This window comes from Actinophytocola oryzae, assembly GCF_004364325.1.
Classification (GTDB): Bacteria; Actinomycetota; Actinomycetes; order Mycobacteriales; family Pseudonocardiaceae; genus Actinophytocola; species Actinophytocola oryzae.
This window is the reverse complement of the sequence record NZ_SOCP01000003.1, coordinates 459,389-517,059: the sequence shown is the minus strand read 5'-3', so window position 1 is coordinate 517,059 and position 57,671 is coordinate 459,389. Positions and strand designations below refer to the sequence as shown.

Sequence of the window (57,671 nt, the reverse complement as noted above, 5' to 3'; positions counted from 1 at the left end):
GTGCTGCTGGCCGGGGTGCCGTTGACGTCGTTGTCGCACGAGGAGCTGCGTGCGGCCGTCGGGTGCGCGTTCGAGCGGCCGAACCTGGTGGGGGCGACCGTCGGCGCGGCGATCGGGCCCGGTGGTGAGCAGGCCGCGCGGGCCACGTACGCCCACGAGTTCGTGTCCCGCCTGCCGGAGGGCTACGCGACGCCTCTTGTCGACGCGCCGATGTCGGGCGGTGAGCTGCAGCGGCTCGGGTTGGCGCGGTCGTGGCAGGCGACGCGACTGCTGGTGCTCGACGACGCGACCTCGAGCGTGGACATGGTGACTGAGATGCGGATCGGCACGGCACTCGCGCGGACGGGCGGCCGGACCCGGCTGGTGGTGACCCACCGCCTGTCGACGGCAGCGCAGGCCGACCTCGTGGTGTGGCTGGAGGACGGGCGGCTGCGCGCGGTCGGCACCCACGAGGAGCTGTGGACACGAGAGGACTACCGCGAGGTGTTCGGATGACGCGCCACCACTCGCCCCGCCCGCCTGCACTGAAGGACGCCTTCAGTGCAGCCAGCGTTAGGAAGGCGTCCTTCGGTGCGCCGGGCGTTGCGAAGGCGTCCTTCGGTGCGCCCAGTGTTAGGAAGGCGTCCTTCGGTGCGCCCAGCGTTACGAAGGCGTCCTTCAGTGCAGCGGGGGTCGGGGCGTGAGGCGTGAGCTGCGGTATGCCGTTCGGTCGTTCAGGGCGGCGCCTACGGTGGCGCTCGTCGCCTGGTCGGTTCCCGAGGCCCTGCCCGCCGCGACCTCAGGGTTCGTCATCGCCAACGCGGTCGACCGCGGGTTCCTCGCCGGGCGGCCCGTCGTCGGGCTTTTCTGGCTCGCGTCACTTCTCGTCGTCGCCGGGGCGGGTGCGCTCGGCACCCGGATGGTTTTCCGGCGGCTCGGGGAACTGGCCGAGCCGTTTCGGGACGGGCTCGTCGAGCGGGTGGTCGGCGGGGCAATCCGTAACGGAATCGCCGAGCGGCCGGATCACGGTGCTTTGGCACGGCTCACCCGCCAGGTGGAAGTCGCGCGTGATACCTACGCCGGGCTCGTCATCGTCATTCGCGGGTTTCTCGTCACCGTTGTCGGCGTGGTCGTCGGGGTATTCTCCCTTGCACCTGCAATTGCATTTCTCCTCCTGCCGCCCTTCGTACTGGGTCTCGGCGGATTCGTCGCGATGCTGGGATTGGCGGCGAATCGCCAACGCGCGGCCGTGTTGGCCGACGAGAAACTCAGTGCCGCCGCCGGACAGGTTTTCGCGGGCACTCGCGACGTAGTCGCGTGCGGCACCGAGAAAGACGCCGCGGCACTGGTAAAGCAACCAATCGACGAGCAGGCCGCCGCAGAACGGGCACTCGCGGGCGTCGCCGCCCTGCGCACCGCGTGCTTCGCCCTCGGCGGCTGGGTGCCGCTTCTGCTCCTGCTGTTCGCCGGACCCGCACTCGTCCGCGACGGGCTCACCGCGGGTGAGCTGCTCGGCGGCGCCACCTACGTCCTGTTCGGACTCCAGCCCGCACTGCAGAGCTTCGTCGCCGGGGTCGGCGGGAGCGGGCTGCGGTTCGTGATCACGCTCGGCCGCGTGCTCGACGCGAGCGACGTGCCGCCCGCCGAGCCGAGGCACGGCACCGCCACGGGTTACGCCGTCGAGCTGCGCAAGGTCACCTTCGCCTACGGGCCGCACGCGGAGCCCGTCATCGCCGACCTCGACCTCTCGGTCGTGCCCGGCGAGCACCTCGCGGTGGTCGGCCCGAGCGGCATCGGGAAGTCCACTCTGGTCAGTCTCGTCTGCGGGCTGCGCAGGCCCGATCGAGGCGAGGTCCTGCTCGGCGAGACCCCCGCCGCGGAGCTGGACCTCGCGACGCTGGCCGCCACCAGGGTGCTGATCCCCCAGGAGGCCTACGTCTTCACCGGCACCCTGCGCGACAACCTCACCTACCTGAACCCCGGCGCCACCACCGCCGAGATCGAACTCGCCGCAGCGAAGGTCGGTGCGCGGTTCGGGGACTACGACGCCCAGGTCAGCCCCCTGGAGATGTCCTCTGGGGAGCGACAGCTCGTCGCACTGGTGCGGGCCTACCTGTCACCGGCACCGCTGATCGTGCTCGACGAGGCCACCTGCCACCTCGACCCCGCCGCGGAGCGCCGGGCCGAACTGGCTTTCGCCGAACGGCCCGGCACCCTGGTCGTCATCGCCCACCGGATCAGCTCCGCGTTGCGTGCGGAGCGGGTGCTCGTCCTGGACGGCGCGGGCGCCGCGGTCGGCGACCACGCGACGCTCCTGCGTACCTCTCCGCTGTACCGCGAGCTGCTCGGGCACTGGGAGGCCGGACGGACCCCGGCCTCACAGCCAGCCTGACTCCGTCGCGATCCGGATCGCGTCGATCCGCGTCCTCGCCCCAGTCTTGTTCATGGCGTTCGACAGGTAGTTCCGCACGGTGCCGGGCGACAGCGAGAGCTGCTTGGCGATCTCCGGGCCGCTCGCCCCCTCGGCGGCGAGCCGCAGCACGGTCAACTCCCTGGGAGTGAAGGGATTGCTCCCGGCGGCCAGTGCGGCCACCACCAGGTTCGCGTCGATCACGGTGCCGCCGTCCGCGACATTGCGGATCGCGTGCAGCAGCCGGGTGGCCGGCGCGTTCTTGTCTATCAGTCCGGATACGTCGGCGGCGAGCAGGCGCTTCAGCAGGCCGGCGGGCCGGGTAACGGTCAACGCGACTATCTGGCACTCCGGTAATTTTTTTCGTATCTCGTGTACTGTTGACAGACCTTTGTTCTCCGGTATGTCCGCGGCGATGACCGCGACGTCCGGTCGCAGTCGCAAAGCCACCGAAACTGCCTGCTGGTCGCATTTCAGGTCCGCGATCACCTCGATGTCCTCCTCGTCCTCGAGCATGCTCACGAGCGCGGTGCGCAGCAGGTCCATGTCCTCCGCGAGTAAAACCCTGATAGATCGTCCATCCTCCTGCTCAGCCGAGCCACTGGAGCTTTGGCGCGCCATGCATCTCCTCCTGGGGACGGTAATCAGCCTGGTGCGGCGACCCCATCCGATCGCCGTTCCCACTGGTGAGTGTGTCCCGGCGAACCGAAATCCCGTTACGAGTCGTCCTACGCCTGGAGTAACGAGAAAAACCTTCAGGTGGATACGCGCCCGTAATGCTACGGAAAACATATGTCGAAAATTACGAGACAACCCGTTCGGGGGCTTTTCATGATATGAGCCGTCTGGTGGCGGCCGGCTTGCGGCGACCGCACCAGACGGCTCATCCGGAAAGTGGGTTCAGACCTGGGTCAGAGCTGCCGACAGGGCGCTGGCGACGAGCGGGGTGTAGCCGCTCGCCTGTCCGGCGACGTTCGGGTGGTAGGACTCGAGGACCGGGTTGGACAGGCCGTTGAGCCACTCGACATCGTCGCAGACCGCGTGGCCGGTGAAGGCCGTGCGGACGTCGACGAAGCCGAACCCGTGTGCCGCCGCCCTGCCGCCGATGGTGGTGGCCAGCAGGTCGGCCGTCGCGTTGAGCGAGGTCTGCTCGGCCGGGCTGATCCGGGCGAGCGCGTTGCACTCCTCGCCGTTGAACAGCCGCGGGTAGCCGACCACGACGACCTTCGCGCCGGGTGCCCGCGAGCGGATCTGGTTGTAGAGGTTGTCGAGCGCGCCGGGCAGGGTCGTGCGGATGTAGTTGTTCGCGTTGTTGATCTCGTTCGTGCAGGTCCACGGCCACGGCAGGGCACAGCGCGTGATCACGTCCGCGAAGCCGGCGTCGTTGCCGCCGACCGACACGGTCACGAACGCGGTGCTCGCGTTGAGGCTGCCGAGCTGGTTCAGCACGTCCGGCACCTTCGCGCCGGAACACGCCGCGAACGTCAGCGGTGCGCCGAGCTGGGCGGCGACCTTGACCGGGTAGGCGTTCGGGCCGCGGTAGCAGGAGCCGCTGTCCGAGTAGTAGGTGCGGGTGCCGACGCCGGAGGAGTAGGAGTCGCCGAGTGCCGTGTACGGGCCGGCGGCCGCCTGTGCCTGGGTGACGCCGGCCAGGGTCAGCAGGGTGACGGCCGCGGTGACGGCCACCAATCGCAGGGAGTTCTTACGGACACGCATGGGCTGCCTCCACACGCTCGCAGGGACGCCCCGGGGTGACCAGGGCAAGATCAGAGTGGGGCCCGGTGGGAGGCGCGGCAATCGCCCGATGCGGTAAAAATTTTCCCACTGATCGAGCACTTTGGCGACTTTCTGTCAGGACGGCTCGACGTAGGGTCGGGGGCATGTGCCGAAACATCACCGCGCTACGTGGGCTCGAGCCCGCCGCCACGGCCGAGGAGATCCAGGCGGCCGCACTCCAGTACGTCCGCAAGGTCGCGGGCATACAGAGCGTCACCGACAAGACCCGCGCCGCCATCGAACAGGCGGTCGCCGAGATCGCGGCGAGCACCACCCGCCTACTGGCCGAGCTGCCACCGCGCAAGCAGCCCCCGCCCACCGTCCCGCCGCTCCGCCGCCCCGAGGTCCGCGCCCGCATCGCAGCGAGGGCAGCCGCCAAGGACTGACCAGACCGAAGGCCCCCGCCGCCCATGCGAAGAGACGGTGCAACCAGGCAACGCGTGAGCGGGCCGGGTGCAGGCCCGGTCATCCGCGAGCGGAGCGAGCCAAACCAACACCGTGAGCGGGCCGCCGGCGTCTGGACTGACGAGCACGGAAGCCTCTGCGCGAGCGAAGCGAGCCCAGGGGCTTGCGCGCGCAGGAGGGAAGACGCCGGGTGAAGGCCCGCTCACCGCGAGCGGAGCGAGCCAAACCAACACTGTGAGTGGGCCGCCGGTGTCTGGACTGACGAGCACGGAAGCCTCTGTGCGAGGTACGAGCCCAGGGGCTTGCGCGCGCAGGAGGGAAGACGCCGGGTGAAGGCCCGCTCACCGCGAGCGGAGCGAGCCAAACCAACACTGTGAGTGGGCCGCCGGTGTCTGGACTGACGAGCACGGAAGCCTCTGTGCGAGGTACGAGCCCAGGGGCTTGCGCGCGCAGGAGGGAAGACGCCGGGTGAAGGCCCGCTCACCGCGAGCGGAGCGAGCCAATGTCACAGCGAGCCAATGTCACTGTGAGTTCACGCACCAACGGGTGACGTGGTGCGGTACCTGACGTGAACGCGCGGTAAAGTTGCCGGTTGGCCCGCTGCCCCTGCGTCGGATGCAGCGACTGACCTCGGAGGAATTCTTGCGTCTGCGTCCGGCCGGTGTGCGATGACCGCCGTCTGTGAAACCGCCCTGCTCGACGAACTGACCACCTCGGTCGCCCGCTTCAGCGGCGCCGCGGCGGCACTCCCGCGCACCCTCAACGACATCATCGCGGACACCGCTTCCCGCCACCCCGCGGCTCTGGCGATCGACGACGGCACGGTCACCCTCAGTTACCTCGAGCTGATCGGCGCGGTCGAGGAGCTGAGCCAGAAGCTCGCCGCGGAGGGTGTCGGCGCGGGTGACCGGGTCGGCATCCGCGTCCCGTCCGGCACGGCCGACCTCTACGTGTCGATCCTCGCCGTCCTCGCGGCGGGTGCCGCCTACGTGCCGGTCGACTTCGAGGACCCTGACGAGCGCGCCGACCTGGTGTTCGGCGAGGCAGGCGTGTGCGCGGTGCTCGGCGAGGGCCGGTCGCTCGTCATGGGGGACACGCCGATCGGCGGCGGGCGGGCCGGGCTCGAGGACGACGCCTGGATCATCTTCACCTCCGGCTCGACCGGCAGGCCGAAGGGTGTGGCGGTCAGCCACCGCTCGGCCGCCGCGTTCGTGGACGCCGAGGCCCGGCTCTTCCTCGCCGACGACCCGATCGGGCCCGACGACCGCGTCCTCGCCGGCCTCTCGGTCGCGTTCGACGCCTCCTGCGAGGAGATGTGGCTCGCCTGGCGCAACGGCGCCTGCCTGGTGCCCGCACCCCGCTGGCTCGTCCGCACCGGCGTCGACCTCGGCCCGTGGCTGGTCGAGCAGGAGATCACCGTCGTCTCGACGGTCCCGACCCTCGTCGCCCTGTGGCCCGCCGAGGCCCTCGACGACGTCCGCCTGCTGATCCTCGGCGGCGAGGCGTGCCCGCCGGAGCTGGCCGAGCGGCTCACCCAGGACGGCCGCGAGGTGTGGAACACCTACGGTCCCACCGAGGCGACCGTCGTCGCCTGCGGTGCCCGCATGAGCGGCGTCGGCCCGGTGCGCATCGGGCTGCCCCTCGCGGGCTGGGAGCTGGCCGTCGTCGACGCCGCGGGTGAGGTCGTGCCCATGGGCGAGACCGGCGAGCTGGTGATCGGCGGCGTCGGCCTGGCCCGCTACCTCGACCCGGCCAAGGACGCGGAGAAGTATGCGCCGCTGCCCTCGCTCGGCTGGCCGCGTGCCTACCGCAGCGGCGACCTCGTGCGCGCGGAGCCGGCGGGCCTCCTGTTCCTCGGCCGCGCCGACGAGCAGGTCAAGCTCGGCGGCAGGCGCATCGAGCTCGGTGAGATCGACGCGGCCCTCCAGGCCCTGCCGGACGTGACCGGCGCGGCGGCGGCCGTCCGCACGACCGCCGCGGGCACACAGCTGCTCGTCGGCTACCTGGTCGTCGCACAGGACTTCGACGCGGACGGCGCGGTCGCCCGCCTGCGGGAGGCGCTGCCCTCGGCACTGGTGCCGAGGCTCGCGGTCGTCGAGACGCTGCCGACCCGCACGTCCGGCAAGGTCGACCGCAACGCGCTGCCCTGGCCGTTGGACCTCGGTCCGGTGGAGACCGAGGAGCTGTACGGCACCCAGGCGTGGCTCGCCGAGCGCTGGGCCGAGGTCCTCGGGGTGCCGCCGGCGGGTCCGAAGGCCGACTTCTTCGACTGCGGTGGCGGCAGTCTCGCGGCGGCGAAGCTCGTCTCGTTGGTCCGCGCCGACTTCCCGACCCTCTCGGTCACCGACGTCTACCACTCGCCGACGGTCGCGGCGCTCGCCGCGCGGCTCGACGAGCTGGGCGGCACTCACACCGAGACCAGGGAGATCGCACCGGTGCCCCGCCGCGCGGCCCTGGTGCAGACGCTCGCGACGATCCCGCTGCTGACGCTCGTCGGCCTGCGCTGGACCGTCGTGCTCGCCGCGGTCGGCAACGTCGTCGGCTACCCGTGGACCGTGTCGTGGTGGCTGGTCGGCCTCGGCTGGCTGCTGCTGTTCAGCCCGCCCGGCCGCGTCGCCGTCGCGGCAGGCGGTGCGCGGTTGCTCCTGCGTGGCGTCAGACCGGGCACCTACCCGCGCGGCGGCAAGGTCCATCTGCGGCTGTGGGCGGCCGAGCAGCTGGCGGAGCGGTCCGGTGCGACCGACCTCGCCGGCTCGTGGCTCACCCACTACGCCCGCGCGCTCGGCGCCAGGATCGCCGAGGATGTCGACCTGCACTCGCTGCCGCCGGTCACCGGCCTGCTCAAGGTCGGCAGGGGCGCGGCGGTCGAGCCCGAGGTCGACCTGTCGGGTCACTGGGTCGACGGCGACGTCGTGCACATCGGCAAGATCCGCATCGGGGCGGGCGCGGTCGTGGGCGCCCGCAGCACGCTCTTCCCCGGCACCCGCATCGGCAAGCGTGCCGAGATCGCGGCGGGCTCCGGCGTGACCGGCTCGGTCCCGACCGGGCAGCGCTGGTCCGGCGTGCCCGCGGTGAAGGACGGCAAGGCCGCCCGCCGCTGGCCCAAGGCCCGGCCGGCCCGCCCGCGCCTGTGGCTCACCGTCTACGACACCACCTCGGTGCTGCTGTCGCACCTGCCCGCCGTCGCCGCGCTCCCGGCACTGTGGCTGGCGATCGCGCTCGTCGGCACCACCCCGACCCCGGGTGCCGCGCTCGCGGTCGTGCCCGCGGCGACCGTGGCATGGCTGGGCACGTACGCGCTGGTCACGCTCGTGTCCGTGCGGCTGCTCGGCATCGGCCTTCGCGAGGGGCACCACCCCGTGCGCGGTCGGGTCGCGTGGCAGGCGTGGGCGACGCTGCGGCTCATGGACTCCGCCCGCGGCCTGCTGTTCCCCCTGTACGCGGGCCTCGCGACGCCCGTCTGGCTGCGGCTGCTCGGCATGCGGATCGGCCGGGGCGCCGAGGTGTCGACCGTGGTCGCGCTGCCGACCATGACGACCGTCGGCGACGGCGCGTTCCTCGCCGACGACACCATGGTCGCCGCCTACGAGCTGGGTGGCGGCTGGCTGCACGTCGCGGCCGTCCGGGTCGGCAAGCGCGCGTTCGTCGGCAACTCCGGCATGGCCGCGCCCGGCCGGTCGGTGCCCAAGCGCGGCCTGGTCGGCGTGCTGTCGGCGGCGCCCAAGCGTGCCAAGGCAGGCAGCTCCTACCTGGGCATGCCCCCGATCAAGCTGCCGCGTGTCGCCGAGGGCGGCGACACGGGACGCACCTACGAGCCCACCCGCGGGCTGCTCGTCGCCCGCGCGCTGGTCGAGCTGTGCCGGGTCGTGCCGGTGATGTGCTCGGTCGCCCTGGCCGTCGTGGTCATGGCGGGCATCGCCTACCTGGGCTTCCCGCTCGGCCTGCTGCTCGCCGGTGTGCTGCTCGGCGCGGCCGGGGTCGTGGCCTGCCTGGTCGCCGCCGCCGCGAAGTGGGCGCTGGTCGGACGCTTCCGTGCCCGCAACCACCCGCTGTGGAGCTCCGCGGTGTGGCGTGGCGAGCTGGCGGACACGTTCGTCGAGGTCCTGGCGGTGCCGTGGCTCGTCGGCGCGTCCGGTGGCACGCCGGTCATGTCGTGGTGGCTGCGCGCACTCGGCGCACGGGTCGGGCGCGGTGTGTGGTGCGAGTCGTACTGGCTGCCGGAGGCAGACCTGGTCCACCTGGGTGACGGTGCGACCGTGAACCGAGGTTGTGTTGTGCAAACCCACCTCTTCCATGATCGGATCTTGCGTATGGACCAGGTGACGCTGGCGGCGGGCGCGACGCTCGGACCGCACGGGATCGTCCTGCCGGGCACGATGGTCGGCGCCCACGCGTGTGTCGGACCCGCCTCGCTCGTCATGGCGGGCGAACAGGTGCCCTCGGGCACACGGTGGCTCGGCAACCCCGTCTCGGCATGGCGCTGAACTCCCGGATCTCGCACTACGACCTTGAGTTACGGACGAAGCCGTCTACGGGTCGGCTGGCCGCGAGGGCGCGGCTGACGGTCGTCGCCACCTCGGTGGACGCGGTCGTCGAGCTGGACCTGCGCGGCCTGCGGGTCGAGCGGGTGCTCGTGGACGGCAGGCCCGCCCGCTGGTCGCACCGGGGCGCCAAGCTGCGGATCCGGGGGCCGTTCCTCGTGGACACGCCGTTCTCGGTCGAGATCCGCTACGGCGGGCGCCCCGAGCCGGTGCACACCCGGTACTGGGGCGACGTCGGCTGGGACGAGCTGACCGACGGCGTGATCGTCGCGAGCCAGCCCGTCGGCGCGCCGTCCTGGTTCCCGTGCGACGACCGGGTCGGTGCGAAGGCCACCTACCGGATCGCCGTGACCGTGCCGCTGGCGTACACGGTGGTGGCCAACGGGGTGCTGTCGTCGCGGCTCACGAGCGGGTCGACGACGACGTGGACCTACGAGGCAGGCGAGCCGATGTCGCCGTACCTCGCGACCGTCCAGATAGGACACTACGAGCGGGTTCTGCTTTCCTCCGGCCAGATCCTGGCCGCGACCCGCCGCAGGCTGACCGACGCCCAGTACGACTTCGGGCGCCAGAACCGGATCATGCGCCTGTTCACCGACCTGTTCGGACCGTACCCGTTCGCCGAGTACGCGGTGGTCGTGACCGACGACGACCTCGAGGTACCGGTCGAGGCGCAGGGCCTGTCGATCTTCGGCGCCAACCACGTGGACGGCACACGCGCGCACGAGCGGCTCGTCGCGCACGAGCTGGCGCACCAGTGGTTCGGCAACAGCGTCGGGCTCGCGGACTGGCGGCACATCTGGCTGAACGAGGGCTTCGCCGCCTACGCGGAGTGGCTGTGGTCGGAGCGCTCCGGCGGCCCGTCCTCGACGGCGCTGGCCACCCGGTCGCGCGAGGTGCTCGCCGGGCTGCCGCAGAACTTACGCATCGGCGACCCGTCAGCCCGCGAGATGTTCGACGACCGCCTCTACCGGCGAGGCGCCCTCACCCTGCACACCCTGCGCACACAGCTCGGCGACTCGCCGTTCTTCGCCCTCCTGCGCCAGTGGACGGACACGTACCGTCACGCCACCGCCACCACCGACGACTTCGTCGCGCTCGCCGAACGCCACGCCGACCGGTCACTGCGCGGCTTCTTCGACGCCTGGCTGTTCGAGACGGCACTCCCATGATGGCGGGGGTCCCGGGGCGGGCGTTCACGCGGACATAGACTGCTGGCCTTCCCACCAGAAGGAGCAGTGCGTGGCGGAGCCGAACGGATCCCCGAACGGCGCGACCGACCTGGCCGCGGGCCAGCGGCCCGTCGGCCTCGTGGTCGGCACGGTGGCCGCGAGCCCCCTCGAGTTCTCCGTCGGCGTGGCCCCCGACCAGTACCTCCAGCTCGACGACGTGGTCGTGACCCGGCGCAAGCTGCCGGACGGGACCGAGATCCAGATCGCGGGCGTGGTCACCAACATCGAGGCCGGCCACGAGGGTGCCCGGTTCGCCTCCGACGTGTTCCTCATCTCCGACGGCGCGCTGCCCGCCGAGGTGTCCGAGGTCGCCGAGATCACCGTCACCAGGGTCGAGCCCGAGGTGTACGTGCCGCCGAGGCCGGGCGCCGAGGTGTCGCGGGCGATGGGCGAGGAACGCGACTCCGCCCTGTACTTCGACACGATGGCCGACGCGAAGGTGCCGATCGGGCTCGGGCGTGACGGGCAACCCGTGTACCTCAACTTCGAGTTCGTGGACGGCACGCGCGGCGGGCACGTCTCGATCTCCGGCGTGTCGGGCATCGCGACCAAGACCTCGTTCGCCACGTTCCTGCTGCACTCGATCTTCACCTCGGGTGTCCTGGCCGGTGAGGCCCACAACACCAAGGCGTTGATCTTCTCCGTCAAGGGCGAGGACCTGCTGTTCCTCGACTACGACAACTCCCGCCTGCGTGAGGAGTTCCGCGACAAGTACGCCAGGCTCGGCCTGCCCGCGCACTCGTTCCGCAACGTGCAGGTCTTCGCGCCGCCCCGCCCTGGCGACCCGAACGGCACGCCGGACGTGCGTGCGCGGGACAAGGCGGTCAGCCCGTTCTACTGGACGCTCGCGGAGTTCTGCGAGCAGGAGCTGATGCCGTTCGTGTTCGCCGACGGCGAGGACGAACGTGCCCAGTACACGATGCTGATCAGCCAGGTCGCGGCCCGGCTGCGGCGTGACTACCAGAAGGTCGGCACGGACGGCGCGATCTCGGTCAACGGCGTGGACGCCCGCAACGGCGGTCCGATCCGCACGTTCGAGCAGCTGGTCGCGTTGATCGAGGACGAGCTGCTCGACGAGGAGATCCGCCGCGACTGGGTGGCCGGGTCCACGTCCACCGGCAGCGTGAACGCGTTCCTGCGGCGCCTGCGGTCGGCGGTGAAGCCCCTGGAGCGGCTGATCCGGGCGGACCTGAAGGACCGGGGCGACCGGTCGCTGACGACGTCGAAGGCGCAGGTCACGGTCATCGACCTGCACAACCTGCCCGACCGCGCGCAGCGGTTCGTGGTCGGTGTGTCACTGCGCCAGGAGTTCCGCCGCAAGGAGGAGCAGGGCACCGCCAGGCCGCTCATGTTCATCGTGCTCGACGAGCTGAACAAGTACGCCCCGCGTGACGGCGACAGCCCGATCAAGCAGATCCTGCTGGATGTGGCGGAACGCGGGCGCTCGCTCGGCGTGATCCTGATCGGCGCGCAGCAGACCGCGTCGGAGGTGGAGCGCCGGATCGTCGCCAACTGCTCCATCCGCGTCGCGGGCAGGCTCGACCCGGCCGAGGCGTCGCGACCGGAGTACGGCTACCTGCCGCCCGCGCAGCGTCAGCGCGCGACCATCGCCAAGCCAGGCACCATGTTCGTGTCGCAGCCGGACATCCCGGTGCCGCTGGCCATCGAGTTCCCGTTCCCGGCGTGGGCCACCCGGTCCTCGGAGAAGGGCGCCTGGAACGGGGTTGACGACGGGCCTGCCCAGCCGGCCGATCCGTTCGCCGGACTGGACGACGACCCACCTCCCTTCTGAGCGGAGCTTGCGGAGCGAACCGTGTCGCAGTGAGGGGTAAGGCGTGAAGATCCTGCACACAGCCGACTGGCACGTCGGCAAGGTGCTGAAGAACCAGCCACGCATCGACGAACAGCGGCTCGTGCTCCGCGACCTGGTGCGGCTCGCGAACGACGAGGACGTCGACCTGGTCATCGTGGCGGGCGACCTGTTCGAGACGACCGCACCGGGCCCGCAGGCGCAGGGCCTGGTCATGCAGACGCTCATGGCGCTGCGTGCCGAGGGGCGCCACGTCGTCGTGCTGGCTGGCAACCACGACAACTCCCGCCTGGTGCAGGACGTCTACCGGCCGGTGCTCGGCGAGCTGGGGCTGCACGTGATCGGCACCCCCCAGCGGCCCGACCGGGGCGGCACCCTCACCCTCGACACGAGGTCGGGGGAGCGGGCGGTCGTCGCCGCGCTGCCGTTCCTGTCCCACCGGGTCGCCGTGCGTGCCGCGGAGGTGCTGCTCCACGCGCCGTCGCAGCACAACCAGGACTACGCCAACCGCATGCGGTCGATCATCGGCATGCTGTGCGACGGCTTCACCGGCGACACGGTCAACCTCGTCACCACCCACGCGACCCTGCTCGGCGGCCGGTGGGGTGGTGGGGAACGCGAGGTGCAGTCGCTCCTGGGTTACGAGGTGCCGCCGGACACCTTCCCCGTCAGCACGCACTACGCCGCACTCGGCCACCTCCACCGCTACCAGCAGATCGACGGCCCCTGCCCCATCGCCTACTCGGGCTCGCCCATCGCACTCGACTTCGGTGAGGAGGACAACGAGTCGATGGCGGTGATCGTCCACGCGACCCCCGACAGCCGCGCCACGATCCGCCCGGTGCCCCTCACCGGTGGCCGGCGGCTGACCACGCTGCGGGGCACGCTCGACGAGGTCATCGCCGCGGGCGAGGAGGCCGGGGACGCGTTCCTGCGGGTGATCCTCAAGCAGAAGGCCAGCGCCGGGCTCGCCGACATGGTCCGCGAGAAGCTGCCGAACACCCTCGACGTGAAGATCCACGAGGACTTCCTGGCCAAGGCGCACGCCGGTGAGGTGAAGTCGCGGATCGGGCGCACCCCCGCCGACCTGTTCGCGGACTTCCTGTCGGAGAGGGAGATCGACGACCCGCGCCTGGCCGCGATGTTCTCCGAGCTGCTCGAAGACTCGACAGGGAGCCGCTGATGCGTCCGCTTCGCCTGATGTTCGAGGGGTTCGGCAGCTACCGCGAGCGAACCGACGTCGAGCTGCACGACGTCGACTTCTTCGTGCTCACCGGGCCGACGGGTGCCGGCAAGTCCACGGTGATCGACGCGCTGTGTTTCGCCCTGTACGGCACGGTTCCGCGGTGGGGCAAGAAGGACGCCATCCGCAACGCGCTCGCGCCCTCGGTCAACGAGGGCAGGGTGTGCCTGGTGTTCGAGGCCGCGGGTGGACGGTACGCGGCCGTGCGGCTGCTGCGCCGGACCGCCCAGGGCGCCGTGCAGACCAAGGAGGCGCGTCTGGACCGGCTCGACGCCTCGGTGCCGCCGGACGCCGACCTCACCAAGATCCTCGAGGCCGTCGCCGAGTCCCGTGCCGAGGGCGACAAGGTCACCGGCGCGGTGTCCGAGCTGCTGGGCATCGGGTACGACCAGTTCACCCAGTGCGTGGTGCTGCCGCAGGGCCGGTTCGCCGAGTTCCTGCAGGCCAAGCCCGGTGACCGGCAGGACCTGCTGATCCAGCTGCTGGCGTACGCGGTGTACGAGGACGTCGGCCAGCGGGCACGTGAGCGGGCCAAGGTCGCCGCGAACAAGCTGACGATGACCGAGAAGCAGCTCAACGACCTCGGCACGGTCACCGACGAGGTGGTCGCCGCCGCCGCGAAGCGGGTCGACGCGCTGGACGCGTTGGTGCCCGCCGTGGACGAGGCCGTCGAGAAGATGGCCGACATCCGCGACCAGTGGTCCACCGCCCGCGCCGAGGCGGACACGGTCAAGGCCCAGCTCACCGACCTGTCGTCCCTGCGCAAGCCCGCCGACGTGACGGACCTGTCCACTCGCCTGACCGTCGCGGACGAGGAGATCCAGCAGCGCGTCGAGGCACGCACGCGGGCCGAGAAGGCGGAGGCCGAGGCCGAAGCCGCCCATGCCGACCTGCCGGAACACGCCGTGCTGACCCGTTGGCGCGACGCGCACACCCGCTCCGCGACGGCCGTCGACCGGCTCGAACGCCTCCGGTCGACTGCCGGGTCCGCGTCGACCGCCGAGGAGAAGGCCGCCGCGGAGTTCACTGCCGCGGAGGAGGCGCTCGCCGCTGCGGAGACCGCCCAGACCGACGCCGACCGGGCGCACCGCGCGGTCGCCCTGGCCACCGACCTGGTCGAGGGCGAGCCGTGCCCGGTGTGCCGCCAGCAGGTCCACGACCTGCCCCACCACGCCGTGCCCGCCGACCTCGACGAGGCCCGAGCGGCGGTCAAGGCGGCGAAGACGCAGGTCACGACGTTGCGCAAGGCTCACTCCGAGGCCAGCAAGGCCGCGGCGGCAGCCCGTGCGGACGTCGTGAGCGCGGAGAAGCAGGCCGAGGAGCTGGCCGCCGAGCTGCGTGACGCGCCGCAGGCCGCCGAGGTCGACGCCGCACTGGCCCGGCGCGAGGCCGCCGACACCGCGGCCGACAAGGCCAGGACCGCCGCCAGGATGGCGAGGACCGCCATCGAGCGGGCCCAGCGGGACCGCGCCGAGCTGGCGGACGAGGAGAAGCGCGCCTGGACGGTGCTGCGGGACAACCGCGACCGGTTCGTCGCGCTCGGCGTCCCGCAGGTCGACGGCGGTGACCTCGCCGCGGGCTGGCAGTCGCTGCTCGACTGGGCGACCGCGCAGCGCGTCACGCTCGACGCCGCGCTCGGCGAGCAGCAGCAGGCCCTCGACGCCCTCGCCTCGCAGGGCACGACCGCCCGCGCCGAGCTGGCGGCGCTGCTCGCGTCCCACGACGTGACGCTGGGGCCCAAGGACAAGGCGGACGTCGTGCTGGCGTCGTCGCTGGCCGACGCCAGGCGCGACCTCGCCGACCTGACGGAGAAGCGTTCCCGGTCGGCGGCGCTGGCGGTCGAGGTGGCCGCGTGCCGGGAGGAGGAGCAGGTCGCGCGGATGCTCGGCAACCTGCTGAAGTCCAACGGGTTCGAGGCGTGGCTGTGCGCGGAGGCACTCGAGTCGCTGGTGACCGAGGCCTCGGAGATCCTGATGCAGCTCTCCGGCGGGCAGTACGAGCTGCTCCGCGACACCCGCAACGACCTCGTCGTGCTGGACCACAACGACGCGGGGACCATCCGGCCGGTGAACACGCTGTCCGGCGGGGAGACGTTCCAGGCGTCGCTGGCGTTGGCGCTCGCACTGTCACACCAGGTCGTCGGCCTGTCGGGTGGCAAACGGGACCTGAACTCGATGTTCCTCGACGAGGGCTTCGGCACGCTCGACGAGTCCACGCTGGACACCGTGGCGGCCACTCTGGAGCGTCTGGCGTCCGAAACCGAGCGGATGGTCGGCATCGTCACCCACGTGCCCGCCCTGGCGGAACGGGTCCCGGTGCAGTTCGCCGTGACCCGCGACGGCGCGTCGTCGCGACTGCGGCGGGTCGAGGTGTGATGGTGCAACGGTGACCGGACTGCTCAACCCGACGACCTACACCGTCGACCCGTGGGACCCCGGCTACGGCGTGGCACGCGGCGACGAGCTGGACGGCCGCGAGTCGTCCGCCCGCCTCGAACTGGACGTGGAGATGCCCGCCTCGTCGTGGCGGCCGGTCACGCCCGCCGACGGGCCGGTGCCCGGCTCGGTGCTGTTCCTCGACGGCGTCCAGCGCATCGACGCCAGGGTGTGGAAGCACGGGGACGGGCCGGAGCCGCTGCCAGGGGTGATCGCGTCCCTCGCGGCCGGGCTCGTCCGCTGCGACGGCGTCGCCCAGATCATCGACTGGCGGGTCGACCGGGGCGTGTTCGCCGAGGACGGTGTGGACATCGAGACCCGGCACGCCCGATACCGGTTCCACCGCACGTCCGGTGGCCTGGACAAGCTGACGCTCGGCGTGACGGGCAGGCTGGCGGCGCTGGAGGTCGAGCTGGCCAACGAGTGGCGGCAGAAGTCCAACGTCGAGGACGACCTGCTGGTGGTGGACGGGCCGCTGCGTGGCCGCACGCACCTGGACCGCACGGTCGGGTACGTGAAGACGCACCAGAAGTCGTACCTGCAGGCCGAGCAGGCGGCGGTGGTGGCGTCGCTCACGGCGGGACAGCGGAGCCCGGTGTTCAAGATGGGCACGTCGTGGGAGCGGCTGTCCTGGTACCTGAAGCTGCCGTCCGGCGAGTCGCGGGCGCCCTGGTCGGCGACGGTCCGGCTGGAGTGCTCGGCCGAGCTGCGGCCCGAGGACGCCGTCGCGCTGGCCGACGTGACCGCCCACGTGCTGCCGCCGCTGGCGTCGTCGCCGCACAAGGACCCACGCGCACCACAGAACCTCGTCCCGATCGGCGGCCTGGAACGGCAGCTGCGGCACCGCCTGGGCGATGCCGCGCTGCTGTACCGCTCGCTACGCGGCGCTCTGGCTGCGTAACCGGGCGTGCGGCGTCCTGACCGGCGGGGACGTCGTGAGTGCCAGCCAGACGAGCCCGACCAGCACCAGCACGCCGTGCGCGATCCTGACCGGCTCCGGCGCGAAGAACTGCGGCAGGAACAGGACGAACCCGGCGGCGAAGACGACCGCCGCGTACTTGTTGGCCGCGCCCGCCCGCCACAGCGGGATCGCGACGAGTACCGCGCCGACCGCGAGCATCACCAGGCCGACCCCGAAGATCGTGATGGCGACGGGGTTGTAGCGCGTGGCGTCCACGACGTCGAGCAGGTTGGTGCCGTTGGTGGCCGCCGCGTGGAGGCCGAAGTCCTCGGCGCCGTAGTAGGGCAGCGTGAGGCCGGCCCCGACCCACATGACGGCGACGGGGGTCAGCCCGATCGCGTCGCGTAAGCCGAGCAGGGCCAGAGGCACCAACACGAACCCGATCATGGCGGCGAAGTGCGCGACGACCCAGAGGTTGGAGCTCATGGCCTCGTGCGCGCCCGAGGTCGTGGTCTCGTCGGTCCAGGGCCGCAGGACGGGGTAGAGCAGGAAGAGCACCCCGGCGAGGCCGAGGGCGTTGCGGTACATGGGATCCCCTTCAGTCACGGAGCACGCCGTCGATGACGGCGGCGATCAGCTGGTCGTAGGTGTGGTCGAGGTCCTCCGGCAGACCGAACCCACCGCCTGCCTCGAGCGAGGCGAACCCGTGCGCGACGGCACGCAGACAGCGGGTGGCGTGGACGGCGGCGGAGGGGTCGAGGTCGTAGGCACGCAGGGCACCCAGCACGACCTCGAGGAGCTTGGTCCCGGCGGGTGCGAGCGCCGGGTCGTGCAGCGGGTCGAGCGGCATCGCGGCGTACCGCGCCGGGTGTTCCCTGACGTAGGCGCGGTAGGCGTGCATGAGCGCGGTGACCGCGTCGTCCCCGCCGCGGCCGAGGACGGCGTCGGTGAAGCGCTCGGCCATGTCCTCGATCACGCGGGCACCCAGCAGCGTGCGCAGCTCCCCGAGGCCGGCGACGTGCTTGTAGAGCGAGGGGGTGGCCACTCCAGTCCGTTGCGCGACGGCGGCGAGCGTGAGCGCCCCCTCCCCGTGCTCGTCCACCACGGCCAGCGCCGCGTCGACGACGGCGGCGGTGGAGAGCCCCGCCCTAGGCATGTCGGCTACCTTGCATAGCCACAAAGCTAATGTACTTAGCTTTGACCGTCAATCCGGTACCGCCAGGTAACGTGCACGACCATGGAGCACGTGGATGTGCTGATCGTGGGCGCCGGCCTCTCCGGTATCGGCGCCGCGTGTCACCTGCGAACCCAATGCCCGGACAGGACGTTCACGATCCTGGAGGCGAGAGACGCCATAGGCGGCACCTGGGACCTGTTCCGCTACCCGGGCGTCCGCTCCGACTCGGACATGTTCACCCTCGGCTACCAGTTCAACCCGTGGACGGACCCGAAGGCGATCGCCGACGGCACGTCGATCCGCGAGTACGTCCGCCGCACGTCGCGGAAGTACGACGTGGATCGCCGAATCCGCTTTCACCACACGGTGACCACGGCGTCCTGGTCCAGCTCGGACGCCAGGTGGACGGTGACCGCGAACCGCACCGACACCGCCTCGGTCGTGACCCTGACATGCTCCTTCCTGTATGTCTGCTCCGGTTACTACCGCTACGACAAGGGCTACACACCCACGATCCCCGGCGCGGAGGACTTCGAGGGCCAGGTCGTGCACCCCCAGCACTGGCCCGCCGACCTCGACTACACCGACAAGCGCATAGCAGTGATCGGCAGCGGCGCGACGGCCGTAACCCTGGTTCCGGCCATGGCCGACACCGCCGCGCACGTGACCATGGTCCAGCGCTCACCCAGCTACGTGATGACGTTGCCGGGCAAGGACATCCTCGCCGAGAAGCTCCAGGGCCGAGTCCCGGACAGGGTTCTCTACCCGGCACTGCGGTGGAAGAACGTCCTGACCCAGATGCTCGCGTACCAGCTCTCCCGACACGCACCCAGGCTCATGAGAACCCTGATACGCAAGGGAGTCCTGAGCCAGACCCCGGCGGGCTACGACGTCGACACCCACTTCGCCCCCAAGTACGCCCCCTGGGACCAGAGGATGTGCTTCGTCCCCGACGGCGACCTGTTCACCGCGCTCCGCAAGGGCCGGGCGACCATCGTGACGGGCGAGATCGACCGCTTCACCCCCGCCGGCCTGCGCATGACGACCGGCGAGCAGGTCGACGCCGACCTCGTGGTCACGGCCACGGGCCTGAACGTCCAGGCCGTGGGCGGCATGACCCTCACGGTGGACGGCACCGCGATCGCCCTCGGCGACACGCTGGCGTACAAGGGAATGATGCTCTCCGGCGTCCCCAACTTCGCCCTGACCATCGGCTACACGAATGCCTCCTGGACCCTCAAGGCCGACCTGGTGGCGACCTACGTCTGCAGACTGCTCAACCACATGGCGGCCCACGGCTACCAGGTGGTGACCCCGGTACCCGCCGACCCGGGCACCGACACGGAGCCGATCATCAACCTCATGTCGGGCTACGTCCTGCGCAGCCTGGACACCCTGCCGAAACAGGGCTCCGCCGCCCCGTGGCGCCTGCATCAGAACTACCCGAAGGACGTCCTGATGCTCCGCCGAGGCCCGGTGGACGACGAGGTCCGCTTCGACCGGGTGCCGGAAACCGCCCGCGAGGGCACGAACCACCAACCGGCCTGACGAGGTTCCCCCATCCCGTCGCCGCCCGAGGCCTCGCCGAAGGCCGCGGTCGACGGTCGAGTTCGTGCGGGAACCGCTGAACCGCGACCGCCGCCGCACCGGGGTGCGACATGCCGAACGCACCACGCAGATCAGCCGGGGGCCCGCACTGGATCTGCGTCCGTGGCCCCGCGAGCCCAGGCCGGTCGGCCGCCACCGACGGTCGTGCCGAGGGCAGACGGGTGCCGCGCGAAAGGCCGCGATGTCACTCGCGAGGTCAGGGAGGTGACTCAGGGGTGCGTCCAGGTCGTCTGGTGTCCGAGTCGTCGGGAAATGGTTGGGCAGCAAGGACATCCGCAACCCCACCAGTCGCGGTGGCGGATGCGTGCAGGTTGTCGGGACATGGTCCGGGATGCGTTGAAACGAACATGTGTTCACCATACAGTCGGAGGCCGGGAGGGCCAAACGGGCTCACCTGATCGTGTGGTGGCCAGCCACAGTGGACGGACATTCGCGGTCCGGCGCGGCGCTGTGATCGAGGAGACGTCGTCGTAACCGGATCGTTCGCGGGTATGCTGGGGCCGCTGTCGACCGCGACCGACGGGGTGTCGGGGCGGGCGGCACGGCCATGACCAGGCAGGAGAGTTCGCGGACGCCCCGCTACAGAACATCACCGCCCACCTCGCGGGAAGTTGGTCGGACCTGCGGCATCGGGTTCTTGGGGAGCGAATGCCGGGGGTTGTCAGGGGTAGCGGATAGGCTCTCTACGGTGGTGGCCGCCTGAGCACGGGCGCGCCATGAATCGGGAGACGACCAGAAGTGACTGCGGGAACCTTTTACGGCGCCGACGATCTGACCCACCTCGAGGGCCTCGAGGCGGTGCGGAAACGTCCGGGGATGTACATCGGCTCGACGGACAGCCGAGGCATCAACCACCTGTTCAACGAGGTCGTCGACAACTCGACCGACGAGGGCATCGCGGGCCACGCGACCCGCGTCGTCGTGACGCTGCACGCGGACAGCAGCGTCCAGGTCGACGACGACGGACGCGGCATCCCCACGGGGGTGCACACGAAGTCCGGCCTGTCCGGGGTCGAGCTGGTGTTGACGCGCCTCCACGCGGGCGGCAAGTTCGGCGGCTCGGGCTACAAGACCTCCGGCGGCCTGCACGGCGTCGGCGCGTCGGCGGTCAACGCGCTGTCGCACCGCTTCGACGTCACCGTCAAGCAGGACGGCAAGGTCCACCAGATGTCGTTCGCGCACGGCGTGCCGGGCGAGTTCGCCGACAGCGGACCCAAGGCGAAGTTCACCAAGCGCTCCGGCCTCAACGTGGTGCGCCGGATGAAGCGCGGCGAGCCGAGCGGCACCTCCATCCGCTACTGGTACGACGCCAGGTACTTCGAGAACAACGCGACCCTGGACGTCGAGGCCGTGCGGGCCAAGCTGCGTCATACGGCGTTCCTCGTGCCGGGTGTCACCTACGTGTTGCGCAACACGCTCGAAGGCGCCATCGACGAGGAGATCTTCCACTACCCCAACGGACTCGCCGACATGGTCGAGTTCCTGGCGCCGGCCAGCGAGAAACCGGTGTCCGGCATGATCATGATCAACGGCACGGGCACCTACCGCGAGAACGCCGCCGACGAGAACGGCGTCATGCAGTCCAAAGTGGAGCGCGTGGCCGAGGTCGAGGTCGCCATGCGCTGGGGCACCGGCTACGAACGCACGATCGAGTGCTTCACGAACACGATCCGCAACGTGCACGGCGGCACCCACCGGCGGGGCTTCGACCGCGCCGTCGTGAAGGCCGTACAGGAGGCCATCGCGAAGACTCGTGGACTGCTGAAGCCCAAGGAGGACCCCCCGACCGTCGACGACGTCGAGGAGGGGATGACCGCGGTCGTGCACGTGAAGCTTCCCGAGCCCCAGTTCACGTCCCAGACCAAGGACGAGCTGTCGACGGCCGGCATCACCAAGGTCCTCCAGTCCATCGTGGATGCAGAGATCCGCGCCTGGACCGAGAACCGCAAGACCAAGACCGAGGCCAAGACCGTTCTGCAGAAGGTCGTCGACGCCTCCCGCGTCCGCCTGACCCAGAAACAGCAGAAGGACGCCGCCCGCCGCAAGACCGCGCTGGAAGGCGCGGCAATGCCCCCGAAACTGGTCGACTGCCGCTCGACGGGCATCAACCGCAGCGAGCTCTTTCTCGTGGAGGGCGACAGCGCCCTCGGCTGCTTCACCGGCGACACGATGGTCGCGCTCGCCTCAGGGGAGAGCCGTTCCTTCGCCGACCTCGCCGCCGACGGGGCGAAGGGGATCACGCACTTCGGTTACACGACCAACAAGGCCGGTCGCGTCGTGCTGGCGCCGCTGGTGGAGCCCCGGCTGACCAAGCGGGACGCCCCGCTCGTGCGGGTCACGCTGGACAACGGCGAGTCGGTGCGCTGCACCCCGGACCACCTGTTCCGCCTCCGCGACGGTTCCTACCGCCGGGCGGACGAGCTGGCGCAGGGTGACTCCCTGATGCCGCTGTACCGCTCGGTCTCGGCCCGGACCGCGGGTGACAAGCTCGACGGGTACGAGCGAGTGTGGATGAACGACCGGGAGGAATGGGTCTACTCCCACTACCTCGCGGACGGGTACAACCTGCGGCACGGACTCGACACTGCCGACAACGGCATCGTCCGGCACCACGTCGACGTCGACAAGCGCAACAACGACCCACGCAGCGAGCAGTGGCAGGACGAGGCACTCCTCGAGTGGCGGCGACAGACGACGGTCGCACAGTTCGCGGATCCCGCCGAGCGCGAGCGGCAGCGCACCGCGGTCCTGGCCTGGCACCGGAACAACCCCGAGTTCGGCGCGGAGCACTCGGTGCGCATGAAGGTCAGCATGAGTGACCCGTCCACGGGACATCTCGCGAAGGCGCAGGCAGGGCGGCGCAGGTACGTCGAGTCCGTGCCTCGCGTGACACGTGTCGCGCGACAGCAGGACGGCAGGCGGATCGCCGCGCTCAAGCGGATTTCGACGCTGCTCTCGTTGTCCGACAGCGAACTGGGCTCAGCCCATGACTCCGAGCGGTTGCGCACCGCCCGGACCGGACTCAGGTTCGACCGGCTGCTCGCGCACTACGAGGGTGACTACACGCGGCTCCGTGAGGCGGCGAGCCTGGTCAACCACGCAGTCGTGTCCGTGGAGGCTCTCGACGAGTCCGCCGACGTGTACGACCTCACTGTCGACGGTTACCACAACTTCGCACTCGAGGCCGGCGTCTTCGTGCACAACAGCGCCCGGCTCGCCCGCGTGTCCGAGTACCAGGCGCTGCTTCCCCTGCGCGGCAAGATTCTCAACGTCCAGAAGGCGAGTCTCGCCGACACGTTGCGGAACGTGGAGATCGCGTCGATCGTGCAGGTGCTCGGGGCCGGGACGGGGCGCACGTTCGACCTGTCGACCATGCGGTACGGGCGGGTCATCCTGATGGCGGACGCGGACGTCGACGGGTCGCACATCCGGACGCTGCTGATCACGCTGTTCGCGCGGTACATGCGGCCGGTGATCGAGGACGGGAGGCTCTTCGCCGCCATGCCGCCGCTGCACAAGATCACCACCAGGGGGCGCAACCCGGAGACCCACTTCACGTTCACGCAGCGTGAGATGGAGACCAAGGTCGCCGCGCTGGAGAAGGCGGGCAAGACCGTCGTCACGCCGGTGCCCCGGTTCAAGGGCCTCGGCGAGATGGATGCCGAGGAGCTGTGGGACACCACGATGAACCCGGCCTCGCGCTCGGTGCGCCGCATCACGCTCGACGACGCGGAGGCGGCCGAGGCGGCGCTGGAGCTGCTGATGGGCGAGAAGGTCGAACCGAGGCGGAACTGGCTCGTCGAGTCGTCCGAGCGGGTAGACACGTCGGCGATCGACATCTAGGGGACAGAAGAACATGGCACGCCGCAAGGCACCCACGACCCGGGTCGACCCGTCCGCGTTCGACAGCGCGGGCGCGCAGGTCTTCGAGACCCCGCTGAAGACCGAGATCGAGGACTCCTACCTGGAGTACGCGTACTCGGTGATCCACTCCCGCGCACTGCCCGACGCCCGGGACGGCCTCAAACCGGTCCACCGCCGCATCCTGTACTCGATGAACGAGAACGGCTACCGGCCGACGCACGCGTACGTGAAGTCCTCCCGCGTGGTCGGCGACGTGATGGGCAAGTACCACCCACACGGCGACACCGCGATCTACGACGCGATGGTCCGCCTGGCGCAGGACTTCTCGATGAACGCGCCACTGGTGGACGGACACGGCAACTTCGGGTCCCCGGACGACGGACCGGCCGCGAGCCGCTACTGCGTGGTCGGTGACACTCGGATCCGCCTGGCCGACGGCTCCAGTCCGCGCATCGCCGACGTGGTCGACCTGCCGCCGGACTCGGAGGCCGACGCGGACTTCGAGGTGCTCGACAAGGACGGCAAGGCCGTTCGCGTCAACAAGGTGTTCAACTCGGGTGTGCACCCGACGCTGCGCTTGACCTCGAAGTCGGGTTACTCGCTGCGGGGCAGTGAGAACCACCTCGTGCTGTGCCTCGAGGCCCCGATGGGGGTGCCGGTATTCCAGTGGCGGCGGCTGGACGAGCTTCGACCCGGGATGACCGTGTGCGTCGCCAGGAACGCCTGGATGCAGGTGATCCCGACCGCGCGGGAGTGCGTGCTCGGCGAGGTCAGCGCCCGCGAGGCCCGGGACAGGTTCGTCCCGGAGGTCGTGTGGTCGTCCGGGTGGGGCGTCAAGCGGGCCTTCCTGATGGCGTTGTTCGAAGGAGGCGGCGGGCCTCGCCCGGCGCTCGACGGGGTCACCGTCCGCTACACGACGTACAGCGCGCGGCTGGCCGCCGAGGTGCAGGAACTGCTGGCCGAGTTCGGAGTCGTCGCCACGCACCGGAACCACACGGACGCGGCCGGGTCGGTCGAGCACCGCCTCGTGGTGTCGGGCCCGCGGAACGTGCGGGCGTATGTGGAGCGTGTCGGGTTCCCGCCCACCGGGCAGGCCGAGATGGACCAGCTCCTCGATCGTTCGGAGTCGCACGGGCTGAGCCAGGACAGGGTGCCCTTCGTCGCCGACTTCGTGCGATCCGCACTCGACCCCGAACGCCATGGCCGCGACTGGTTGACGCAGCACGACTTCGACCGGGTGGAGCGGTGGGAGACCGAGCGGCTGCGGATCATCGACCGGATCGAGGACCCGGAGATCCTCGCCACCGTCCTGCCCGTGATGGACTCCGGCTATCGCTTCGAGGAGGTCGCCTCGGTCGAGGCCGGTGAGCCTGCCGAGGTGTACTCGGTGCGGGTCGAGTCCGACGACCACTCGTTCCTCGCCGGTGGGTTCGTCAACCACAACACCGAGTCCCGGCTGTCCAACGAGGCCATGCTGCTCGTCGGGGAGCTTGGCGAGGACACCGTCGACTTCCGGCCGAACTACGACGGTTCGCTCGACGAGCCGTCCGTGCTGCCCGCCGCGTTCCCGAACCTGCTGGTGAACGGGACGTCCGGGATCGCGGTCGGGATGGCCACCAACATGATCCCGCACAACCTCGCCGAGGTGATCGGTGCGGCGCGATGGCTCATCCACCACCCGGACGCGACGCTCGACAAGCTCATGGAGTTCGTGCCGGGGCCCGATCTGCCCACCGGTGGCATGTTGCTCGGGCTCGACGAGGTGCGGCGCGCCTACGAGACCGGCCGCGGTGTGGTCCGCATGCGTGCGAAGGTGGAGATCGGGCTGCTGGAGGGCAGTCGCGGCAGGCAGGCGATCACGATCGTCGAGCTGCCGTACGCCGTGGGGCCCGAGAAGATCATCGAGAAGATCACCGACGAGGTGACGAAGTCCAAGCGGCTGACCGGGATCGCGGACGTCAAGGACCTCACCGACCGGGAGAACGGCACCCGCGTCGTGATCGAGTGCAAGGTCGGCGTCAACCCGCAGGCCCTGCTCGCCGACCTGTACCGGCTCACGCCGATGGAGCAGTCGTTCGGGATCAACAACCTGGTGCTGGTCGACGGGCAGCCGAGGACCCTCGGGCTCAAGGCTCTGCTCGAGGTCTTCCTGCGGCACCGCTACGACGTCGTCACGCGGCGCACGCGGTTCCGCCGCCGCAAGCGCGAGGAGCGGCTGCACCTCGTCGAGGGTCTGCTCATCGCGTTGCTGGACATCGACAAGGTGATCCGGCTGATCCGCGCGAGCGACGACGCGGCGGCGGCGAAGGAGGGCCTGATGAAGCGCTTCAAGCTCTCCGAGATCCAGGCCACCTACATCCTCGACACGCCGCTGCGCAGGCTCACCAGGTACGACAAGCTGGAACTGGAGCAGGAGCAGGACAGGCTGCGGTCGGAGATCGCCGAGCTGACCAAGATCCTCGAGAACGAGTCGGTGCTCAAGCGGCTCGTGTCCTCGGAGCTGGCGAAGGTCGCGAAGGACCTGGGCGGTGAGCGGCGCACGGCGCTGATCGACGGTGACCTCAAGGAGGTGCTGGCCGCATCCAAGCCGGCCGGTCCGCTGGAGGTCGCCGACGATCCGTGTCAGGTCATCCTGTCCGCGACCGGGCTCGTCGCGCGCACGGCCGCGGAGTCGGAGGAGGCGACCGAGGCACGCAAGCGCAGCGGACGTGCCAAGCACGACACGGTGTCGTCGGTGGTGCACTCGACCGCCCGCGGCCAGATCCTGCTGGTGACGAGCCGGGGACGCGCGTTCAAGACGGACGTGCTGCCGTTGCCCGTGTTGCCGGAGGCGGCCGGGACGGTGTCCCTGCGGGGCGGGATGGCGGCCAGTGAGCTGGTTCCCCTGGAGAAGGGGGAGAAGGTCGTCGGCATCGCGCCGCTCGGGGAGCGGGCGGAGGGGTCGCCGGGGCTCGCGCTGGGGACTCGGCACGGGGTCGTCAAGGTGTGTGCGCCGGAGTGGCCGGTGCGGTCCGACGAGTTCGAGGTCATCACGCTGAAGGACGGCGACGAGGTCGTCGGTGCGTCGTGGCTGGTCGACGGGGCCGAGGAGCTGGTGTTCGTCTCGTCCGACTCTTCGTTGCTGCGGTACAGCGTCTCGCTGGTGCGACCGCAGGGGGTCAAGGGCGGTGGGATGGCCGGGATCAACCTGACCGCCGGTTCGTCTGCCGTGTTCTTCGGTGCGGTCCGGACCGACGACGACGACCACGGGGAGCCGATGGTCGTCACGTGTACCGGGCAGAGTGTGAAGGTCACGCCGTTCGAGCTGTACCCGGCGAAGGGGCGGGCCACGGGCGGGGTGCGGACTCACCGGTTCCTCAAGGGGGAGCGGTCGTTGGTCCTCGCCTGGGTCGGACCCCGGCCCGCCGGGGCGTCCTCCACCGGGTCTTCTGTGGAGCTGCCGGAGGCGGACACGCGGCGGGACGGGTCCGGGACCGCTCACCCCGGGCCGGATGTGATCGGGCACCTCATCGAGCGCGGCTGAGTAACGCCGTGAAGGCGTCCTCCGTCACGCGGAGGACGCCTTCACGAGGTCAGCTCACCAGGGTGAAGCTGCCTTCTCCCTTGGGGACCGTCAGCTGGCCTCGGCAGGGTGCCTCTGTCACGACGACCCGGAACGGCCCCGCGATGGATGGCACCCGGTCGTCGCCGATCCAGATCGCCTGTAGCTCTCTGTCCGCGCATTCCGGCGGGAGGTCGGTGGCGGCCGTGGTGCCCTTGTGCACCACCACCTTCGCAGGCAGGCCTGTTTCGTACGGCGGCGCCGGGCTCGCCGCCACCTGCGGAGCCGCCACCGCCTGCGGTTCCTTCTTCGCACCCGGCAGGGACAGCGCATAGGCCGTACCACCGAACAGCGTCAGCATCGCCGCGACAGCCAGGATCCGCCGCGCCAGGCGGAAAGTGCCCCGCAGTTGCATCACGCCCGACTCAGCGAGCACCAGGTCCCGGTGGTCGTGGTACAGCTTCAGCTGGTCGTCTATCTCGGCCAGCTCCTGTTTCTTGACCGTCAGCGAAGCCCGTTCCTGGTCGAGTTTCGCGGCCGTCGCCGTGTGCATCGAGGCCGCCGCGTTCAGCTCGGTGTCCAGGACGGATCCCATGCGGCTTCGTAGCTCCTCCAGCAGCTCCTTCAGCGCCGCCGTCCGCTTCTCGTACGACTCGATCGCCACCGTGTGCCTCGCCACCAGCGGGGCCAGGCTCGCGTGTCTCGACTCCAGCTCGCCCAGTTTCTGGATCAGGTTCGTCACCGACGCGGGACGTTCCGACCCCAGGTTCGGGCCCAGGTGTGCCGACGACTCGGGGCCGTGCAGGATGTTCACCAGTTCGATCCTGGCGGCGATCCTCGGGTTCCAGGCCGCACTGAGCCTGCCCACCTTCAGCACCGGCTTCTCGTCGACCCAGAGGAAGCCCTTCTCGTCGGTCTCCTGCAGCCCCCGCAGGTCACAGTCCAGCTCGCCCAGGCTGACGTCCTCCGGTTCGTTGACCAGCGATACCGAGATCACCGCCGCCACGATCCCCGCCACCGCCACGAGTAAACCGCCGACCAGCCACAGGCTTTCCGGCCACCGCAGCTCCACGTCCGCTATCGCGGCGAACGGCAGCGAGCCGAAGATCAGGATGCCCACCGCCGCGAAGGCGGCCAGCATCCACCTCGCGGTCTTCTGGTAGCTCTGCCTCGCGGTCGTCGCCATCCTCGTCGCCGCCGAGTTCGTCGGGACCGCGCTCTCCGGTGGCGGCTCGTCGGCAGCGGCCGCCGTCTCCACGAACCTGCGCATCGTCTCGGCCACTTCGGTCAGTTTCGCCATGTCCATGTGCCCCCCACTGCTTGCTGGTCGGCCATAGGTATCACGCGGGGTGGTCGGATCAGTCGGGCGGGTTACTGGACTCTCATACATCCGATGTCTAGCCTCGTGGTGTCGATCCTTTACGCGAGGGATGTACTGAATATGCGCGTTCAGCGAAGAGCGTCCTGCCTCCTCGCGGTCGTGGTTCTCGCCACGTCCGCGCTGCTCACGGCCGTCGCACCTGCTCAGGGCGCGGGCCACCCGGACCGGCGACCGCACGATTCCGGCATGACCCTGTGGTATGACGAACCGGCCACCGACTGGGAGTCCCAGTCACTCCCCATCGGCAACGGCGCGCTCGGGATGAGCGTCTTCGGTGGCGTCCGCACCGAACAGCTGCAGTTCAACGAGAAGACACTGTGGACGGGCGGCCCCGGCTCACCCGGCTACGACTTCGGGAACTGGCACCAGCCCCGGCCGGGGGCCATCGCCCAGGTGCAAGATCGGATCAGTGCCGAGCAGCAGGTCACCCCGGAGTGGGTGGCGGGCGTGCTCGGGCAGCCCAAGACCGGCTTCGGCAGCTACCAGACGTTCGGCGACGTTCGGCTCACCCAGCCCGAGGAGCCCGCCGACGTGACCGGCTACCGGCGCAGCCTCGACATCGGCGCGTCCGTCGCAGGCGTGTCCTATGAGTCCGGTGGCGTCACCTTCTCGCGCGAGTACTTCGCCTCCGCCGCCGACGACGTCATCGTCGCGCGGGTCGGGGCCGGCCGACGGGGCAAGGTCAGCTTCACCACCTCGATCACCGCGCCGGACAACCGGTCCAAGGCCGTCACCGCGCGGAACGGGCGGATCACCTTCGCAGGCAACCTCACCGACAACGGCATGCGGTTCGAGTCGCAGCTGCTCGTGCGCAACGACGGCGGCACCCGGACGGACAACGCCGACGGCACCGTCACGGTCGCGAACGCCGACTCCGTGACCCTGGTGCTCGCCGCCGGCACCGACTACTCCCTCACCTACCCGACCTACCGGGGCGCCGACCCGCACCGGAGCGTCACCCACCGGGTCGACGCCGCGGGCCGGAAGTCCTTCCAGGCGCTCAAGGCCGCGCACACCGCCGACTACAGGCGACTCTTCGACCGCGTCTCCCTCGACGTGGGGCAGCAGATGCCCGACCTCCCCACCGACGACCTCCTCCGCGCCTACCGCGACGCGACCACGCCACCCGCGACCCGCAAGGCCCTCGAGGTCCTGTACTTCCAGTACGGCCGCTACCTCCTCATCTCCTCCTCCCGCGCGGGCTCGCTGCCCGCGAACCTCCAGGGGGTCTGGAACAACACGACCTCACCGCCCTGGAGCGCCGACTACCACGTCAACATCAACCTCCAGATGAACTACTGGCCCGCCGAGACCACCAACCTCGCCGAGACCGCCGGCCCCCTGTTCGACTACGTCGACAGCATGGTCCCGCCAGGCAGGAAGACCGCGCGGGACATGTTCGGCAACCGCGGCTGGGTCGTGCACAACGAGACCAACCCGTTCGGGTTCACCGGCGTGCACGACTGGGCGACCTCGTTCTGGTTCCCCGAGGCGGGCGCGTGGCTCGCCCAGCACTACTACGAGCACTACCTGTTCACACAGGACAGGGACTTCCTGCGCCGCGAGGCCTACCCGATGATGCGTGACCTCGCGACCTTCTGGTTCGACGAGCTGGTCGAGGACCCGCGTGACGGCAGGCTCGTCGTCAGCCCCAGCTTCTCGCCGGAGCAGGGGCCGTTCTCGGCGGGTGCCTCGATGTCGCAGGAGATCGTGTGGGACCTGTTCACCAACACCGCGGAGGCGGCGACCACGTTGGGGGACAAGGCCTTCGCGCGTGAGATCGGAGGCTACCTCGACCGGCTCGACCCGGGCCTGCGCGTCGGTAGCTGGGGACAGCTGCAGGAGTGGAAGGAGGACTGGGACGACCCGAACAACGACCACCGGCACGTGTCGCACCTGTTCGCCCTGCACCCCGGCCGGCAGATCACCCCGCAGGAGGACCCGGAACTGGTGAACGCCGCGAAGGTGTCACTCACCGCACGCGGTGACGGCGGCACCGGCTGGAGCAAGGCCTGGAAGATCAACTTCTGGGCGCGGCTCCTCGACGGCAACCACTCCCACACGATGCTGGAGGAACTGCTCAAGAGCAGCACCCTGGACAACCTGTGGGACACCCACCCGCCGTTCCAGATCGACGGCAACTTCGGCGCGACGGCCGGTGTCGCGGAGATGCTGCTGCAGAGCCAGCGCGGCGTCGTCGACGTGCTGCCCGCCGTGCCGGACGAGTGGGCGACGGGCTCGGTCAAGGGGCTGCGGGCACGCGGTGACGTCACCGTCGACACCGACTGGGTCGGCGGCGTGCCCACCCGCATCGCGCTGGCTGCCGGGAGGACGGCGCCGATGACCGTGTCCAGCAAGCTGTTCGACGGGTTGTTCCAGGTCGTCGACAAGCGGACGGGCAAGCGGGTGCCGTTCCGGCGACACGGCAACGAGATCACCATCAGGGCCGTGGCCGGGCACACCTACGTGGCCACCTCGGGGGTGTCGGTGTCCGTCGCCGCACCGCCGCAGGCCGACGCGGGTGTCCCGTTCGGCGCGACCGTGACGGTCACGGCCCGCGACCGGGACGTGCCGGGCGCGACGCTCGCCCTGACCGCACCCGAGGGCTGGACCGTCGAACCGGCCTCGCAACCGTTTGCGACCCTCCGGCGTGGACAGTCCCGGACCTACACCGTCCACGTCACGCCCGCCGCGGGCACCGCGAGCCGCCAGAGCATCCAGGCGGTGCTAGCCGGTGACGGGTGGCGGTCGACGGGAGTGGCGGCTTTGCGGATCGAGCCGATGACACCGTGTCCGGTTCCGGCCGGGACCGTCGTCGCGTGGGACCCGGACAGTGGCACCACGGTGACCGACGCGTCACCGAACGCCCGACACGCGACGGTGAACGGGACTGACCGGCGCGGTCGACCGGGCCGCGATCATCCCGGCCGCCCTGTCCGCAGAGGAGGTCCCGGACTGGCGCACCAGGGCAACGGACCCGGGACCGCACTGAAGGGCGCCTTCGTAACGGTGGGTGTACTGAAGGGCGCCTTCGTAACGGTGGGTGTACCGATGGGCGCCTTCGTAACGGTGGGTGTACTGAAGGGCGCCTTCGTAACGGTGGGCGTACTGAAGGGCGCCTTCGTAACGGTGGGTGTACCGATGGGCGCCTTCGTAACGGTGGGCGTACTGAAGGGCGCCTTCATTGCGTTGGGCGGGGGCCTAGCCGCGGCCGATGTAGGGCATGTTCGTGGCCATCACGGTCATGAACTGCACGTTCGCGGTCAGGGGTAGCTCGGCCATGTGCAGCACCATGTCGGCCACGTCGTCGGCGTTCATCGTCGGCTCCGGCATGGTGCTGCCGTTGGCCTGCAGCACCCCCGAGCCCATGGCGGCGGTCATGTCCGTCGCCGCGTTGCCGATGTCGATCTGCCCGCACGCGATGTCGAACTCGCGGCCCTCCAGCGACAGCGCCTTCGTGAGACCCGTGATCGCGTGCTTGGTCGCGGTGTAGGCCACGGCGTGCGGGCGCGGCGCGTGCGCGGAGATGGAGCCGTTGTTGATGATCCGCCCGCCACGCGGCTCCTGTGTGGACATCAGCCGGAACGCGGCCTGCGCGCACCAGAACGCGCCGTTGAGGTTGGTGTCCACGACCGCCTGCCAGTCCTCGGCGTCGACGGACGCGATCGGCCCGCCCCGCCCGAACAGGCCCGCGTTGTTGACCAGCAGGTCCAGGCGGCCGAAGCGGTCGCGGACCACGTCGAACAGCGCGGTGACCGACTCGCGCGAGCGGACGTCGGTGACCACAGCGGTGCCGCCGGTCTCGGCGGCGACCTCGTCGAGCGACGACGCGGTCCGGCCGGCGACCACCACGTGGTAGCGCGTCGCCAGACGAACCGCCATCGCCCTGCCGAGCCCGCTGCCGCCGCCGGTGACGACAGCGGTCCTCACGCGATCTTGCGGGGGCCGATGAACGCCGCGAGCGCGGCAAGCACGTAGCCCGCCGCCGGGCCGTACGCGCCGATGCCGAGGTCCCCGAGGCCCTGGCCGCCCGTCATGTCGTTCAGCGCGGCCACGTGCACGCCCGCGCACACCAGCAGGATGATCCCGCCGACGATCCGGAACGTCGACATGGCCATCCGCAGCATGAAGATCACCACGACCAGCACGGCAAGCGCGATGACGCCGTAGATGATCTCCTTGCGGGAGAAGTCGAACCCGCCGCCGCCGATCGAGTCCCAGCCGAACCGCAGCGCGAGCGCCGCGACGCCGATGATCGCCAGGATCGCCCAGATGACCTTCATGGCCACGGACTGGATCACCGCCACCAGCGACAGCAGGACGCCGAGCACGGCCAGCGGGTAGCTGAACAGCAGCACGTACGCGCCGCCGAAGCCGTTCTCACCGGTGTGACGGAGCAGGTTCCAGATCTTGGGCAGCTCGGTGGTGCCGCCCGCCGCGGAGATCCACGGCAGCACGGTGAGGCTCAGCACCTGGACGACCAGCCCGAGGAGGCTCAGGACGAGCCCGAGACCGGGGATCCGGAACCCGCGGCCGCCGTCGTCGTCGTAACGCTCCGGCTCGGGCCGGGGTCTCTCCGCGGGCTGACGCGCGGCCGGCTGGCGGTACCCGCGGTCGTCGTACCCGCGGTCGTCGTACCCGCCGCGGTCGTACCCCTGGTCGTAGCCCTGGCCACGGCCCTGGACGTAGCCGCGGTCGTCGTAGCCGCCCTGGTCGTAGCCGGGCTGGTAGCCGCCCTGGTCGTACCCCTGGTTGCCGCGGTGCAGGTCGGGATGGCCGCCACGGGGCGGGTAACCCTGCTGGTACTCGTCCGGCGGGTACTGCCTCGGTCGTGGTGGGTACTGTTCGTCTCGGTACGGTCCTCCTGGTCGGGACATGCGGGCACCGTACCTTCCGGAAGGCTAAAGTCGCAGCCCATGGGCTCGGCGAAAAGCACGGAGTCGCGGGCGGATGTGCCGCTGACGAACCTGGACCAGCCGCTGTTCGACGGCGCGGACGCGACCAAACGGGACCTCGTCGACTACCTCGACGCGGTCCACACGCGGCTCCTGCCCGCGCTGAAGGACCGGCCGCTGTCGGTGGTGCGGGTGCGTGCCGGGCAGGAACCGTTCATGCAGAAGAACGTGCCGAAGTACGCGCCGGAGTGGCTGCGGACCTACGCGCACTGGGCGGAGTCGTCACAGCGCGAGGTGCACTACGCGCTGTGTGACGACCGGCGCTCGCTCGTGTGGTTCGCGAACCAGCGGGCGGTCGAGTACCACGTGACGCTGTCGAGGGTGCCCGCGCTCGACCGGGCCACACACCTGGTGCTGGACCTCGACCCGCCGGAGGGCTCGGACTCGTTCGGCGCGGCCGTGAAGGGCGCGCTGCTGGTGCGCGAAGCACTCACCGACCTGGGCCTGACCGGCGTGGTGAAGACGAGCGGCGCGAAGGGCGTGCACGTCATCGTGCCGATCTCGAACGACATCGAGATGCCGGACATGGCGGCCGCGACCAGGGCGATCGCCGCGCGAGCCGAACGCGTCGACCCTGACGTGGCCACCACCGCCTACATCAAGGCGGACCGGGGCGGGAAGGTCTTCATCGACTCGACCAGGGCAGGCGGGGCGACCGTGGTGTCGGTCTACAGCCCTCGGGTGCGGCCGGGTGCGCCGGTTTCGTTCCCGGTCCCGTGGGACGAACTGGAGAACGTGGGTCCGCGCGACTTCACGATCCGCAACGCGGCGGAACTGCTGGGCGATGGCGACCCGTGGACGGACGCGCTGCCGGAGCCGCAGCGGCTGCCCGCCGACCTGATCGCGGAGGGGCACGAGATCCCGGTGGCGCGGGTCGCGGCCATGCACGAGGGCAAGCGCCGCAAACGAGCCGCGGAGAAGGCCGCCCGGGACGACACGTGAGCGACGAGGAACTGCTGACCGAGCGGCTGACGCTGAGCAGACCGACGCCGACCGACATCGACGCGATCCTCGCCATCCACGCCGACCCGTTGGCGTGCAAGCACAACCCGTCGGACGCGCTCGTGACGCGCGAGGACGCCACTGGCCTGTTCTACCGGTGGGACGCGCACTGGCACGCCAACGGCTTCGGCTACTGGGTCGTGCGCCGTCGGGGTTCGGCCGTGGCGCTGGGGTTCTGCGGGTTGAAGTACATCAGCGAGCGGGTGCTCAACCTCTTCTACCGCTTCGCGCCCGACTACTGGGGGCAGGGCATCGCGACCGAGTCGGCGACGGCGGTCGTGCGGAGGGCTACGTCGAGGCTGCCGGACCATTCCGTCATTGCCCGCGTCCGCCCGGACAACGTCGCCTCACAGCATGTCGCCATCCGGGCCGGCCTCGGCCGCGCCGAGCACCTCGACGGCAACGGCGAGGACGGGCTCGACTGGGTCTACGTTCTTTAGCAGGCCCTGGTCACGCGGGAATCCGCTGGGCTCGAATGCCAGAAGCTCTTCCTGCGTTCTACCTTCGTTTCGGCACCGTTGAGCGGCATTCTCCAGCGAGTCGGAGAGATGTATCCATTCGCCCTGGCCGCTCATGACCACTTTTGCGGTCAGTTTACCTATCTCATTGACCACGGTTTGTAGCTGCCTGAGGGCGCCTATTTGTGAAGCCGTCGCCTCGTTGGGGTTGATCATGGTCGAATCGCCTTCGGGGTGGTGCATTCTGAGTGGCCGGACGTGGTCCCGGACGCTACGCTCATTCCCGGGGAACCGGGTGGGTTCCCGCAGGAAGGGAATCCCGGGTATGTCTGATGCGAACCCGCAACCGCGTGACCGCATGTGGGGTATGCGCCTGCGGGCGATACGCACGGAGCGTTGCAAGTTGGCGATCGGGAAGGCCGCCGAACTCGTCGGGTGGCACCCGTCCAAGCTAAGCCGCACGGAGAGAGGGCAACGCAAAGTAACCGTTGGGGATTTCGCGACGTGTGTGACCGCATGGGGTCTACCCGTAGGTCACCGCGAGGAAATCCTGGCGGAACTCGCGGCGGGTTCAACCGGGTGGTGGGAACGGCCCATCCCCGGCGTTCACCAGGACGTAGGCACCCTTGCCGCATACGAGGAACAAGCCCGTGAGATCGTCAGCGTCGCGTTCGGTGCCGTTCCCGGCCTGTTGCAGACTCGTGAGACGGCGGCATCGATCGTGTCGTCGACGGTGCCCAAGGCCGATGTCGAGACGCGTTGGATGGCTCGACTGCAACGGCAACAGATCCTGGGAAGGGTGAAGTTCGCGGCGTTCATCGCCGAGCAGGCGATACGCACACCATGGGGTGGAGGCGACATATGGCGTGATCAACTGGAACGGCTGTTGAAAGCTGACGAGATCGGATACGGGGTAAGAGTTGTTCCCCAGTACCAGACAGAGATTCTGCTGAAGTCTTCGTGGCAATGGATGCGCTTCCCCCACACTCCACCCGTGGTCCACGTCGAGCTGGACTCCGGGGCCGTGTTCGTCCACGAGGCCGATCGGTACACCAAGATCATTGAACGCCTGGAAAAGGTTGCGTTCTCCAGGACTGAGAGCCGTATCCTTATCAGGCAACTCATCGAAGGGGCATGACCATGACGTGGCGTAAGTCGTCGTTCAGTGACCCGGACAACTGCGTGGAGATCCGTTCGGACCTCCACGCCATCCGGGACACGAAGCATCCCCAAGTGATCTTGTCGGTTGGAGACTCCACGTTCGGTCGGCTGGTGAAGTTCGTGCAAGCTGAGCGTGGGTCAGGGCTTCTTCCGTAGCGCGGCCAGCTGCTCGGCGAACGGAACCAGCTCCTCCTCGACGTGCCGGGCCGGGTTGCGCAGGAGCAGGTCGGTCAGTTCCCCGGCCGCCCGGTCGATACGCGTGGCCAGCTCCCCGTCCGCCCAGTCCGCCGACGCCGCGTACACGCCCGTCGGCACGACCACCGCGTGCAGGTACGCGAACATCGGCCGCATCGCGTGCTCCAGCGCCAGCGAGTGACGCGCCGTTCCACCCGTCGCCGCGATCAGCACCGGCTTGCCGGTCAGCGCCTCGGCGTCGACCAGGTCGAAGAACGACTTGAACAACCCGCTGTACGACGCCGTGAAAATCGGCGTCGCCGCGATCAGGGCGTCCGCCTCCGACACGGCCGTCAACGCCTCGCCCAGTCTCGGTGACGGGAAACCCGCCACCAGGTGGTTCGCGATGTCGACCGCCAGGTCACGCAGCTCCACCACGCGCACCTCGACCTCCACGCGGGCCTCCACCGCGGTCGAGAGCCGGTCGGCCAGCAGGCGGGTCGACGACGGCTGTGTCAGACCCGCCGAGACGACCACGAGCCTCATGCCGACACCTCCTCCCGCGCCGCCGCCACCAGCGACTCGTGCGTCGGCGCCTCCGCGACCCCCGGCGCCCGACGGGCCGCGAACTCCGCCCGCAGCACCGGGACGATCTCACCCAGGTGGTCCAGCTGCTCCAGCACCGTCTTCAGCGGCAGACCCGCGTGGTCCATCAGGAACAGCTGGCGCTGGTAGTCACCGAAGTGCTCCCGGAACGTCAGCGTCCTGTCGATCACCTGCTGCGGCGAACCGACCGTCAGCGGCGTCTGCGACGTGAAGTCCTCCAGCGACGGCCCGTGCCCGTACACCGGCGCGTTGTCGAAGTACGGCCGGAACTCGTCCACCGCGTCCTGCGAGTTCTTCCGCATGAACACCTGCCCGCCGAGCCCCACGTACGCCTGCTCCGGCGTGCCGTGCCCGTAGTGGCTGAACCGCTCCCGGTACAGCGCGATCAGCCGCTGGAAGTGGGACGCGGGCCAGAAGATGTGGTTGGCGAAGAAGCCGTCGCCGTAGTACGCCGCCTGCTCGGCGATCTCCGGGCTGCGGATCGAGCCGTGCCACACGAACGGCGGCACACCGTCGAGCGGCCTCGGCGTCGACGTGAAACCCTGCAGTGGCGTGCGGAACCGGCCCTCCCAGTCGACGACGTCCTTGCGCCACAGCTCGTGCAGCAGCGCGTAGTTCTCGATCGCCAGCGGGATGCCCTGGCGGATGTCCTGGCCGAACCACGGATACACGGGCCCGGTGTTGCCCCGGCCCATCATCAGGTCCACGCGGCCGTCGGCGAGGTGCTGGAGCATCGCGAAGTCCTCGGCGATCTTCACCGGGTCGTTCGTGGTGATCAGCGTCGTCGCGGTGGACAGGATCAGGCGCTCGGTGCGTGCGGCGACGTAGCCGAGCATGGTCGTGGGTGAGGACGGCACGAACGGCGGGTTGTGGTGCTCGCCGGTCGCGAACACGTCCAGCCCGACCTCCTCGGCCTTGAGCGCGATCGTGACCATGGCCTTGATCCGCTCCCGCTCACTCGGCGTCACGCCGGTGGTCGGGTCGGTGGTGACGTCCCCGACGGAGAAGATCCCGAACTGCATCGCACCTGTCCTTCCCAAGTAGTTGCAATCTCAACTACTCCTCCGGAACAGTACCGGACGTGCCGCTATTCCCACTCATCAGGTTGGCGACCGTGAAGCAGATCGTGAGCCACAGCACCCCGACCAGCCAACCCGCCAGCACGTCCGACGGCCAGTGCACACCCAGGTAGACGCGGCTGAACCCGATCAGCAGCACCAGCAGCACACCCACCGAGGCGACCACCGCCCGCGCCCTGCCCGTCCGTCCCCGGAGCGCCAGGACGACCAGCAGCCCGAGCACCACCATCGAGTTGAGGCTGTGCACCGACGGGTACGACCAGCTGTTGACGAACACTATGTGCTCCGACAGCGACGGCCGGGGCCGCTCGACGAACACCTTCAGCACCGGGCCGACGAGGAAGATGCCCGCCGCGCCGAGCACCACGAGCAGCCCGTCGCCACGCCTGCCGAGCCGGGTCAGCCAGATGGCCGAGGCGAGCGCGACGACGATCAGCGACGGCGTGCTGCCGAACCGGGTCGCACCCACCATGACGTGGGTCAACGCGCCGTTCCGGTGCGCGATCACCCAGTCCCGGAACGTGCCGTCGAGTACGCCGACCGCCTCGTGCCGCACGACGACGACGGTCAACGCCACGAGGCCGAGCGCGGCCACCAGCACCGCGACTCCCACGGCCTGCGTTGATCGAGTCATGCCGACAACGTTAGGTGGCCGATCGGCCGGCCGCGGGTCGGCCGATCGGCCAGTGGCCGCCGCCCGGTCCTGGCCATCTGCCCGACGTGCCCGACCGGTCACTCCCGGCAGGGTTCTCGCCAACAGGGAAGCGGCTAGGTGGAAGGGATCGACATGACAGGGCTGCTGTCGGGACGGGGCTTGGTCAAACGCTACGGAGACGCGTACGCGCTGGCCGGCGTGGACATCGACATCGCAGCGGGGGAGGTGCTCGCGATCGTCGGCCCGTCCGGGTCCGGCAAGACGTCGCTGCTGCACGTGCTCGCCGGCATCCTCAAGGCCGACCAGGGCGTGATCACGCTCGGCGGCCAGCGGGTCGACCAGCTGAACGAGACCAAGCGCAGTGAGCTGCGGCGCACCGAGTTCGGCTTCGTGTTCCAATCCGGGATGCTGGTGGCCGAGCTGACCGCCGAGGAGAACGTCGCGCTGCCGCTGCTGCTCGGCGGGCGCGACCGGAACATGGCCGTGTCCACCGCACGCGACTGGCTCGGCCGCGTCGGGCTCGGCGGCAAGGAGATGCGCAGGCCCGGCGAGCTGTCCGGCGGCGAGGCGCAGCGGGTCGCGATCGCGCGGTCCATCGCCCACCGGCCGAAGGTGATCTTCGCGGACGAGCCGACCGGCGCACTGGACACGCGCACCGGCCACGCGACGGTCAACACGCTGATCGGTGCCGCCCACGAGACCGGCGCCGCGCTGATCATCGTGACCCACGACCGCGACATCGCCGCGATGGTCCCGCGTGTCGTCGCCATCCGCGACGGCCGCATCGAGACCCCGGTGGCAGCGGCGTGAGGTCATACCAGCTCGCGTGGCGGGTGCTGCGTGTCGACCGGCGCACCCAGGTCTCCACCACGCTGACCGCCTTCGGTGTCGCGGTCGCCACCGGTCTCGTACTGCTGCTCGTCAGCCTGCCGTTCGCGACGCACGCGCGGGCCGAGCGCACGCTGTGGCAGAACCCCCGCCTCTCCGCGGGCTACGACGGGGCGAACGGCGGGGAGAACGTGCCAGGCGCGACGGTCAGCGTCGCGACGAGCGAGGACGAGGTCGACGGCAGGCGCATCATCCGGGTGGACGTGGCGCCGCTGGTCGACGCGTCGAAGGTCGAGCTGCCTGCCGGGATCGACCGCCTGCCCGCGCCGGGGGAGATGCTCCAGTCACCGGAGCTCGCGGCCCTCGCGGCCAACCGGCCCGCTGCCGAGGTGGCGGACCGCTTCGGCGCGAGGCCCGTCGGGTTGCTCGGCGACGACGCGCTGATGTTCCCGGAGCAGCTGGTGGCCTTGGTCGGGCACGCGGCGGACACGATGCCGGTCAACGCGATGAAGCTGCCGCGCATGGTGTCGGGGACCGCCGAGGTGGACCCGCTGCTGTCGTTGCTCGCCGGGGTCGGCGTGGTCGTGCTGCTGGTGCCGAGCCTCGTGCTGGTGGCGTCCGCGTCCCGGCTGACGGCCGCGCGGCGCGAGCGCAGGCTTGCCGCGCTCCGGCTCGCGGGTGCGACGCCCGCACAGGTCACGGCCATGGTCGCGGCCGAGACGGGTCTCGCTGCGGTGGCGGGCGCGGTCATCGGCGTGGCGGCCAGTCCCGTGCTGCACGCGCTGGCGACGTGGGTGCCGTGGGGTGGCGGCACGTGGTACGCGGACGACTTCGGCCTGCCGTGGTACACGCTGGTGGTCATCGCGGTCGCGGTGCCGGTGCTGGTGGTCGGCGCTGCGGTCCTGGGGCTGCGGCGCGTGGTGAACACGCCGCTGATGGCCGTCGGCGGGCACACCCGCAAGCCGCTGAGCCCCGCGCGGCTCGCGATCGTGCCCCTCGCGATCGCGCTGTTCTTCTGGACCCTGACGTCCACGAACCTGTCCGGCTCGATGCTGCCGGTGCTGGTGTCGCTCGCGATCCTCATGTGGTCGCCGACGATCGTGGGACCGTGGGTGACCTCCGCGCTCGGCGGGGTGTTCACGAAGGTGTGGCGCAGGCCCTCGGTGTTGCTGGCGGGCAGGCGGCTGCGGGACGACCCCAGGGCGGCCTACCGGGCGTCGGCGGGTGTCGTGCTCGCGGTGTTCGCCGGTTCGATGGCGCTGACGCTGATGCCGAGCCTCGAGTCGCAGTCGGGCTACGCGAGCGCGTACCGGGACTCGGTGCTGTACATGGGCACGGACCCGGAGCAGGCGCCGGACATCGTGTCGTCCGTCGACGACAGGCTGGCGCGCTACGGGCTGGCGGAGCGCGCGGCGTCGGTCGGGTCCCTGAGCCTGAAGCAGGGCTCGCAGTACCTGCCTGGCTATGTCGTCTCGTGCGCCGACGCGCAGGTGCTGCTGCCGGTCGACGTCTCGTGCGGCTCGAAGCCCGCGATCTACGCGCCGTCCTCGTCGCCGCTCGACACGGTGTCCTACGAGGGGGCGAACAGCACGGAGAAGACCAGTCCGCTGCCCGGCGAGCCGGTCGTGTCGTCCGGCCTCGGCATGGTGTTGGTCGACCCGGCGCTGCTGCCCGCCGACACCGAGCTGTCCGGTGTGGACATCGCGGTGCCCGCGTCGGACGGGTCGCGGGAGAAGGCCAGGACGGCGCTGCTCGCCGCTTCGGGGGGCGCGCAGGTGATCAGCAAGGAGATGATGCTGGGTAACCAGGACACGCAGCTGGCGGACCTCCGCAGGGTGACGGTGATCGGTCTGGTGACCGCGTCGGTGCTGGGAGGTCTGAGCGCGGCGATCGCGACGGCGGGCTCGGTGATGGACCGGCGGCGCACGTTCGGCGCGCTGATGGCCGCGGGCACCCCGGTGCGGACGCTGTCCAGGGCACTCAGGACGGAGGCGGCACTGCCCGCGCTGGTGGCGACCGTCGGCGCGGGTGCGCTGGGCACGGCCGTGGGGATCGGGCTGTTCGGCCTGGTGTCGAAGAGCGTCGCGGTGATCAGCCCGTGGCTCGCCGCCCCGGTGGTGCTGGGCGCGCTGGTGGCGCTGCTGGCGGCTTCGGTCTGCACCCCGGCTCTGAAACGAGTCAGAGCGGAGCCCCTCGCCGACGAGTGAGGCACCAGACGCGCAGCCGGCCCGTTCTCCGGGGAGAACGGGCCGGCTGATGCACGTGCAGGAACGTCTTGTCAGGCCTCGGACTCAGCGTCGCTGGGCGTCGGCAAGCTCGGCGCGCATCCTGACCAGGATGGCGTGGGCGTCGACCACCTCGTCACGCAGCAACAGGTCCGCCGCGAGGCGGACACCGTCGCACTGGGGACGAACCCGGCAGCTGTCACCGAGGGCCGCGGTCCTGGCCAGCGCCGTACGGAGGTCGTCAGCCAAGCCGACGGCCTTCTGAGGGCCGCTGGTGAGCCGCGACAAGACCTTCTCAACCCCCACGAGCAGCTCGTGGCCGGCGCGCGGCCGAATGTCCGGTGGTAGGTCCACCACCCTCGGTCCCGGCATCGATCTTGGTACGGCCTCGGTCGCCATACGGTCCTCCTCGTCGTTGAGGTCTGCCCTCCGAATTCCTCGGCAGGATGGGGTCAAACCTGAAGACATTCCAATGGGTGATGGCCCACTTGCGACAGTCCGATCACGTGAAACCCGATTGGCGCGCCAGTGAACCTCAGCTGAGTCCCAAGATCTGGGCGCAGTGCTCAAGGGTTGAACGCAGTGCATAACGGTTGCTCCGGCCGGGTGACACGGATGGGGGGACGTGCCGAAGAGGGCGTCAGCGGTGATCTTCCTACTCTCCCCCGGAGTGCCGGCAACCGGGTACGGCTGGGATGCCCCGGACCGGCCTCGGCGCTACCGTCGAGAGCACCGACTCGGACCTCGACGTCTGGGGGCGCGCACATGAACACCTGGCGGGAACCGGTCCTCGCGAACAGCGTCCGGCTCACCGGCGACGGCGTCGAGATCCTCGACCGGCGCGTGTTCCCCGCCGAGCGCACGTGGATGCGCTGCGGGAGCGTCGAGGAGGTCGCGAAGGCCATCGAGGACATGGTCACCCAGTCCTCCGGGCCGTACTTCGCGGCGCTGTGGGGCATGGTGCTCGCCGCCCGCGAGGCCGCGTCACTCGAGGTCGAGGACGCCCGCGCGCACCTCGAACGGGCAGGTGCGCGGCTCGTCGCCACCCGGCCCACCAACGACCAGCCGCGCGAGGCCGTGCACGCGGTGCTGTCCCACGTGGACGGACAGACCGGCGAGGCGTTGGTCGCCGCGGCGCTCGGTGGCGCGCGGGCGGGAGACGAGCGCTACCGGTCGCGCAGCGCCGCGCTCGGCAGGCACACCGCGGCGCTGCTGCCGGACGACGCGACCGTGCTCACCCACTGCTGGGCCGACCTCTACCTCGTCGAACTGGTGCGCGCCGCGCGTGACTCGGGCAAGTCCCTCGCGTTCTACTGCACCGAGACCCGGCCGTACCTGCAGGGCGCCCGGCTCACCGCGGAGACGCTCGCGGAGCTGGGCGTCGACACCACCCTCGTCACCGACGGGACGGGCGCGGCGGTCCTGTCCGGCGGCGGGGTGGACGCGCTGGTCACCGCGGCCGACCGGGTCACCATGGACGGCCACGTGGTCAACAAGGTCGGCACGCTGGGGCTCGCCGTGGCGGCCACCGCGTTCGACGTGCCCTTCCACGCGATGGTGCGGGCGCCGGACCGGCTGGCGCCCACCGCGGCGGACGTGCCGATCGAGTACCGCGACGGTGCCGAGTTACTCGGCACCGGTTCGCACCCGGCCATCCGAGGCCACTACCCGGCGTTCGACGTGACGCCACCGCGGTTCGTCACCACTGTGGTCACCGACCGCGGCCCATTCGACCCGCACGAGCTGAACCGTTACCACCAGGAGGTTTCGTGAACGCCGACTGGGTTGTCCTCGACGTCGAGGGCACACTCACCGCGACCAGCCAGACCGAGCACGTGCTCGGCGGCTACGCGCGGCCGAGGCTCGGTCCGTTGATCGAGGGGCACGGCGACGAGCCGGTCGTGGCGGAAGCCGTGGCACAGGCCAGAAAGCTCGGCGACCTGCCCGCGACGGCGACCACCGCCGAGGTCGTCACCGTCCTGCACGGCTGGATGGACGAAGGCCGGGAGGTCGAGCCGCTGACGACGTTGCAGGGTCTCGTCCGGGAGAAGGGCTACCGCGACGGCGACCTCGTCACCGAGCTGTTCGTCGACGTGGTCCCGAAGCTGCGGGTCTGGCACGCGGCGGGGACGGGACTCGCGGTGTTCTCGTCCGGTTCGGTCGCCGGGCAGGCCGCGTCGTTCACCCGCACCACTGACGGTGACCTGACCCCCCTGTTCCGCGCGTACTTCGACACCGTCAGCGCGGGCCCGAAACGCGAGATCGCGTCGTACCTCGCCATCGCCAGGGACCTCGGCGCCGACCCAGCACGGGTCGTGCTCTTCTCCGACACGCCCGCCGAGCTGGACGCGGCCGAGGACGCGGGCTGGCAGACCGTGAGCGTGGCCCGCCAGGGCGAACCCTTCGCTGACGCGGACTTCGGCACACACCGCACGGTCGCGTCGTTCATCGAGGTGTCCGAGTGACCGTCGTGCGGTTTCGGCAGGTCACGGCAGTTCGACGGGCCTGAGCTTGCGCGCGGCCACCAGCTCGACGGTGATCAGCACCGCGACGGCCTCGATCGCGAGCAGCGCGACCAGGACCAGGAGCTGCGTCGCGCCCGCCTGCACGGGTGAGCCGCCGCCGAGCAGGATGCCGACGAACGTGCCGGGCAGCGTGACCAGGCCGACCGTGCGGGTCTGGTCGAGTGCGGGCACCAGCGCCTGACCGGCGGTGGGGCGCACGATGAGGCGCGCCGCGTCGGCCGTCCGGAGCCCGAGCGCCAGGGCCGCCTCGTACTCGCCGCGCCGGGACACCAGCTCGTCGAGTGCCCGGCGGCCTGCCAGCGACGTCGCGGTCATCGCGCCGCCGATGAGGATGCCCGCGATCGGGATGACCGCGATCGGGTGCGTCGGCACCACGCGTGTGGCCAGCAGCAACGCGAGGATTGGCGCGACACCGCCCGCGATCGGGACCGCGGCCCAGCGGCTGTGGCGGGCCTTCGTGATGCGCCGCGCGGACGTCCACGCCGCGATGCTGAACATCAGCAGCACGAACCCGGCCGTCAGCCAGCCGCTCTTCAGCACGAGGACGATCACGAGGCTGACGGCGGCGAGCTGCGCGACCGCCCGCGCCGCGGCCGTGACCACCGGCCGCCACGACCCGATCCGGCCGACTCCGACGACCGCGGCGGCTGCCGCGACCAGCAGGACGAGCACGGCGACCAGCTGCCACCCGAAGACGACGTTCACGACCCACAAGGTCGCACACCCCGGCGGCCGGCCGGCGTAATGAAGGCGTCCTTCGTAACGCCCAGCGTCAGGAAGGCGTCCTTCAGTGCACCAGGCTACGGTCTAGGATCAGCGCGTGACCCGCGCCTACGCTGTCGCCACGGTCCTGTTCACCGCCGCACTGGCCCTGTCCGGGCTGTCGGGGGTGACTTCCGCCGACCCACGACCCGACGGCTTCGCCGTCGGAGTCGAGTCCAACACCAAACCGGAGTTCGTGAGCGGTGGCGACGTGCTGGTGCGCGTCGACCGGGGCAACCACGTGCGGGTGTGGCTCGGCGGCCGGGACGTCACCTCGAGCTTCACGCCGCAGCCGAACGGCACCCTGCTCGGGGTGGTGCGTGGCCTGCGCGACGGCACCAACGTGATCACCGCGACGGCCGACCGCGGCAGGCACGCGTCGGTGCGCGTGGTGAACCACCCGCGTTCCGGCCCGGTGTTCTCCGGCAGGCAGCAGGTGCCGTTCTACTGCCAGACCGAGGCGCACGGGCTCGCCCCGGCGAGCCAGCCGCTGTGCGAGGCGCCGACCGTCGTGCGGTACGCGTACAAGTCGACGTCGGGCCAGTTCGTGCCGCTCGCCGACCCCGCGACCCGGCCCGCGGACCTCGCCACGGCGACCGTCGAGGGCGTGACCGTGCCCTACGTCGTGCGTGTCGAGGTCGGCGTGATCGACCGCGCGGTGTACCAGATGGCGGCGCTGTACGACGGTGCCGACCCGTCGCCGGTGAAGCCGGAGACGGGCTGGAACGGGCGGCTGGTCTACAACTTCGGCGGCGGCTGCAACGGCGGCTACCGGCAGGGCGGATCGACCGCGCCGGTGCTGGAGGACCTGTTCCTGTCGCAGGGGTACGCGGTGGCGTCGTCGTCGCTGAACGTGCTCGACAACAACTGCGGCACCGTCATCTCGGCCGAGGCCGCGATGATGGTGAAGGAGCACTTCCTCGAGACGTACGGGCCCGCGCGGCACACCATCGGGTGGGGCGGTTCGGGTGGCGCCATCCAGCAGTACGACATCGCGGACGCGTACCCGGGCATCCTGGACGGCATCGTGCCGGGCATCTCGTTCCCGGACCCGCTGACGACGATGAGCCCGGTCACCGACTGTGGCCTGCTGAACGCCTACTTCGCCCGAGGGGGTTTCACCCCGGAGCAGCAGCGGGCCGTGTCCGGCTACAACACCTACGACACGTGCACGTCGTGGGGCCTGACGTTCTTCAACCGCGCCACGGCGACGGGCAGCTGTGACCCGATCATCCCGGTGGAGACGCGGTGGAGCCCGACGAACCCGTCCGGCGTGCGGTGCTCGGCGGCGGAGCAGTGGGTGAACCAGCTCGGCCGTGACCCGAGGACCGGGTTCGTGCGCGCGGTACTGGACAACGTCGGCGTGCAGTACGGGTTGGCGGCGTTGCGGTCGGGGCAGATCACCCCGGCCCAGTTCGCGGCGATGAACGCGGGCGTCGGCGGCCTCGACTACGCGGGCCGCCCGATTCCCACCCGTACGACGGCCGATCCCAGAGGACTGGCGGCGGCGTACTCGAGCGACCTGATCAACAGCGCGTCGGAGGGTCTGAGGTACACCCCGATCATCGACCAGCGGACGTACCTGGACCTGGTTCCGGTGGGGGACATCCACACGGCCGAGATGTCCTTCATCATGCGGGCACGCCTGCGTGCCGCCAACGGGACCGCCGCGAACCAGGTGATCATCGCCTCGTCGGTGGACCCGGCCCCCGCCGCGGCCGCGGCGGCCTACCAACTCGACGCGATGGACCGCTGGCTGAGCGCCATCGACGACGACGCCTCCCACCGCGACCCCGCCGCGAAGGTGATCGCGAACAAGCCCCGCGACCTCGCCGACGGCTGCTACGTGTCGCCGACGGAACGCGTCACCGAGCCGATGATCTACCCGTCGAGCGGCCGCTGCGGCGCGTTGTTCCCGGCTGCGGCGAACCCCCGCCTGGTGGCCGGCGCGAACCTGCCGATGACGACGATCAAGTGCCGCCTGAAGCCGTTGAACTTCCACGACTACGGCGTGACCTTCACCGCCGAGGAGAAGGCCCAGCTACGCCAGGCCTTCCCCACGGGCGTCTGCGACTACACCCGCCGAGGCGTCAGCGAACAACCGGCGAGGGGTCCGTGGCAGACGTTCTGACGCCTTTGTGAGTCCATTACCACTCCATAACGGAGTGGTGTACCCGAACGCGCCCGTGTAGCGATGTAGGTCTTTGTCGCGATGCGTCAACAACAGCTTCGATCCACATTGGAGCCGGCTGTGAGTGGGTCGGCAGAGCCTGGATGTGACGCATGACAACTACTGGTAGCTCGCCGCTGTGTGAACAGATTGTCGAATCCTTCGGGTCGCTCGTGAGTTCTACCTGCTTCAAAGCAATGATGGACGGCGAAAGGAACGTGCAGGCCGACGACCTGATCGTCGTCAACAACTCCTTCATCGAACGGAAAAGCATCAAGGTCAAGTCGACGAAGAGTCCGCAGTATCTGTGCGCGAACTACGATCAGCTCGACAACGTTGATGCCAGTGGACTCGGAGTGTGTACGCCGGACATGCTTCACAACAACTTCAGGCGCTACAGTGCGGGGTCCGGCAATATTCCTGCGCGCGTCTCCCTGGCGGAGGGGATAGACCGGAACCTGTCGGGCGTTGGAAAACTGATCTTTCTTCTCATCGGCACTGTCGATGACGACATCGAGGTGAGTGTCCCCCTGGAGTCGTCACTGTGCTCTCTGTTGCGTTTCGCACCGACCAACGACGAGTTGCTCACTCTGCGGGAAGGTGTGGTCGAGGTCAACGACGTCAAGTATCCTGACGCGCTGCGGACGGCACTTGCGGAGGCATGGGCCAGGAGGTCCAAGAGTGACGGATCGATCCCAGCCGACTTCGAGAAGAAGTTCGTTGGGGCGCTTCCCGTGCTTAGGGAGTTGGTGCACTCCGAGATCCAGCTTCCAGAAGGTGAGCTGGACGTCCGTGAAGGCACCCTGATGCGTCGGATGATCGACTCCCTCGTCAACGAGATCGCCGCGTATGACGCGGCGATAGCGCGCTGCGGTGGAGATCCCATGCGAGATGCTCAGTCGTTCTCCGACGTTCTGCGGATAGCTTACAACTTCGCCAGTGACTCGCAGAAGCTGATAACGCTCGTCGTCAGCTTGTGCGACCTCAAGCCACTGTTGTTGTGGGCGACTGTCGCCGAGCATTTCCGGCTGAGCCAATCCTTCAACGACCTTTCGGGGTCGAAGGAGACGAAGCCTTCGCCCACACTGTTCTACAGCACCGTTACCGGGGCTCGGAACCACGCCTTCCATGACCTCATTCGCATCGATCGAGCGATACAGGTCAGGGTCGAGGATGTTCGGCTCCAGGCTCGCAACCTCACGCTGTTTGCACCGCATGCCAAGAAGGGCGGCAACACGCTCACCTACGAGGACCAGGAGCTGGTGGAAGCTCTCACTCAGTTCACCCATGCACCCGAATCGGTGGTGACGCCGGAGTTCTGGGTGCGGTCCTCCCAGGTGATGCATGCCTTGGCCGAGTTGCTCGTCGCGATGGAACGGGCTTTGTTCTCGTTGAACAACGAGTGCGTGATGCGTTATCGCGACGGAGCGCCCGGCCCCCACGGGATGCCCAATAGCCACCAACCGTAGAACAGGAGCGTCCACATCACGGTCATGCCGATGGTCAGCGGGAGGGTGTAGGACGCCAGTGTGCCGATGCCCGCCGACTTGCGGTAGCGCTGCAGGAAGCCCAGTGCCATGACGAAGTACGGGCTCATCGGGGTGATGGCCGTCGAGCCGGAGTCGGCGATGCGGAACAGGGCCTGCGTGGTCTCCGGGGACACGTCGACCAGCATCAGCATGGGAACCAGGACCGGTGCGGCGATCGACCACATCGCGGAGCCGCTCGTCACCATCACGTTCACCAGTGTCAGCAACACGAGCACCAGCAGGAAGATCACGGCGATCGGCATGCCGCTGGACTCGAAGATCTCCGCCGCGCGCACCGCGAGCACGTCACCGATGTGGGTCCAGTCGAAGTACGCCAGGAACTGGGCTATCGCGAAGAACAGGACCAGCACCGGCGCCATCTGCCTGATGCCCTCCAGCATCAGCCTCGGCACGTCCCCCGGCCTCCTGATCGTGCCCGCCCTCGCGCCGTAGACGATCCCGGTCAGGCCGAACAGGAAGGCCACCACCGCGGCGATCCCGTCCAGCAGCGGTGACTCCACAATGGACCCGTGCTCACCACGCAGCGGCGACGTCGTCGGGAGCATGACGAGCACCAGCGCCACCAGCGCCACGGCCAGCGCCGCCAGCGACCAGCGCAGCGCCGAGCGCTCCTTCGCCGACAGCTCGAGGGTCGCCACGTCCTCCAGGTCCGCGTCCCGGTCCGCGTCCAGGTCGGGACGCCTGCTCAGCACGAACTTCGTGATCAGCGTGATCACCGTCGCCAGCAGCGCCGACGACGCTATGTTGAAGAACCAGTTCGACAGCGGCGAGACGTACACCTCTGGACTGATGATCCGGGCCGCCGCGGTCGTGATGCCCGCGAAGATGGCGTCGTTCGGGGTCGGGACCGGGCTCGCGTCGTAACCCGACGCTATCGCCGTGTACGCGACCACGATGCCGAGGATCGGTGACTTGCCGACGGCCCGGAAAGCCAGGCCGCCCAACGGAACCAGGATGATGTACGCAGCGGCAGACGCCACGTGTGCCACGGTGCCCGCGAACGCCACCGCGAAGACCACCCACGACGCGGGCACCCGCGACACGCCCACCCGCATCAGCGTGGCGAGGAAACCGCTGCGTTCGGCCACCGCGACACCCATGATCACGACCACGATCGTCGCCATCGGCGGGAACGACGCGAAGTTCTCCACCATCGTGGAGATCGCCATCGCCAGGCCGTCGCCGGACAGCAGGTTCTTCACGGCCACGGTCTCGCCGTCGCTGGGCGAGACCACCGACACGTCGAAGCCGGCAAGTACCGCGCTCACCACCGCCAGGACGGCGGCCAGGATCCAGAACAGCCAGAACGGGTGCGGTAGCGCGTTGCCGACCCGCTCCACCACCGCCATGGCCCGGACGATGCGGGGCAGCCGCTCCCGCTCGGCGGTCGTGCTCACAGCGTGTACCTCCGCACGAACCGCCACAGGACCTCGTGTGCCTCGATGGTCTGCGTCGTGTAGCCGCCGCCGCTGTAGCTGTCGGCGCCCGGCCACGTGTGGCCGCCGTCCGTGACCGCCACGTGCGTCACCTCGGCGCCGCGTGCGCAGCCGACCCAGCGCGAGACCGTCACGTCCGGGTCGATCGTCCTGTCGTGCAGGCGAATCCGGCAGCGGTCGCGTGCGGCCCAGTCGCTCACCCAGTCGGGGATCGCGGGCAGGCCCCGGTCGGCGTCACCCTGGTACGGGATCGTGGCGTCGCCCGTACCGTGGAAGTCGATCACCGGCACCGGGCGGCTCGGGTGGCAGTCGATTCCGTTGGGGTAGAAGGCACCCGCGACCGGCGCGATCGCGGCGAAGCGGTCGGCCAGCACACAGCCGAGGATGCCGACGAACCCGGCGCCGTTGGACTTGCCTGTCGCGTACACGCGGCGTTCGTCCACGCACAGCGTCGCCGACAGCGTGTCCAGCAGGTCGTTCGTGAACGCCACGTCGTCGACGCCCGGCGCGGAGTACGGCGCGCCCTGCCACGCCTGGCGGTCGCCGTCGCCCTCGCCGATGACCCCGTCGGGGTAGGCCACGATCGCGGGCAGCGTCGACAGGTTCGAGAACAGCTCGGTGCCCTCGCCCGTGTTTCCCCTGCCGTGGTAGGCCACGATCAGCGGCCAGTCGCGTTTCCTTTGGTAGTCCTGGGGAAGGTGGAGCTGGTAGGTCCGCGTGAGACCACCGCTCGTCATCGCGTGAAGTTGGCTCGTACCCGGATTCTGTTGTGGAGCAGGGCATCCGCGGGCAGGGGAGGCGGTGGCAACGGGGGTGGTGAGGGCTGTCGCAGCGCAGGCGGCAGCCACGAGGCATGCGAGAGTACGCACGAAAGGTTCCTTTCCGTCGACCTTGACGGGTCAGGCGTCGAGCCAGTCGGCCACGAAGGAAGCGATCCTGTCGACCACTGCGTCCACTATGGACTCACCGTCGGCGGCGGTCACCGTGGTGGGATCGCCGAGGATTCCGTTGGCGCTCAGTAGGTCGTAGCGAACGGGGAGGGAGGGGTGACCGTCTCGACGGGACAGTCGGGCCACTGGATCCAGCTCGTCGAGGGACGTCGTGCCCTTCTCGAGCCGATCCCGACGCACCAGTTCCGGTGCGAGGTGGAGCATCTGGGCGGTCTCCGCCTCGCCGCCGTGGCCGGAGACCTCGGTGGCCGCCGGCATGGCGACGCCGGCGAGCGCGGTCACCGGCGTCCAGGCGAACCGCAGGTCGGGGTGGGTGGTCAGCAGGTCCTGGCCGACCGTGGTCAGGGCGGCGTTGTTGCCGCCGTGGCCGGTGATCACGAGAACCTTCCGCCAGCCGTGGTGGTGGAGGCTCCCGACGTACTCCCGCACGACGGCGGCGAACGTCGTGGTCGAGAGCGTGACGGTGCCTGCGAACGCCATGTGGTGGGGCGAGACGCCGACGGGGATCGCGGGTCCGACGACCACCCTGCCCGGCACCGCGCGGGCCACGCGCTCGGCGACGTGCTCGGCCCGCACGAGGTCGGTCGCGAGCGGCAGGCCGGGCCCGTGCTGCTCGAACGCCCCCGCGGGGATGATCACCACGCCCCCGACCGCGTCGGCGGCCTCGGCCGTGGTCATCGAGCCCAGCCGGACCGTCATGACCTGGGGAAGGTCGCGGCCTGGATCGCCGTCCTGATGGACTCCAGGTGCGTGCGGGTCAGGTGCTCGGCGGCCTCGGCGTCGCCGTCACGCACGGCCGCGCAGATCCGCACGTGCTCGGCGTGGTCGCGTTCACGGTCGTCGTAGCGGTGCCGGATCTCGAGCTGCTCCCGCACCCGCACGTGCAGCAGCGCCTCGACCGACTCCTCGAGCAGCCTGTTGCCGCTCGCCGCCGCGAGTGCGACGTGGAAGTGCACGGCGGGCCGGGTGTGGCCCACCGGCGGGTGCAGCGCGTTGGTGGTCGCGCTTTCCAGACGTGCCAACGCTTCCGGCGACCGCACTCGGGCCGCCACGGCCGCGATCGCCGGTTCGACCACGAGGCGGGCCTCGACCAGTTCCAGCACCGACTCGCGGTCGATCGCCGGGCCGTGCGGGTTGGCGAGGACGCGCCGGTCGATGCCGTCGCCGACGTAGGTGCCCGAGCCGTGGCGGAACTCCACGATGCCCGTCGCCTCGAGCCTGCGCAGTGCCTCCCGCACGGTCGGGGTCGTGACGTCGAACCGCTTGGCCAGGTCGCGCGAGGACGCGAGCGCGGCACCCGGCCCCAGCCGCTGGTCGCGGATGATCTCGACGATACTGTCCGCGAGTCGTTCCGAAAGACTCATGAAGTGACTAAATCACTTGATGAGTTTTGGTGTCAAGCCGGCTGGGGAACGATAGGGGCATGGCGTCGAAGCGAGTCGTGATAGTCGGAGGCGGGTTCGCCGGGTTCGAGGCGGCCAAGGTCCTGCGGAAGATCGTGTCCAGAGCCGGTAGCGATATCGAGATCGTGCTGGTCAACCCCACTGACTACTTCCTCTACCTGCCACTGCTGCCGGAGGTCGCGGCCGCTGTCGTCGACCCTAGGCGGGTGACCGTGTCCCTGCCCGCCGCACTGCCGGGCGTCCGACTCGCACTCGGCTCGGTCCACACGGTCGACCTCGAGGGCCGCAAGGTCGCGTACACCGACCCGGAGGGCGCCGAACGGGCGGTCGACTACGACCGGCTGGTGCTCGCGACCGGCAGCGTCAACAAGCTGCTGCCCATCCCCGGTATCGCCGAGCACGCGCACGGCTTCCGAGGCGTGCCGGAGGCGCTCTACCTGCGCGACCACGTGATCCGCCAGATCGAGCTGGCCGCCGCGACCGACGACGCGGGCGAGCGCGACGCACGCTGCACGTTCGTGGTGGTGGGTGCCGGCTACACGGGCACCGAGGTCGCGGCGCAGGGCCCGCTGTTCACGGCCGCCGTCGCTTCCCGGCACCCCGAGCTGGCCGGGCAGAAGATCCGCTGGCTGCTGCTGGACACCGCGCCGAAGGTGCTCCCGGAGCTGGCCCCGCGCCTGTCCCGCTCGGCGGACAAGGTCCTGCGCTCGCGTGGCGTCGAGGTCATGACGGGTGACTCGGTCGACGAGGCGAAAGCCGACGGCGTGCGCCTCAAGAGCGGTGACTTCGTGGCGACCCGCACGCTGGTGTGGTGCGTCGGCGTGCGGCCGGATCCCCTGGTGCACGGCACGGGCCTGCCGACGCAGGAGGGCAGGCTCGTCACCGAGCCGACGCTGGTCGTACCGGGCCACCCGGAGGTGTTCGCGTGCGGCGACGCGGCAGCCGTACCGGACCTGACCCGCGCGGGCCACGTGACGGCGATGACCGCCCAGCACGCGTCGCGGCAGGGCAAGCTCGCGGGGCAGAACGTGTTCGCGTCCCTGAATGGTGGGCAGCTGAAGAAGTACAAGCACCACGACCTGGGGTTCGTGGTGGATCTGGGCGGCGGCAAGGCGGCGGCGAACCCGCTGCACATCCCGCTCGGGGGCTTCCCGGCGCGGGTGGTGACGCGCGGGTACCACCTGGCGGCCATGCCGGGGAACCGCATCCGGACGGCGGTGGACTGGCTGCTGGACTTCGCGCTCGGACGGCAGTCGGTGCAGCTGGGGCTGGTGAGGAGCCCGCACGTGCCGCTGGACACGGACAGCCCGGAGCTACCACGCGTCAACGGGTGAGGAGGCGCTCGCTGTGGCAGCCGACGGGGTGGCAGGCCTCCCGGCCTGCGCCGGGGCGGTTGGCGGCTGTGGTGACAGGTGGGTCGAGTGGGTGGCGGCCTGCCACTCACTCGGGCGGTCAGCGGTCGAGGATGTGGTCGCGGAAGCGGGTCGACAGGGGTGGCAGGTCGCGGCCTGTCGCCCACGCCAGGCCGATGTCCCGTTGCGCGGGGACGTCCGTCACCAGCAGGTGGGGTGCCGTCGACGGTGAGCGGGGCGGTGGGAGGAGTGCCACGCCGAGGCCTGCCGTGACCAGTCCGCGGAGTGTGTCCACCTCCTCGCCCTCGAAGCCGACTCGGGGGGCGAAGCCCGCCTGCCCGCACAACTCCTCGGTGGTCGCGCGCAGGCCGTAGCCGGGGCGCAGGAGGATGAACGTCTCCTCCGCCGCCTCGGCCAGGCGGATCTCCTGCCTGTCGGCCAGACGGTGGTCGGGCGGGACCGCCAGGTGCAGTGGCTCTACCAGCAGTCGCCGCCAGTCGATCGTCGGCACGCGCGGGTCGCCGCTCGTGAGCACCAGGTCCGCGGTGCCGGCGGTCAGTTCCGTGACCAGGCCCTCTTCTCCGTGCTGGCGTAGTGCGAAGCGGGCTCGGGGGTGTACGTCGCGGAAGTCCCGGATCACCTGTGGCACCAGCCACGTGCCCAGGGTGTGCAGGAACGCGAGTGGCACCGTGCCCGCATCCGGGTCCACCAGTTCGCGGACCTCGCGGACGCCCTGGTCGTAGCTGTCCAGCACCCCGCCCACGCGCTCGGCGAACGCGTGGCCCGCCGGGGTGAGGCGCAGGGTGCGGCCCGCCTTCTGGAACAGCTCGGTACCCACCTCGCGCTCGACTCGCCGCAGCGCGCGGGACAGCGCAGGCTGGGTCAGGCGTGCGCGGGCGGCGGTCTCCGTGACCGTCGCGCCGCCCGCGACCTGACGGAACCAACGAAGTACGGACAGATCCATGATCTGAGTTTATGGATTGCGATGGAAAGCGGCATTGGACGCATGAGTGCGGGCGGCGAATGCTGGACCTTGGGTACTTCCGCCAAGGAGGACGTGAGATGGCTACGGTTGCCGAGCAGCTGGTGAGGGCACTGCGTGAGGCCGGCGTGGAGCGGATCTACGGGATCGTCGGCGACAGCCTCAACCCGGTCGTGGACGCAGTGCGGCGGACCGACGGGATCGAGTGGGTCCACGTGCGCCACGAGGAGGCTGCTGCCTTCGCCGCAGCTGCGGAGGCACAGGTCACGGGCAGGCTGACGGTGTGTGCCGGCAGCTGCGGGCCGGGGAACCTCCACCTGATCAACGGGCTGTACGACGCCCACCGCAGTGGGGCGCCGGTGCTGGCCATCGCCTCGCACATCCCGTCGACGCAGATCGGGACCGGGTTCTTCCAGGAGACGCACCCCGCCGAGCTGTTCAGGGAGTGCAGTCACTTCAGCGAGCTGGTGTCCACGGCCGAGCAGCTGCCGCGCCTGTTGGGCGTCGCTGTGCAGACGGCGGTCGGGATGCGGGGCGTGTCCGTGCTGACGATTCCCGGTGACGTCGCGGACCTGCGGGCCGTGGGCACCGTGTCGGCGCCGATGGTGACGGCCTCGCCCGTGGTGCCGCCGGCCGCCGTGGTATCCGAACTGGCCGCGCTGGTCGATGCGGCGGACAGGGTGATGCTGTTCGCCGGCGCCGGGACGGCTGGGGCCCACCGCGAGGTGATGGCGCTCGCGGAGGCGCTCGCCGCGCCGGTCGGGCACTCGCTGGGTGGCAAGGAGTGGATCCAGTACGACAACCCTTACGACGTGGGCATGAGCGGGCTGCTCGGGTACGGCGCGTGCTACGAGGCCATGCACGAGGCGGACCTGGTGGTGCTGCTGGGGACGGACTTCCCCTACGACAACTTCCTGCCGGGCGTGCGGACGGTGCAGATCGACACCGACCCGGCGCACCTCGGCAGGCGCACACCGCTGGTGCTCGGTGTGCACGGCTCCGTCAGGGAGACCGTCGAGGCGTTGCTGCCACTGGTGGGGCGCAAGATGGACCGGTCGTTCCTCAACCGCATGCTGGAGCGGCACACGAGGAAGCTCGAGCGGGTGGTCGACGCGTATGCCACCGGCGTGTCGAAGCGGACGCCCATCCACCCCGAGTACGCGGCGTCGGTCGTGGACGATGTCGCTGCCGACGACGCGGTGTTCACCGTGGACACCGGCATGGGCAACGTGTGGGCGTCGCGGTACCTGACGCCGAACGGGCGGCGGCGTGTGCTGGGCTCGTTCCGGCACGGCAGCATGGCGAACGCCCTGCCGCAGGCGATCGGGGTGGCGTTGGCGTCGCCGGGGCGACAGGTGGTGTCGCTGTCCGGGGACGGCGGGCTCGGGATGCTGATGGGTGAGCTGCTGACGTTGGCGGCCTACGACCTGCCGGTGAAGGTCGTGGTGTTCAACAACGCGTCGCTGGGCATGGTGAAGCTGGAGATGCTGGTGGACGGGCTGCCCGACCACGGGACCGACCACCCGCCGGTGGACTTCGCCGCCGTGGCCGCCGGCTGTGGGTTGTGGTCGACGCGAGTGACCGAACCGGGGGAGATCCGGGGGGCACTGGAGAAGGCGTTCGCACATCCGGGGCCTGCGGTGGTCGACCTGGTGACCGACCCGAACGCGCTGTCCCTTCCGCCGAAGATCACCGGTGACATGGTGCGCGGGTTCGCTCTGGCCGCCAGCAAGACGGTGCTCAACGGCGGCGTGGGGAAGATGCTGGAGATGGCCCGCAGCAACCTGCGGAACGCGCGTTACTAAGGGAACCTGGTAGCACGTGCTGGGAAGCCCACGAGCGCCCACGCGCCGAGCCCGGTAGGTCCTAGCCGCCGGGTTGGGGCGAGGCCCTGTGCCAGGCTTCGACGCCGAGCCTGCCGGTGTTGCCGAGGTCGATGGTCACGGGGCTCGCGCCGGTGACCTCGTTCGGCATGACCACGGGGACGTCCTGCCACGGCTTGTCCGTGGCCACCGCGACGTCGAGGCGTACCGCGGTCTTGCTCGCGTTGAGGTCCGAGTCGGTGAGGAGGTTGCGCCACAGCAGGCCGGACTGGGCCCGCTCGCCGGGTTGGAGGGTGATGGACTCGGGTGGGAGGGCGTCGAAGCCCGGGACGGTCGCGATGTCGCCAGAGCCGTGGAGGACGGCGACGTCGATCGGCCGTTGTTCGTCGTCGTACAGGCGTAGGCGTGGGTAGCCGCTCACGGTGTAGGGCCTGGTGCCGCAGTTGACCATCTCCACGGTCAGCACGCGGATGCCCATGGCCGCGTCGCCGCCCACTATCGAGAACCCGATGCCCTCTGGCGAGCACACTGGCGGCGGGATGGTGGCGCGTGTGGGCGTGGACGAGGTCACGCCGAGCTTGGGGGCCGCCGCTGCCGTGTCCCGGACGCCGCAGCCCGTGAGCAGGGCCAGCCCCAGGGCTGCCAGCAGGACCCGTCGCATCCCGAGATCGTACCGGTGATCCACTTTTCGGTGTTCGGTCCGGGGTTCGTGGGAACCTGTCCTTTCAGCTCAGTCCGACCGCGAGCTTGAAGGTCTCCCACAGGGCGTTGCCGCCCGCGCCGAGGATCAGCTGCCAGGCCAGCCCTCCCACCCGCCTGCCCGCCTCGATCGCTGCCGGGCTCCTCGTCCTCCCGGAGTCGGCTGCCGACCGGAGTGTGGCCAGATCCGCACGCACAGCGTGCGACTCGTCCTCGGAGAAGGGGAACAGGTCGAGTTTCTCGTCGACGATCTGTGCGACTCTGCGGAACACCCGCGCCTCGTCCGAGGCGGCCTGGTGGATACTCGCGCCAGGCGAGTTGACGATGTTCTGGTCGCCGTTGATGGACTGGTAGTTGAATCGCGGTTCGGGCATCAGCCCATCTCCGGCTGCCTGGCGTTCGCGCCCGGCGAGTTGACGATGTTGTTGTTTCCTTCGACGGTCTGGATGTTGAACACCTGCGAGATGGCGGGGTTGTTGATCGCCTTCATGATCGTGTTGACCAGTTCTCGCATGCTCGTCGCGTCCTCGCTCTGCAGAACTCCGCTGGAGCCCGCCGATGTTTGGAGCGCCA

The 57,671-nt window shown here is 70.1% G+C and carries 44 protein-coding genes and 3 pseudogenes (2 of these 47 running past the window's edge); 27 read left to right on the top strand and 20 right to left on the bottom strand.

Annotated elements, in window-relative coordinates; all coding sequences use genetic code 11:
• Both CLV71_RS09740 and CLV71_RS09735 read left to right on the top strand, forming a co-directional pair.
• Positions 1–495: the 3' end of an ABC transporter ATP-binding protein gene (locus tag CLV71_RS09740; RefSeq protein ID WP_133902307.1), read on the top strand. It extends 1,116 nt beyond the left edge of the window; only the last 495 of its 1,611 coding nucleotides appear in the window; its start codon lies off the left edge, out of view; its stop codon occupies positions 493–495.
• A 184-nt stretch (positions 496–679) separates the two neighbouring features.
• Positions 680–2,371: an ATP-binding cassette domain-containing protein gene (locus tag CLV71_RS09735; protein WP_133902306.1), complete on the top strand. Its 1,692-nt coding sequence runs from the start codon at positions 680–682 to the stop codon at positions 2,369–2,371.
• Here the strand turns inward: CLV71_RS09735 and CLV71_RS09730 are convergent.
• Together CLV71_RS09730 and CLV71_RS09725 are read right to left on the bottom strand one after the other, a co-directional pair.
• Positions 2,357–3,010 (bottom strand): response regulator transcription factor, encoded by a 654-nt coding sequence (locus CLV71_RS09730; protein WP_133902305.1) that lies wholly within the window; start codon positions 3,008–3,010, stop codon positions 2,357–2,359. The genes CLV71_RS09735 and CLV71_RS09730 overlap by 15 nt on opposite strands.
• 279 nt (positions 3,011–3,289) lie before the next feature.
• The gene (locus tag CLV71_RS09725) at positions 3,290–4,105 is read right to left on the bottom strand and encodes an SGNH/GDSL hydrolase family protein (protein ID WP_133902304.1); all 816 of its coding nucleotides are present in this window, start codon (positions 4,103–4,105) and stop codon (positions 3,290–3,292) included.
• 164 nt (positions 4,106–4,269) lie between these two features.
• On the opposite strand from CLV71_RS09725, the gene CLV71_RS09720 reads away from it, so the two are divergent.
• From CLV71_RS09720 to CLV71_RS09690, 7 genes are all read left to right on the top strand, one after another.
• Complete coding sequence (locus tag CLV71_RS09720) at positions 4,270–4,551, top strand: DUF2277 domain-containing protein (RefSeq protein WP_133902303.1); 282 nt, start codon at positions 4,270–4,272, stop codon at positions 4,549–4,551.
• Between the two features lie 687 nt (positions 4,552–5,238).
• Positions 5,239–9,054 carry a Pls/PosA family non-ribosomal peptide synthetase gene (locus CLV71_RS09715; protein WP_133902302.1) on the top strand — a complete coding sequence of 1,272 codons (3,816 nt, stop codon included), beginning with the start codon at positions 5,239–5,241 and terminating at the stop codon, positions 9,052–9,054.
• Positions 9,045–10,283 carry a M1 family metallopeptidase gene (locus CLV71_RS09710; protein WP_133902301.1) on the top strand — a complete coding sequence of 413 codons (1,239 nt, stop codon included), beginning with the start codon at positions 9,045–9,047 and terminating at the stop codon, positions 10,281–10,283. The genes CLV71_RS09715 and CLV71_RS09710 overlap by 10 nt, the downstream gene beginning before the upstream one ends.
• A gap of 70 nt (positions 10,284–10,353) precedes the next feature.
• On the top strand, positions 10,354–12,135 hold the full coding sequence (locus tag CLV71_RS09705) for an ATP-binding protein (protein WP_133902300.1): 1,782 nt from the start codon (positions 10,354–10,356) through the stop codon (positions 12,133–12,135).
• Positions 12,136–12,178: 43 nt separating this feature from the next.
• Complete coding sequence (locus CLV71_RS09700; protein ID WP_133902299.1) at positions 12,179–13,336, top strand: exonuclease SbcCD subunit D; 1,158 nt, start codon at positions 12,179–12,181, stop codon at positions 13,334–13,336.
• Complete coding sequence (locus tag CLV71_RS09695) at positions 13,336–15,771, top strand: AAA family ATPase (RefSeq protein WP_133902298.1); 2,436 nt, start codon at positions 13,336–13,338, stop codon at positions 15,769–15,771. Before CLV71_RS09700 ends, CLV71_RS09695 begins: the two co-directional genes overlap by 1 nt.
• A 10-nt stretch (positions 15,772–15,781) precedes the next feature.
• Positions 15,782–16,732 (top strand): hypothetical protein, encoded by a 951-nt coding sequence (locus tag CLV71_RS09690; RefSeq protein WP_243866326.1) that lies wholly within the window; start codon positions 15,782–15,784, stop codon positions 16,730–16,732.
• Here CLV71_RS09690 and CLV71_RS09685 read toward each other — a convergent pair.
• Both CLV71_RS09685 and CLV71_RS09680 read right to left on the bottom strand, forming a co-directional pair.
• Positions 16,709–17,320 carry a hypothetical protein gene (locus tag CLV71_RS09685; RefSeq protein ID WP_133902297.1) on the bottom strand — a complete coding sequence of 204 codons (612 nt, stop codon included), beginning with the start codon at positions 17,318–17,320 and terminating at the stop codon, positions 16,709–16,711. The genes CLV71_RS09690 and CLV71_RS09685 overlap by 24 nt on opposite strands.
• A 10-nt stretch (positions 17,321–17,330) precedes the next feature.
• Positions 17,331–17,888 (bottom strand): TetR-like C-terminal domain-containing protein, encoded by a 558-nt coding sequence (locus CLV71_RS09680; RefSeq protein WP_133902296.1) that lies wholly within the window; start codon positions 17,886–17,888, stop codon positions 17,331–17,333.
• 81 nt (positions 17,889–17,969) lie between these two features.
• On the opposite strand from CLV71_RS09680, the gene CLV71_RS09675 reads away from it, so the two are divergent.
• The 5 genes and pseudogenes from CLV71_RS09675 to CLV71_RS50405 form a co-directional block, all read left to right on the top strand.
• Positions 17,970–19,457: a flavin-containing monooxygenase gene (locus tag CLV71_RS09675; protein ID WP_133902295.1), complete on the top strand. Its 1,488-nt coding sequence runs from the start codon at positions 17,970–17,972 to the stop codon at positions 19,455–19,457.
• A gap of 798 nt (positions 19,458–20,255) precedes the next feature.
• Complete coding sequence (locus CLV71_RS09670; protein ID WP_133902294.1) at positions 20,256–23,360, top strand: ATP-binding protein; 3,105 nt, start codon at positions 20,256–20,258, stop codon at positions 23,358–23,360.
• 13 nt (positions 23,361–23,373) lie between these two features.
• Positions 23,374–23,781 (top strand): annotated as a pseudogene (locus tag CLV71_RS50415) (DNA gyrase subunit A); the annotation flags it as partial.
• A 3-nt stretch (positions 23,782–23,784) separates the two neighbouring features.
• Positions 23,785–24,444: pseudogene (locus CLV71_RS50410) on the top strand (LAGLIDADG family homing endonuclease); the annotation flags it as partial.
• A 381-nt stretch (positions 24,445–24,825) separates the two neighbouring features.
• A pseudogene (locus CLV71_RS50405) lies at positions 24,826–26,904 on the top strand (DNA gyrase subunit A); the annotation flags it as partial.
• 49 nt (positions 26,905–26,953) lie between these two features.
• Here the strand turns inward: CLV71_RS50405 and CLV71_RS09660 are convergent.
• Positions 26,954–28,228: a hypothetical protein gene (locus CLV71_RS09660; protein WP_133902292.1), complete on the bottom strand. Its 1,275-nt coding sequence runs from the start codon at positions 28,226–28,228 to the stop codon at positions 26,954–26,956.
• A 261-nt stretch (positions 28,229–28,489) separates the two neighbouring features.
• Between CLV71_RS09660 and CLV71_RS09655 the strand changes: the two genes are divergently transcribed.
• Entirely contained in the window at positions 28,490–31,576 is a 3,087-nt protein-coding gene (locus CLV71_RS09655) for a glycosyl hydrolase family 95 catalytic domain-containing protein (protein WP_243866325.1), read from the top strand.
• On the opposite strand, the gene CLV71_RS09650 is transcribed toward CLV71_RS09655, so the two are convergent.
• Both CLV71_RS09650 and CLV71_RS50110 read right to left on the bottom strand, forming a co-directional pair.
• Complete coding sequence (locus CLV71_RS09650; RefSeq protein ID WP_208297487.1) at positions 31,505–32,233, bottom strand: SDR family oxidoreductase; 729 nt, start codon at positions 32,231–32,233, stop codon at positions 31,505–31,507. The genes CLV71_RS09655 and CLV71_RS09650 overlap by 72 nt on opposite strands.
• Positions 32,230–33,180 (bottom strand): hypothetical protein, encoded by a 951-nt coding sequence (locus CLV71_RS50110; RefSeq protein ID WP_279588720.1) that lies wholly within the window; start codon positions 33,178–33,180, stop codon positions 32,230–32,232. The genes CLV71_RS09650 and CLV71_RS50110 overlap by 4 nt, the downstream gene beginning before the upstream one ends.
• Before the next feature lie 39 nt (positions 33,181–33,219).
• Here CLV71_RS50110 and CLV71_RS09640 point away from each other — a divergent pair, with 39 nt between their 5' ends.
• The 4 genes from CLV71_RS09640 to CLV71_RS09625 all read left to right on the top strand — a co-directional run bounded on the left by CLV71_RS09640 (position 33,220) and on the right by CLV71_RS09625 (position 36,035).
• On the top strand, positions 33,220–34,200 hold the full coding sequence (locus tag CLV71_RS09640; protein WP_133902291.1) for a DNA polymerase domain-containing protein: 981 nt from the start codon (positions 33,220–33,222) through the stop codon (positions 34,198–34,200).
• Entirely contained in the window at positions 34,197–34,700 is a 504-nt protein-coding gene (locus CLV71_RS09635; RefSeq protein ID WP_133902290.1) for a GNAT family N-acetyltransferase, read from the top strand. The genes CLV71_RS09640 and CLV71_RS09635 overlap by 4 nt, the downstream gene beginning before the upstream one ends.
• Positions 34,701–34,833: 133 nt before the next feature.
• Positions 34,834–35,856 carry a Scr1 family TA system antitoxin-like transcriptional regulator gene (locus CLV71_RS09630; protein ID WP_133902289.1) on the top strand — a complete coding sequence of 341 codons (1,023 nt, stop codon included), beginning with the start codon at positions 34,834–34,836 and terminating at the stop codon, positions 35,854–35,856.
• Entirely contained in the window at positions 35,853–36,035 is a 183-nt protein-coding gene (locus CLV71_RS09625) for a DUF397 domain-containing protein (RefSeq protein ID WP_133902288.1), read from the top strand. Before CLV71_RS09630 ends, CLV71_RS09625 begins: the two co-directional genes overlap by 4 nt.
• On the opposite strand, the gene CLV71_RS09620 is transcribed toward CLV71_RS09625, so the two are convergent.
• From CLV71_RS09620 to CLV71_RS09610, 3 genes are read right to left on the bottom strand one after another with little or no spacing between them, the layout of a single operon-like run.
• Positions 36,018–36,599, bottom strand: a complete 582-nt coding sequence (locus CLV71_RS09620) for a CE1759 family FMN reductase (RefSeq protein ID WP_133902287.1) — start codon at positions 36,597–36,599, stop codon at positions 36,018–36,020. The genes CLV71_RS09625 and CLV71_RS09620 overlap by 18 nt on opposite strands.
• Complete coding sequence (locus tag CLV71_RS09615) at positions 36,596–37,681, bottom strand: LLM class flavin-dependent oxidoreductase (protein WP_133902286.1); 1,086 nt, start codon at positions 37,679–37,681, stop codon at positions 36,596–36,598. Before CLV71_RS09615 ends, CLV71_RS09620 begins: the two co-directional genes overlap by 4 nt.
• Positions 37,682–37,715: 34 nt before the next feature.
• Entirely contained in the window at positions 37,716–38,372 is a 657-nt protein-coding gene (locus CLV71_RS09610; protein ID WP_133902285.1) for a phosphatase PAP2 family protein, read from the bottom strand.
• A 153-nt stretch (positions 38,373–38,525) separates the two neighbouring features.
• Here CLV71_RS09610 and CLV71_RS09605 point away from each other — a divergent pair, with 153 nt between their 5' ends.
• Both CLV71_RS09605 and CLV71_RS09600 read left to right on the top strand, forming a co-directional pair.
• Positions 38,526–39,203 (top strand): ABC transporter ATP-binding protein, encoded by a 678-nt coding sequence (locus CLV71_RS09605; RefSeq protein WP_133902284.1) that lies wholly within the window; start codon positions 38,526–38,528, stop codon positions 39,201–39,203.
• Complete coding sequence (locus CLV71_RS09600) at positions 39,200–41,428, top strand: FtsX-like permease family protein (protein ID WP_133902283.1); 2,229 nt, start codon at positions 39,200–39,202, stop codon at positions 41,426–41,428. The genes CLV71_RS09605 and CLV71_RS09600 overlap by 4 nt, the downstream gene beginning before the upstream one ends.
• A gap of 84 nt (positions 41,429–41,512) precedes the next feature.
• Here CLV71_RS09600 and CLV71_RS09595 read toward each other — a convergent pair whose 3' ends face one another.
• A complete protein-coding gene (locus CLV71_RS09595) occupies positions 41,513–41,695 on the bottom strand; it encodes a hypothetical protein (RefSeq protein WP_133902282.1) in 183 nt (60 codons plus the stop codon).
• Between the two features lie 516 nt (positions 41,696–42,211).
• On the opposite strand from CLV71_RS09595, the gene CLV71_RS09590 reads away from it, so the two are divergent.
• Both CLV71_RS09590 and mtnC read left to right on the top strand, forming a co-directional pair.
• On the top strand, positions 42,212–43,219 hold the full coding sequence (locus CLV71_RS09590) for a translation initiation factor eIF-2B alpha/beta/delta subunit family protein (RefSeq protein ID WP_133902281.1): 1,008 nt from the start codon (positions 42,212–42,214) through the stop codon (positions 43,217–43,219).
• A complete protein-coding gene (mtnC, locus tag CLV71_RS09585) occupies positions 43,216–43,911 on the top strand; it encodes an acireductone synthase (protein WP_133902280.1) in 696 nt (231 codons plus the stop codon). The genes CLV71_RS09590 and mtnC overlap by 4 nt, the downstream gene beginning before the upstream one ends.
• Positions 43,912–43,932: 21 nt before the next feature.
• Here the strand turns inward: mtnC and CLV71_RS09580 are convergent, their stop codons facing one another.
• On the bottom strand, positions 43,933–44,676 hold the full coding sequence (locus CLV71_RS09580; protein WP_133902279.1) for an ABC transporter permease: 744 nt from the start codon (positions 44,674–44,676) through the stop codon (positions 43,933–43,935).
• Between the two features lie 115 nt (positions 44,677–44,791).
• On the opposite strand from CLV71_RS09580, the gene CLV71_RS09575 reads away from it, so the two are divergent.
• Together CLV71_RS09575 and CLV71_RS09570 are read left to right on the top strand one after the other, a co-directional pair.
• Positions 44,792–46,864: a DUF6351 family protein gene (locus CLV71_RS09575; protein ID WP_133902278.1), complete on the top strand. Its 2,073-nt coding sequence runs from the start codon at positions 44,792–44,794 to the stop codon at positions 46,862–46,864.
• Positions 46,865–47,016: 152 nt separating this feature from the next.
• Positions 47,017–48,372, top strand: coding sequence for a hypothetical protein (locus CLV71_RS09570; protein ID WP_133902277.1), 1,356 nt, complete (start codon positions 47,017–47,019; stop codon positions 48,370–48,372).
• Here CLV71_RS09570 and CLV71_RS09565 read toward each other — a convergent pair.
• The 4 genes from CLV71_RS09565 to CLV71_RS09550 form a co-directional block, all read right to left on the bottom strand.
• Positions 48,318–49,802, bottom strand: a complete 1,485-nt coding sequence (locus CLV71_RS09565) for an AbgT family transporter (protein ID WP_133902559.1) — start codon at positions 49,800–49,802, stop codon at positions 48,318–48,320. The genes CLV71_RS09570 and CLV71_RS09565 overlap by 55 nt on opposite strands.
• Before the next feature lie 44 nt (positions 49,803–49,846).
• A complete protein-coding gene (locus CLV71_RS09560) occupies positions 49,847–50,626 on the bottom strand; it encodes a CE1 family esterase (RefSeq protein ID WP_243866322.1) in 780 nt (259 codons plus the stop codon).
• 162 nt (positions 50,627–50,788) lie between these two features.
• Positions 50,789–51,538, bottom strand: coding sequence for a creatininase family protein (locus CLV71_RS09555; protein ID WP_133902275.1), 750 nt, complete (start codon positions 51,536–51,538; stop codon positions 50,789–50,791).
• The gene (locus CLV71_RS09550; RefSeq protein WP_133902274.1) at positions 51,535–52,203 is read right to left on the bottom strand and encodes a FadR/GntR family transcriptional regulator; all 669 of its coding nucleotides are present in this window, start codon (positions 52,201–52,203) and stop codon (positions 51,535–51,537) included. Before CLV71_RS09550 ends, CLV71_RS09555 begins: the two co-directional genes overlap by 4 nt.
• Before the next feature lie 59 nt (positions 52,204–52,262).
• Here CLV71_RS09550 and CLV71_RS09545 point away from each other — a divergent pair, with 59 nt between their 5' ends.
• Positions 52,263–53,576, top strand: a complete 1,314-nt coding sequence (locus CLV71_RS09545; RefSeq protein WP_133902273.1) for an NAD(P)/FAD-dependent oxidoreductase — start codon at positions 52,263–52,265, stop codon at positions 53,574–53,576.
• A gap of 118 nt (positions 53,577–53,694) precedes the next feature.
• On the opposite strand, the gene CLV71_RS09540 is transcribed toward CLV71_RS09545, so the two are convergent.
• Positions 53,695–54,558 carry a LysR family transcriptional regulator gene (locus CLV71_RS09540; RefSeq protein WP_133902272.1) on the bottom strand — a complete coding sequence of 288 codons (864 nt, stop codon included), beginning with the start codon at positions 54,556–54,558 and terminating at the stop codon, positions 53,695–53,697.
• A gap of 98 nt (positions 54,559–54,656) precedes the next feature.
• Here CLV71_RS09540 and CLV71_RS09535 point away from each other — a divergent pair, with 98 nt between their 5' ends.
• A complete protein-coding gene (locus CLV71_RS09535; RefSeq protein WP_133902271.1) occupies positions 54,657–56,381 on the top strand; it encodes a pyruvate dehydrogenase in 1,725 nt (574 codons plus the stop codon).
• Positions 56,382–56,442: 61 nt separating this feature from the next.
• Here the strand turns inward: CLV71_RS09535 and CLV71_RS09530 are convergent, their stop codons facing one another.
• From CLV71_RS09530 to CLV71_RS09520, 3 genes are all read right to left on the bottom strand, one after another.
• Positions 56,443–57,060 carry a DUF4232 domain-containing protein gene (locus tag CLV71_RS09530; protein ID WP_133902270.1) on the bottom strand — a complete coding sequence of 206 codons (618 nt, stop codon included), beginning with the start codon at positions 57,058–57,060 and terminating at the stop codon, positions 56,443–56,445.
• Between the two features lie 64 nt (positions 57,061–57,124).
• The gene (locus CLV71_RS09525) at positions 57,125–57,472 is read right to left on the bottom strand and encodes a hypothetical protein (protein WP_133902269.1); all 348 of its coding nucleotides are present in this window, start codon (positions 57,470–57,472) and stop codon (positions 57,125–57,127) included.
• Positions 57,472–57,671, bottom strand: partial view of a DUF6232 family protein gene (locus CLV71_RS09520; protein ID WP_133902268.1) — the 3' end only. It continues 361 nt past the right edge of the window; 200 of the gene's 561 nt are visible here — the last part of the coding sequence; its start codon lies off the right edge, out of view — the gene reads right to left on this strand; the stop codon is at positions 57,472–57,474. The genes CLV71_RS09525 and CLV71_RS09520 overlap by 1 nt, the downstream gene beginning before the upstream one ends.

What these genes read in the sequence shown, in the direction of transcription:
- CLV71_RS09710 (WP_133902301.1), top strand. Translation starts at nt 9,045, where the DNA reads ATGGCGCTGAACTCCCGGATCTCGCACTACGACCTTGAGTTACGGACG.
- CLV71_RS09565 (WP_133902559.1), bottom strand. Translation starts at nt 49,802, where the DNA reads ATGGCGGTGGTGGAGCGGGTCGGCAACGCGCTACCGCACCCGTTCTGG.
- CLV71_RS09550 (WP_133902274.1), bottom strand. Translation starts at nt 52,203, where the DNA reads ATGAGTCTTTCGGAACGACTCGCGGACAGTATCGTCGAGATCATCCGC.
- CLV71_RS09590 (WP_133902281.1), top strand. Translation starts at nt 42,212, where the DNA reads ATGAACACCTGGCGGGAACCGGTCCTCGCGAACAGCGTCCGGCTCACC.
- CLV71_RS09540 (WP_133902272.1), bottom strand. Translation starts at nt 54,558, where the DNA reads ATGGATCTGTCCGTACTTCGTTGGTTCCGTCAGGTCGCGGGCGGCGCG.
- CLV71_RS09545 (WP_133902273.1), top strand. Translation starts at nt 52,263, where the DNA reads ATGGCGTCGAAGCGAGTCGTGATAGTCGGAGGCGGGTTCGCCGGGTTC.
- CLV71_RS09555 (WP_133902275.1), bottom strand. Translation starts at nt 51,538, where the DNA reads ATGACGGTCCGGCTGGGCTCGATGACCACGGCCGAGGCCGCCGACGCG.
- CLV71_RS09655 (WP_243866325.1), top strand. Translation starts at nt 28,490, where the DNA reads ATGACCCTGTGGTATGACGAACCGGCCACCGACTGGGAGTCCCAGTCA.
- CLV71_RS09695 (WP_133902298.1), top strand. Translation starts at nt 13,336, where the DNA reads ATGCGTCCGCTTCGCCTGATGTTCGAGGGGTTCGGCAGCTACCGCGAG.
- CLV71_RS09630 (WP_133902289.1), top strand. Translation starts at nt 34,834, where the DNA reads ATGACCACTTTTGCGGTCAGTTTACCTATCTCATTGACCACGGTTTGT.
- CLV71_RS09660 (WP_133902292.1), bottom strand. Translation starts at nt 28,228, where the DNA reads ATGGACATGGCGAAACTGACCGAAGTGGCCGAGACGATGCGCAGGTTC.
- CLV71_RS09625 (WP_133902288.1), top strand. Translation starts at nt 35,853, where the DNA reads ATGACCATGACGTGGCGTAAGTCGTCGTTCAGTGACCCGGACAACTGC.
- CLV71_RS09725 (WP_133902304.1), bottom strand. Translation starts at nt 4,105, where the DNA reads ATGCGTGTCCGTAAGAACTCCCTGCGATTGGTGGCCGTCACCGCGGCC.
- CLV71_RS09675 (WP_133902295.1), top strand. Translation starts at nt 17,970, where the DNA reads ATGGAGCACGTGGATGTGCTGATCGTGGGCGCCGGCCTCTCCGGTATC.
- CLV71_RS09620 (WP_133902287.1), bottom strand. Translation starts at nt 36,599, where the DNA reads ATGAGGCTCGTGGTCGTCTCGGCGGGTCTGACACAGCCGTCGTCGACC.
- CLV71_RS09525 (WP_133902269.1), bottom strand. Translation starts at nt 57,472, where the DNA reads ATGCCCGAACCGCGATTCAACTACCAGTCCATCAACGGCGACCAGAAC.
- CLV71_RS09685 (WP_133902297.1), bottom strand. Translation starts at nt 17,320, where the DNA reads ATGTACCGCAACGCCCTCGGCCTCGCCGGGGTGCTCTTCCTGCTCTAC.
- CLV71_RS09720 (WP_133902303.1), top strand. Translation starts at nt 4,270, where the DNA reads ATGTGCCGAAACATCACCGCGCTACGTGGGCTCGAGCCCGCCGCCACG.
- CLV71_RS50110 (WP_279588720.1), bottom strand. Translation starts at nt 33,180, where the DNA reads ATGTCCCGACCAGGAGGACCGTACCGAGACGAACAGTACCCACCACGA.
- CLV71_RS09530 (WP_133902270.1), bottom strand. Translation starts at nt 57,060, where the DNA reads ATGCGACGGGTCCTGCTGGCAGCCCTGGGGCTGGCCCTGCTCACGGGC.
- CLV71_RS09730 (WP_133902305.1), bottom strand. Translation starts at nt 3,010, where the DNA reads ATGGCGCGCCAAAGCTCCAGTGGCTCGGCTGAGCAGGAGGATGGACGA.
- CLV71_RS09560 (WP_243866322.1), bottom strand. Translation starts at nt 50,626, where the DNA reads ATGACGAGCGGTGGTCTCACGCGGACCTACCAGCTCCACCTTCCCCAG.
- CLV71_RS09610 (WP_133902285.1), bottom strand. Translation starts at nt 38,372, where the DNA reads ATGACTCGATCAACGCAGGCCGTGGGAGTCGCGGTGCTGGTGGCCGCG.
- CLV71_RS09715 (WP_133902302.1), top strand. Translation starts at nt 5,239, where the DNA reads ATGACCGCCGTCTGTGAAACCGCCCTGCTCGACGAACTGACCACCTCG.
- CLV71_RS09680 (WP_133902296.1), bottom strand. Translation starts at nt 17,888, where the DNA reads ATGCCTAGGGCGGGGCTCTCCACCGCCGCCGTCGTCGACGCGGCGCTG.
- CLV71_RS09605 (WP_133902284.1), top strand. Translation starts at nt 38,526, where the DNA reads ATGACAGGGCTGCTGTCGGGACGGGGCTTGGTCAAACGCTACGGAGAC.
- CLV71_RS09615 (WP_133902286.1), bottom strand. Translation starts at nt 37,681, where the DNA reads ATGCAGTTCGGGATCTTCTCCGTCGGGGACGTCACCACCGACCCGACC.
- CLV71_RS09535 (WP_133902271.1), top strand. Translation starts at nt 54,657, where the DNA reads ATGGCTACGGTTGCCGAGCAGCTGGTGAGGGCACTGCGTGAGGCCGGC.
- CLV71_RS09570 (WP_133902277.1), top strand. Translation starts at nt 47,017, where the DNA reads ATGACAACTACTGGTAGCTCGCCGCTGTGTGAACAGATTGTCGAATCC.
- CLV71_RS09640 (WP_133902291.1), top strand. Translation starts at nt 33,220, where the DNA reads ATGGGCTCGGCGAAAAGCACGGAGTCGCGGGCGGATGTGCCGCTGACG.